47 protein-coding genes (1 of these 47 running past the window's edge) are annotated in these 57,671 nt (G+C 43.5%); 12 read left to right on the top strand and 35 right to left on the bottom strand.

Features of this window, described 5'->3' with window-relative positions:
• The 5 genes in view from lpcA to prmC are tightly spaced (at most 51 nt apart) and all read right to left on the bottom strand, a layout consistent with a single transcriptional unit that may run on beyond the window.
• Nucleotides 1-220: the 5' portion of a D-sedoheptulose 7-phosphate isomerase gene (gene lpcA / locus SKC35_RS09635; RefSeq protein ID WP_377979173.1), read on the bottom strand. 353 nt of this gene lie to the left of the window's left edge; only the first 220 of its 573 coding nucleotides appear in the window; its start codon is at nt 218-220; its stop codon lies beyond the left edge, outside the window.
• Nucleotides 221-233: 13 nt separating this feature from the next.
• Nucleotides 234-977, bottom strand: a complete 744-nt coding sequence (locus tag SKC35_RS09630) for a TPM domain-containing protein (protein WP_377979172.1) — start codon at nt 975-977, stop codon at nt 234-236.
• Nucleotides 978-986: 9 nt separating this feature from the next.
• Complete coding sequence (locus SKC35_RS09625) at nt 987-1,409, bottom strand: TPM domain-containing protein (protein ID WP_377979171.1); 423 nt, start codon at nt 1,407-1,409, stop codon at nt 987-989.
• Nucleotides 1,410-1,411: 2 nt separating this feature from the next.
• The gene (locus tag SKC35_RS09620) at nt 1,412-2,005 is read right to left on the bottom strand and encodes a LemA family protein (RefSeq protein WP_223131202.1); all 594 of its coding nucleotides are present in this window, start codon (nt 2,003-2,005) and stop codon (nt 1,412-1,414) included.
• Nucleotides 2,006-2,056: 51 nt separating this feature from the next.
• Nucleotides 2,057-2,902, bottom strand: coding sequence for a peptide chain release factor N(5)-glutamine methyltransferase (prmC, locus tag SKC35_RS09615; protein ID WP_377979170.1), 846 nt, complete (start codon nt 2,900-2,902; stop codon nt 2,057-2,059).
• Between the two features lie 49 nt (nt 2,903-2,951).
• Between prmC and SKC35_RS09610 the strand changes: the two genes are divergently transcribed.
• Nucleotides 2,952-3,959: an SMP-30/gluconolactonase/LRE family protein gene (locus SKC35_RS09610; protein ID WP_377979169.1), complete on the top strand. Its 1,008-nt coding sequence runs from the start codon at nt 2,952-2,954 to the stop codon at nt 3,957-3,959.
• A gap of 66 nt (nt 3,960-4,025) precedes the next feature.
• On the opposite strand, the gene SKC35_RS09605 is transcribed toward SKC35_RS09610, so the two are convergent.
• Nucleotides 4,026-4,733, bottom strand: coding sequence for a 3-keto-disaccharide hydrolase (locus SKC35_RS09605; protein WP_377979168.1), 708 nt, complete (start codon nt 4,731-4,733; stop codon nt 4,026-4,028).
• 112 nt (nt 4,734-4,845) lie between these two features.
• Between SKC35_RS09605 and rimO the strand changes: the two genes are divergently transcribed.
• Complete coding sequence (rimO, locus tag SKC35_RS09600) at nt 4,846-6,168, top strand: 30S ribosomal protein S12 methylthiotransferase RimO (RefSeq protein WP_377979167.1); 1,323 nt, start codon at nt 4,846-4,848, stop codon at nt 6,166-6,168.
• Here the strand turns inward: rimO and SKC35_RS09595 are convergent.
• Nucleotides 6,158-6,868 (bottom strand): HesA/MoeB/ThiF family protein, encoded by a 711-nt coding sequence (locus SKC35_RS09595; RefSeq protein ID WP_377979166.1) that lies wholly within the window; start codon nt 6,866-6,868, stop codon nt 6,158-6,160. The two genes, rimO and SKC35_RS09595, sit on opposite strands and share 11 nt — an antisense overlap.
• Nucleotides 6,869-6,935: 67 nt before the next feature.
• Nucleotides 6,936-7,175: a 50S ribosomal protein L28 gene (gene rpmB / locus SKC35_RS09590; protein WP_130894998.1), complete on the bottom strand. Its 240-nt coding sequence runs from the start codon at nt 7,173-7,175 to the stop codon at nt 6,936-6,938.
• 119 nt (nt 7,176-7,294) lie between these two features.
• Between rpmB and SKC35_RS09585 the strand changes: the two genes are divergently transcribed.
• Both SKC35_RS09585 and SKC35_RS09580 read left to right on the top strand, forming a co-directional pair.
• Entirely contained in the window at nt 7,295-8,413 is a 1,119-nt protein-coding gene (locus SKC35_RS09585; RefSeq protein ID WP_377979165.1) for an endonuclease/exonuclease/phosphatase family protein, read from the top strand.
• Nucleotides 8,403-9,716, top strand: a complete 1,314-nt coding sequence (locus SKC35_RS09580) for an APC family permease (RefSeq protein WP_377979164.1) — start codon at nt 8,403-8,405, stop codon at nt 9,714-9,716. Before SKC35_RS09585 ends, SKC35_RS09580 begins: the two co-directional genes overlap by 11 nt.
• Before the next feature lie 70 nt (nt 9,717-9,786).
• Here SKC35_RS09580 and SKC35_RS09575 read toward each other — a convergent pair whose 3' ends face one another.
• Nucleotides 9,787-11,034, bottom strand: coding sequence for a D-alanyl-D-alanine carboxypeptidase (locus SKC35_RS09575; protein ID WP_377979163.1), 1,248 nt, complete (start codon nt 11,032-11,034; stop codon nt 9,787-9,789).
• Nucleotides 11,035-11,084: 50 nt separating this feature from the next.
• Here SKC35_RS09575 and SKC35_RS09570 point away from each other — a divergent pair, with 50 nt between their 5' ends.
• Nucleotides 11,085-12,461: a high affinity choline transporter 1 gene (locus tag SKC35_RS09570; RefSeq protein ID WP_377979162.1), complete on the top strand. Its 1,377-nt coding sequence runs from the start codon at nt 11,085-11,087 to the stop codon at nt 12,459-12,461.
• On the opposite strand, the gene SKC35_RS09565 is transcribed toward SKC35_RS09570, so the two are convergent.
• The gene (locus SKC35_RS09565) at nt 12,442-12,879 is read right to left on the bottom strand and encodes an NUDIX domain-containing protein (RefSeq protein ID WP_130894993.1); all 438 of its coding nucleotides are present in this window, start codon (nt 12,877-12,879) and stop codon (nt 12,442-12,444) included. The genes SKC35_RS09570 and SKC35_RS09565 overlap by 20 nt on opposite strands.
• A 72-nt stretch (nt 12,880-12,951) precedes the next feature.
• Here SKC35_RS09565 and SKC35_RS09560 point away from each other — a divergent pair, with 72 nt between their 5' ends.
• Together SKC35_RS09560 and SKC35_RS09555 are read left to right on the top strand one after the other, a co-directional pair.
• Nucleotides 12,952-14,043, top strand: a complete 1,092-nt coding sequence (locus SKC35_RS09560) for a Nif3-like dinuclear metal center hexameric protein (protein ID WP_377979161.1) — start codon at nt 12,952-12,954, stop codon at nt 14,041-14,043.
• Nucleotides 14,044-14,080: 37 nt separating this feature from the next.
• On the top strand, nt 14,081-14,890 hold the full coding sequence (locus SKC35_RS09555; RefSeq protein WP_130894991.1) for a zinc ribbon domain-containing protein: 810 nt from the start codon (nt 14,081-14,083) through the stop codon (nt 14,888-14,890).
• 53 nt (nt 14,891-14,943) lie between these two features.
• Here the strand turns inward: SKC35_RS09555 and SKC35_RS09550 are convergent, their stop codons facing one another.
• The 9 genes from SKC35_RS09550 to SKC35_RS09510 all read right to left on the bottom strand — a co-directional run bounded on the left by SKC35_RS09550 (nt 14,944) and on the right by SKC35_RS09510 (nt 25,033).
• Nucleotides 14,944-15,972 carry a nucleotidyl transferase AbiEii/AbiGii toxin family protein gene (locus tag SKC35_RS09550; RefSeq protein WP_377979160.1) on the bottom strand — a complete coding sequence of 343 codons (1,029 nt, stop codon included), beginning with the start codon at nt 15,970-15,972 and terminating at the stop codon, nt 14,944-14,946.
• A gap of 11 nt (nt 15,973-15,983) precedes the next feature.
• Nucleotides 15,984-16,583: a DUF6088 family protein gene (locus tag SKC35_RS09545; RefSeq protein ID WP_377979159.1), complete on the bottom strand. Its 600-nt coding sequence runs from the start codon at nt 16,581-16,583 to the stop codon at nt 15,984-15,986.
• 280 nt (nt 16,584-16,863) lie between these two features.
• Complete coding sequence (gene accD / locus SKC35_RS09540; protein WP_130894989.1) at nt 16,864-17,706, bottom strand: acetyl-CoA carboxylase, carboxyltransferase subunit beta; 843 nt, start codon at nt 17,704-17,706, stop codon at nt 16,864-16,866.
• 55 nt (nt 17,707-17,761) lie between these two features.
• Nucleotides 17,762-20,365, bottom strand: coding sequence for a T9SS type A sorting domain-containing protein (locus tag SKC35_RS09535; protein WP_377979158.1), 2,604 nt, complete (start codon nt 20,363-20,365; stop codon nt 17,762-17,764).
• A complete protein-coding gene (locus SKC35_RS09530; protein WP_377979157.1) occupies nt 20,362-21,009 on the bottom strand; it encodes an HAD family hydrolase in 648 nt (215 codons plus the stop codon). Before SKC35_RS09530 ends, SKC35_RS09535 begins: the two co-directional genes overlap by 4 nt.
• On the bottom strand, nt 20,999-21,781 hold the full coding sequence (locus tag SKC35_RS09525) for an MBL fold metallo-hydrolase (RefSeq protein WP_377979156.1): 783 nt from the start codon (nt 21,779-21,781) through the stop codon (nt 20,999-21,001). The genes SKC35_RS09530 and SKC35_RS09525 overlap by 11 nt, the downstream gene beginning before the upstream one ends.
• Nucleotides 21,782-21,785: 4 nt before the next feature.
• The gene (locus SKC35_RS09520) at nt 21,786-22,154 is read right to left on the bottom strand and encodes a response regulator (protein WP_377979155.1); all 369 of its coding nucleotides are present in this window, start codon (nt 22,152-22,154) and stop codon (nt 21,786-21,788) included.
• A gap of 121 nt (nt 22,155-22,275) precedes the next feature.
• Nucleotides 22,276-22,785 (bottom strand): DUF2911 domain-containing protein, encoded by a 510-nt coding sequence (locus SKC35_RS09515; RefSeq protein WP_377979154.1) that lies wholly within the window; start codon nt 22,783-22,785, stop codon nt 22,276-22,278.
• A 19-nt stretch (nt 22,786-22,804) separates the two neighbouring features.
• Nucleotides 22,805-25,033 (bottom strand): DUF5916 domain-containing protein, encoded by a 2,229-nt coding sequence (locus SKC35_RS09510; protein WP_377979153.1) that lies wholly within the window; start codon nt 25,031-25,033, stop codon nt 22,805-22,807.
• 119 nt (nt 25,034-25,152) lie between these two features.
• Here SKC35_RS09510 and SKC35_RS09505 point away from each other — a divergent pair, with 119 nt between their 5' ends.
• Nucleotides 25,153-25,869 (top strand): YebC/PmpR family DNA-binding transcriptional regulator, encoded by a 717-nt coding sequence (locus SKC35_RS09505; protein WP_377979152.1) that lies wholly within the window; start codon nt 25,153-25,155, stop codon nt 25,867-25,869.
• A 6-nt stretch (nt 25,870-25,875) separates the two neighbouring features.
• Here SKC35_RS09505 and SKC35_RS09500 read toward each other — a convergent pair whose 3' ends face one another.
• The 7 genes from SKC35_RS09500 to SKC35_RS09470 are packed head-to-tail and all read right to left on the bottom strand — an operon-like array spanning nt 25,876 to nt 33,044.
• Nucleotides 25,876-26,622 (bottom strand): NUDIX hydrolase, encoded by a 747-nt coding sequence (locus SKC35_RS09500; protein WP_377979151.1) that lies wholly within the window; start codon nt 26,620-26,622, stop codon nt 25,876-25,878.
• Entirely contained in the window at nt 26,612-27,259 is a 648-nt protein-coding gene (locus SKC35_RS09495; RefSeq protein WP_377979150.1) for a GDSL-type esterase/lipase family protein, read from the bottom strand. The genes SKC35_RS09500 and SKC35_RS09495 overlap by 11 nt, the downstream gene beginning before the upstream one ends.
• Nucleotides 27,252-28,247 (bottom strand): Gfo/Idh/MocA family protein, encoded by a 996-nt coding sequence (locus SKC35_RS09490; RefSeq protein WP_377979149.1) that lies wholly within the window; start codon nt 28,245-28,247, stop codon nt 27,252-27,254. The genes SKC35_RS09495 and SKC35_RS09490 overlap by 8 nt, the downstream gene beginning before the upstream one ends.
• Before the next feature lie 16 nt (nt 28,248-28,263).
• Nucleotides 28,264-29,340 carry an aminotransferase class V-fold PLP-dependent enzyme gene (locus SKC35_RS09485; RefSeq protein WP_377979148.1) on the bottom strand — a complete coding sequence of 359 codons (1,077 nt, stop codon included), beginning with the start codon at nt 29,338-29,340 and terminating at the stop codon, nt 28,264-28,266.
• Nucleotide 29,341: 1 nt separating this feature from the next.
• The gene (serA, locus tag SKC35_RS09480) at nt 29,342-31,252 is read right to left on the bottom strand and encodes a phosphoglycerate dehydrogenase (RefSeq protein ID WP_377979147.1); all 1,911 of its coding nucleotides are present in this window, start codon (nt 31,250-31,252) and stop codon (nt 29,342-29,344) included.
• Between the two features lie 11 nt (nt 31,253-31,263).
• A complete protein-coding gene (locus SKC35_RS09475; protein ID WP_377979146.1) occupies nt 31,264-32,220 on the bottom strand; it encodes a YheT family hydrolase in 957 nt (318 codons plus the stop codon).
• On the bottom strand, nt 32,220-33,044 hold the full coding sequence (locus tag SKC35_RS09470) for an SDR family oxidoreductase (RefSeq protein ID WP_377979145.1): 825 nt from the start codon (nt 33,042-33,044) through the stop codon (nt 32,220-32,222). Before SKC35_RS09470 ends, SKC35_RS09475 begins: the two co-directional genes overlap by 1 nt.
• Before the next feature lie 109 nt (nt 33,045-33,153).
• Here SKC35_RS09470 and hemA point away from each other — a divergent pair, with 109 nt between their 5' ends.
• The 4 genes from hemA to SKC35_RS09450 all read left to right on the top strand — a co-directional run bounded on the left by hemA (nt 33,154) and on the right by SKC35_RS09450 (nt 37,064).
• Nucleotides 33,154-34,428 carry a glutamyl-tRNA reductase gene (gene hemA, locus SKC35_RS09465; protein ID WP_377979144.1) on the top strand — a complete coding sequence of 425 codons (1,275 nt, stop codon included), beginning with the start codon at nt 33,154-33,156 and terminating at the stop codon, nt 34,426-34,428.
• A 10-nt stretch (nt 34,429-34,438) separates the two neighbouring features.
• Nucleotides 34,439-34,891 carry a regulatory protein RecX gene (locus SKC35_RS09460; protein ID WP_377979143.1) on the top strand — a complete coding sequence of 151 codons (453 nt, stop codon included), beginning with the start codon at nt 34,439-34,441 and terminating at the stop codon, nt 34,889-34,891.
• Between the two features lie 150 nt (nt 34,892-35,041).
• The gene (locus tag SKC35_RS09455) at nt 35,042-36,220 is read left to right on the top strand and encodes a pyridoxal phosphate-dependent aminotransferase (RefSeq protein WP_377979142.1); all 1,179 of its coding nucleotides are present in this window, start codon (nt 35,042-35,044) and stop codon (nt 36,218-36,220) included.
• The gene (locus tag SKC35_RS09450; RefSeq protein ID WP_377979141.1) at nt 36,207-37,064 is read left to right on the top strand and encodes a prephenate dehydrogenase; all 858 of its coding nucleotides are present in this window, start codon (nt 36,207-36,209) and stop codon (nt 37,062-37,064) included. The genes SKC35_RS09455 and SKC35_RS09450 overlap by 14 nt, the downstream gene beginning before the upstream one ends.
• A 223-nt stretch (nt 37,065-37,287) precedes the next feature.
• On the opposite strand, the gene SKC35_RS09445 is transcribed toward SKC35_RS09450, so the two are convergent.
• The 9 genes from SKC35_RS09445 to SKC35_RS09405 form a co-directional block, all read right to left on the bottom strand.
• Entirely contained in the window at nt 37,288-39,231 is a 1,944-nt protein-coding gene (locus tag SKC35_RS09445) for a M1 family metallopeptidase (RefSeq protein WP_377979140.1), read from the bottom strand.
• 8 nt (nt 39,232-39,239) lie between these two features.
• Nucleotides 39,240-41,027, bottom strand: coding sequence for an acyl-CoA dehydrogenase (locus SKC35_RS09440; RefSeq protein WP_377979139.1), 1,788 nt, complete (start codon nt 41,025-41,027; stop codon nt 39,240-39,242).
• Between the two features lie 64 nt (nt 41,028-41,091).
• The gene (locus SKC35_RS09435; RefSeq protein ID WP_377979138.1) at nt 41,092-42,153 is read right to left on the bottom strand and encodes a DUF4249 domain-containing protein; all 1,062 of its coding nucleotides are present in this window, start codon (nt 42,151-42,153) and stop codon (nt 41,092-41,094) included.
• Nucleotides 42,153-44,666, bottom strand: coding sequence for a TonB-dependent receptor (locus tag SKC35_RS09430; RefSeq protein ID WP_377979137.1), 2,514 nt, complete (start codon nt 44,664-44,666; stop codon nt 42,153-42,155). Before SKC35_RS09430 ends, SKC35_RS09435 begins: the two co-directional genes overlap by 1 nt.
• The gene (locus SKC35_RS09425) at nt 44,663-46,138 is read right to left on the bottom strand and encodes an FG-GAP repeat domain-containing protein (protein ID WP_377979136.1); all 1,476 of its coding nucleotides are present in this window, start codon (nt 46,136-46,138) and stop codon (nt 44,663-44,665) included. The genes SKC35_RS09430 and SKC35_RS09425 overlap by 4 nt, the downstream gene beginning before the upstream one ends.
• Nucleotide 46,139: 1 nt before the next feature.
• Nucleotides 46,140-49,433 (bottom strand): VCBS repeat-containing protein, encoded by a 3,294-nt coding sequence (locus SKC35_RS09420; protein WP_377979135.1) that lies wholly within the window; start codon nt 49,431-49,433, stop codon nt 46,140-46,142.
• 4 nt (nt 49,434-49,437) lie between these two features.
• A complete protein-coding gene (locus tag SKC35_RS09415) occupies nt 49,438-52,737 on the bottom strand; it encodes a VCBS repeat-containing protein (RefSeq protein ID WP_377979134.1) in 3,300 nt (1,099 codons plus the stop codon).
• A 116-nt stretch (nt 52,738-52,853) separates the two neighbouring features.
• On the bottom strand, nt 52,854-54,323 hold the full coding sequence (locus SKC35_RS09410; protein ID WP_377979133.1) for a RagB/SusD family nutrient uptake outer membrane protein: 1,470 nt from the start codon (nt 54,321-54,323) through the stop codon (nt 52,854-52,856).
• Between the two features lie 54 nt (nt 54,324-54,377).
• On the bottom strand, nt 54,378-57,374 hold the full coding sequence (locus SKC35_RS09405) for a SusC/RagA family TonB-linked outer membrane protein (protein WP_377979132.1): 2,997 nt from the start codon (nt 57,372-57,374) through the stop codon (nt 54,378-54,380).
• Nucleotides 57,375-57,671 lie beyond the last annotated feature (297 nt).

Raw genomic sequence — 57,671 nt, 5'->3', positions numbered from 1 at the left:
GGCGATTCTCGCGGTAACGACCAGATAATTCCTCTGCGAAATGCATGGCATCGCAATGACTTCCACCGTTCCCACAAGACAAAATCTTATTCCCTTTTTTCAAGGCCTCCACTAATACGTCAGCCGCCTTTTCAATGGCTTCAATCTTTGCAGGATTCGCTAAAAAATCAGCTAATACTTGCTGAGACTCTTGTAGGGATTGGGTGATCAGATTATTCATAATGCAAAGATAATTAAAAATCGCCTCCGGCACCGCCTCCGCCGAAGTCCCCTCCGCCAAAGCCGCCGAAATCAAATCCTCCGCCTCCACCGCCAGAGCCTCCACGTCCATAATCTCCACCGCCTAAAAAGATAGGTGGGAAGAACATGCCGCCTCCTCTAGATCCAGGACCTCCCCCACCGCCGCGGTTGCGAATGGCTTTGATAATCGAGATAATGACTAGAATAAGGAAGATGATAATAAATGGAGGTATTCCTTGCGGTTCTTCACCGCTATCCTCGTTCTTAAACTCACCGCTGGCGCGTTGCATCATTTCGGTGGTCGCCTGATCTAAACCTTGGTAATAGGCACCTCCTTTAAAAGTTGGTTTTAGAATTCGGTTGATAATGCGTTTGCAAATGGCATCCGGCAAGACATCTTCGATGCCGCGACCCGTTACGATGCGCAGTTTGCGATCCTGCATCGCTGCGAGGATGACGACGCCGTTATTTTTGCCTTTTTGGCCTACGCCCCAAGACTTCGCTAGATCAATCGTATAATCGTAAGGATCTCGTCCGTTCGTCGAATTAACGAGAACAATGGCGAACTGAGTGGAAGTCGAATCCGCATAACCACGCATTTTCTGCTCGAGCGCATTTTCCTCCTCCGGGTTTAATAGTCCGGCCTCATCTAAAATGTAGCCATTCGGTTTCGCAGGAATGCCTTCTTGAGCAAAAAGTCGTACACTAAAAAGAAGTAGAAATAAAAGCTTGCGCATAGAAACTAGTTAGAGCCCAAAGGAGATCTCGTTCGACAATTCATTTACATCTCCCGCCTCATAAGGGAAAAAGCCCGCTAGGACCTCTCCCGTGCGCTTCACGCCGTGCGCTAATCCAGCTCCGAATTCATTCTTTGCTAAATAGGCCCGCATTTCATCGCGAATGGTTTCCCAAAACTCCGCCGGCACTTTCGCATCGATTCCTTTGTCTCCGATGATACTAAACTTGCGGTCTTTAATAGCCAGATACACCAAAACCCCATTCTGCAAATCCGTCTTCTGCATACCTAATTGAAAGAATACCTCCGTCGCCCGATCGATCGGGTGGCCGGCGCAATGACTTTCTACGTGTACACGAATCTCCCCAGACGTCTGTAATTCAGCGTCGTGAATGGCTTGCAAAATCAGGTTTTGGTGTTCTTCTGACAACATGCTTATTTCTTCTCGTCAAAATTCACTTCCGGCGCTTTCTCTGAACCAGCTTCTGCTTGGAAGAATCCTTTCTCTGCAAATCCGGAGAAAGAAGCGATTAAGTTGTTAGGAAAAGTGACGATTAACGTGTTGTACCCTTGAACAGCCGTGTTAAAATTATCACGCTCTTCTTTGATGCGGTTTTCTGTTCCCTCTAATTGAGCTTGCAATTCAGAGAAGTTTTCCGTCGCCTTTAACTGTGGGTAGTTTTCAGCAACCACCATCAAACGCGATAAAGCACCCCCTAAAGAAGATTGAGCCGCTTGGTATTTTTGCAAATTCTCCGGACTTAAATCCTTTGAATCTAATTTCATCTGTGTGGCACTTGCACGCGCTTCAATTACCGCCGTTAACGTCGATTTCTCGAAATTAGCCACACCTTGAACCGTCTTCACTAAGTTGGGAATTAAATCCGCACGACGCTGGTACGCACTTTGAACGTTCGCCCATTTCGCTTTTACGTCCTGATCCGATGTAGCCATGCTATTACGTGAACCTACACCCCAAAAAATCACGAGAGCAATCACTCCCAAAACAATCCATACTGTCTTATTCATCTTGATAAATTTTAATTGGTTTTAAGCTGAAACAAAAATACGAGTTAAATTTTAAAGACCTGATTTTTGCGCCACAATCATCCGGTCATTCCCTTTGAAGTCTTGCACTAGCTTGACTTCTTGGAAACCCTTGCTAAACAAGAGCTCCACGGTTTGAGTTCCAAAATACTGGTTAATTTCTAGACACAGGTATCCTCCACGTGTTAATCTTTCGATAGCAAAGTCCGCTAATGCCGCATAATATTTAAGGGCATCATCATTCGGAACGAATAGGGCCAAATGCGGTTCAAAGTCTAACACGTGATTCGCCATCTCTTTTTTCTCCTCTTCTGTCACATAAGGCGGATTCGACACAATCACATCCCAAGTACCTTCAGAAGAAGGCCAGGCGAAAATATCTTGTTGTTTAAATTCTACTTCTGCCTGTAAGGCGTTGGCATTTTGGCGAGCCATACCCAGCGCAGCGGTAGAAATATCCCAAGCCTCCACTTCTAAAGATGGCCGTTCTAATTTTAAAGAAATAGGAATGCAACCTGAACCCGTCCCCACATCTAAAACGGAGGCATTCTCAGGTGCGTGACTTAAAACTAAATCTACTAATTCTTCCGTTTCCGGACGCGGAATTAAGGTGTCTGCATTTACTTGAAATAAATGATCCCGGAAATAGGCCTTACCCATGACGTATTGCAAGGGTTCACCAGCGGATAGACGTGTTAAACGCGATGACCAATCCGCCGGCAAGTCCACCTCTTTTTTCAAGATAATATCCATCGAACTCAAATTCCATCCTAAATCCAGGCAACGAAAAGCTATCGCACGAGCCTCAGTGGGCTCATAATGCGGCGTAATCGCGTCGATTATTTGTTGGATGAGAATAGGACTGGCAATCGATTTCATTTGTGGAGAATTTGGGTAAATTTACGAATTATAAACCGATGAAAACGCTATGAAAAAATTAATACTACCGCTCATCACAATCCTGGGATTAAGCTCAGCGGTGAATGCGCAATATAAAACGATAGGCAAGATTCACGTCTACGATGAATCTGTGGCTACTTTAATCGACCCCTCCACTCCTATTGAGATCGTAGCAGAAGGCTATACCTGGTCTGAAGGACCGGTTTGGGTGAAGAAAGGAAGTTACCTGTTGTTTTCTGACGTGCCTGAAAATAAAATCTACCAATGGACGGCAGAAAAAGGTGCTGTGCTTTATTTAACGCCATCAGGCTACTCAGGCTCCACCTATTATTCTTATGAACCCGGTGCGAATGGATTGATCATTAACCAAAAAGGGAACCTCGTATCCGCAGAACATGGAGACAGGAGGATTGCCGAAATGCCTTTGGGAAAACCTGAATCAAAAAAATCCCTCTCCGGATTATGGGAAGGGAAGAAACTCAATAGCCCGAACGACGTCATCCAAGCCAAAAACGGCGATTACTATTTCACCGATCCTCCCTACGGTTTACCGGGCCGCGGAAAAGAAGAAGTAGCGAAAGAAATCGCTTTCCAAGGGGTGTACCGTATATCGAAAAAAGGCGAATTGAGCTTGCAATACGATAAGATGGCTAGACCAAATGGCCTAGCGATGAACCTAGACGAAAGCATCTTATATGTAGGTTCATCAGAACCGAAAGAATCCCATATTTTAGCCTTCCCGGTAGACAAAAAAGGAAATTTAGGCGAACCAAGCGTATTTTTTGATGCAGCCGAATTAGCGAAGCAAGGAATTCGTGGTGGCTATGATGGGATGAAGCTGGATAGTCAAGGCAATATTTGGACGACAGGACCAGGCGGAATTTTGATCATTAGCTCAGCAGGCAAATTACTCGGACGCATTGAAACGGGGAATCCGAACTCGAATGTGAATTTTGGCGAAGATGGTTCGACCTTATTCATTACTTCGAAGATGAATCTGCTGCGAGTGAAGACGAAGACAAAAGGACTGAAATAATCCGTGCGAATCCGTGCGAAAACATAAAAAAAAGGCCTCGATTTTACGATCGAGGCCTTTCATTTTTTATAATTTTCTGATTTTAATATTTCTAAACCAAACCGGGTTTCCGTGATCTTGCAATGCGATGTGGCCTTGCATTACTTTTCCGAAATCCGGCATTCCTTTGAACTTCGAACCGGCGATTAAATCTTTCCAGCTTTGATCATCAGTACGAGTCTCCACTACTTTGGAACCGTTTAAATACAATTGCAATAAGCCTTTGTTATTCACGATACGCGCCGTATTCCACTCGCCCACGGGCTTCGTCACGTTCACCGATGATTTGATCAAATCATATAAATCACCTGAATTGTGTTTGATGATCTTTCCATCTGGGTGACCTTCATCGTGCAAAACCTGCATTTCTGGGCCTGTCACATAAGTAGCATGGTATTTTTTAGCATCATCTGTCACGTTGAAGATAATACCTGAATTTCCATTCACAGAGATTTTCCAATCTACTGAGAAATCATAATTATCATAAGACTCATTCGTGACTAAATCCCCACCGTCTTTTTTCGCTGCGTCGAAACCGATCACGCCGTCTTCAATCGTCCAAGAAGATCCTACTTTATCTCCTTTTCCGTAGCTATGCCAGCCTGTGAAGGTTTTCCCATCGAATAATAATTGAGTTCCATTTTTCTTTTCTGCCTTTGTTAACTGGTTCAATCCTTGACCAAAAGACACAAATGCGAAGCAGACCGCCGCGCAGGTTAAAACGATTTTGTTCATATTAATTAGGTTTATGATTTTTACAATACTACTAAAAGTCTGCAACAATTGTATCTGTTGCGGGCAATTTTAGCGCCATTTCTTTGTAAATTGCAGGCTGATATAAAAATCCATGAAGACCAAAGTAGCCCCAAAGCCCTCCATCAACATCATCACCCTCGGTTGTTCGAAGAATCTAGTCGATTCGGAAGTACTCTACACCCAATTAAAAGGGAATGGATTAGAGGTGACGCACGAGGCAAAAAAGGATAAGGCGAACATCGTCGTGATCAATACCTGCGGCTTCATTGATAATGCCAAACAAGAATCCATCGACACCATTTTGCGTTATGCTGATGCAAAAGAAGCGGGCAAAATAGATAAATTATACGTAACGGGTTGCCTTTCTCATCGCTATAAAGATGATTTAGAAAGAGAAATCCCGATGGTGGACTCGTTCTTTGGGACGAATGAATTACCTCGTTTATTAAAAGCCTTAAAGGCAGACTATAAGCACGAATTAGTGGGCGAGCGTCTTTTGACGACCCCTGCACACTATGCCTATTTAAAGATTGCGGAGGGTTGCGATCGCCCTTGTAGTTTCTGTGCCATTCCGTTGATGCGTGGAAAACACGTGTCTACGCCTATCGAAGAATTAGTGAAAGAAGCTTCATCGCTCGCGAAAAAGGGCACGAAGGAATTGATCTTGATCGCCCAGGACCTTACTTTTTACGGTTTGGACCTAAAAGGCGAGGGCAAATCTGGCCGTCAATTAAAAGAACTATTAGAGCGTTTATCTGATGTCAATGGCATTGAATGGATTCGCTTGCAATATGCCTATCCAGCAGGTTTTCCTTTGGAAATCTTAGACACGATGGCAGAACGCGATAATATTTGTAAATACCTCGATATGCCTCTCCAAAGTGGTTCAGACGCGATGTTAAAACACATGCGCCGTGGAATTACACGCGAGAAGACAGAGGATTTAATTCATACGATTCGCGAGAAAGTACCAGGAATCGCCCTGAGAACGACCTTGATTTCGGGCTATCCAGGCGAAACAGAAGAGGATTTTGAGGAAACCTATTCCTTCGTGGAACGTATGCGTTTCGACCGTTTAGGTATCTTCAATTATAGCCATGAGGAAAATACGCACGCCTACCTTGTGAACGATGACGTACCAGAGGAGGTGAAGCAATTCCGTTCTGATGAGATCATGGCCTTGCAACAAGGTATTTCAGAGGAATTGAATCAAGCGAAAGTAGGCCAAACATTGAAAGTGATGGTCGACCGCAAAGAGAGTGGTTACTTCGTGGGACGTACCGAATTTGATTCACCTGAGGTGGATAATGAAGTGTTGATTCCAGCGGAACAATATGCGCGTTTGGGTGATTTCGTTACGGTGAAGATCAATAAGGCCGAAGAGTTCGACTTGTATGGCGACATTATAGCCTAAACGAGCTAAGACGCATATCGCGTAGATCGAATGTCATCAATCCTTGCTGAGCCGGTGATTCGAAGCCGGCGAGGTAGAATATGGCTTCTTTGGCCTGCAATAAACCAATGATTCCGGGTAACACTCCTAAAACCCCTACTTCATCGCAGGCGGGAATTTCCTGTGAACTAGGTTCAACAGGAAAAAGCGATCGATAAGAAGGCCCTGCCGGATGAAATACGGCAAACTGTCCCTCCCAGGCATGAATAGCGCCATAGACGAATGGCTTTTCTAAAGCGACGCAGGTATCATTAATCAAATACCTTGTTTTGAAATTATCCGTACAATCGATGACCAGATCGTGATGCGCTATATAGCTCGATGCGTTATCTGCCGTTAAATTCTCTGCAATACCCTGAATGACGATGCTTGGATTCAAGGCTTGCAAAGCCTCTACTGATTTCAAGGCCTTCGAGGCACCTACATCATCCGTCTTATACAATACTTGACGGGCTAGGTTTGATAATTCAATCACGTCCGCATCTAGAATCATGATTGACCCCACACCGGCAGCAGCTAGAAAAGGTAAAGCACCGCAACCCAAACCTCCCGCTCCCACGACAAGAATCTTCGATTCTTTCAAGCGCATCTGTTGCGCCTTCCGCCATTCGGGAAGATTCAGCTGTTTACGGTAACGCTCAAATTCTAAATCGCTTAACATGTAGGTACAAATAAAAAAAGCCTTCTTGAAAAATCAAGAAGGCTAATTTCGATAAATATTTTGAAAACTAAACGCTTAACGTACCCTTACGAGCTGCAGCGATTAACGTTTTTTCAAATCCGTTTTTGTTGATCGTGCGAATTGCTTTCGCAGAAACTTTCATACGAACCCAAACACCTTCTGACTCTAAGAAAAATTTCTTAGTCTGTAAGTTCGGGTAGAACTTACGCTTAGTCTTGTTATTAGCGTGAGAAACGTTGTTTCCTACTTGAGTTTTGCGTCCTGTAATTTGACAAACCTTTGCCATCGTATCTATTATTTAAAATTGTTCTTTCCTAAAGGGATTGCAAAATTAGAAAATATTTTGAAATAACCCAAACCTGTATTGAAAATTTATAAAATGCGTGACAATGTGTATCTTTGGGTATGGCGAAACGCAACACAAAGGCACCCCTAAAGAAAAAAATCATCTCTTCTCTGATCTGGTTAGGAACGTTGCCATTGTGCCTGTACACGCTATTGACCTACCTTTTGAGTTATTCCCTGATAGTAGAACACTGGTTCGCTGGCTTTCTGATGATGACGATGCCGTATGCCCAGTTATTATGCCTTATATCCCTGATTTACTGGGTTTTTCAGCGAGCGAAGCGAGCGCTTTTACCCTTGATCGTGTTAGCACTAGGCTATGGTTTTATCGGTAGAACCATTAGTTTTAATCAGCCGGTAGCTACTTTAGAAAAACCATTGACGGTGATGAGCTACAATGTTTTTGGGATGTATTCGAATGAATATGAGGCCAAAAAAGAGCCATTAGAAGAACTGAAGAAATTCATGCGCGATTACGACGCAGACATTAAATGTTTCCAAGAATTTTATTCCCATTCCGATCGCAAGGCCTACCACACGGTTTCTTTCTTGAAGGAAAAATACCCGCATTACGCCTTTATTCCACTTAAGAAGCAATTATTTGATTCTCACGAAAAAATGGGCCTAGTGGTTTTCTCAAAATACCCCATCATCCATGAAGAGGGCGAACAATTTGAAAATTCAGCGAATGGATATCTGTTAACTGATATTGTGAAGGATCAAGACACGATTCGGGTGATCAACTTGCAGCTTTGGTCCATGGGCATTCGGGTGAATAAAATGACCTCGAAGATTCGTTTACAAGATTATACAGATGCCAAAAAAGAAGGCCGCGGCATCATCTCCTCCCTTCGCAAGGGCTTTATTGAGCACAAAAAGGAGATGGATAAAATCAATCGCCTTATCCAAAAAAGCCCCTATCCCATCTTAGTCGTAGGTGATTTAAACGAAACTCCTTCTGGCTGGGCCTATGGAACGATTCGGGAACGCTTGAAAAATTCCTTCGAGGAAGCGGGATCTGGTTTTGGCTTTACCCTCAATCGCAGCCCCTATTTAGTGCGCATCGATGATCAATTCTTCTCCGAGGAATGGAAAGCAACGAACTTCCTAACCCTGCGCAACATCAAATATTCCGACCACTTCCCTACCGTGGGTCAATACGTCTTGCATGGAAAATAAACTCTGGAAGGTTTTAGGCACCGGCTTTGGGATCGCTGTCACCTTAGGTGGAACCGTAGGAACCGGCATCTTACGTAAACCTGGACCCATTGCAGCCTCCTTACAAGACCCCGGATTAATCCTCAGTTTATGGGCTCTAGTGGCCATTTATGCTCTTTTAGGAGTAAGCTGCGTGTTGGAATTAAGTTTATCCATTCCCAAAGCAGGGTCTTGGTATGGCTATGCCGAACGGGCTTTTGGCCGCTACATCGGGTTCCTCGTCGGGCTAACGAGCTGGCTTGGAACAGTTACTGCACTCGGTTTTGGATCCTACACGTTTAGTGAATACCTCATCATCGTTTTCCCTAGCCTAAGCCCTTATTTAGTCTATTGTGCCATCGGAATCCTTGCCCTATTATGGTTTTTCCATCAATTAGGCGTGGTGAAGGCCGGTAAATCCCAAGAATGGCTGAGTGGCATCAAAGCCGTAGCCTTATTGATTTTCATTGCCATCTGCTTTGTGTACGGTGGTGGGGGCGTTTTTGCGGAACAGACACATGCCCCTAAAGGATTGCCTTTAACGACCGGCATCATGACCGCCTTGTTGTCCATCTTCTATGCGTTCGACGGCTGGCACACCGCTAGTTATTTCACGGAAGAAAATAAGGATCCTGTTAAATCCATGCCAAAATCGATGTTCATCGGCGTCATCATCGTCGCATTTATCTACTTGCTGATCAATGTGGGCATCTTGTATAGTCTTCCACTCGACACCCTTTCAACGAGTAAATTAGCGGCAGCTGATACGATGAAAGCCCTTTTTGGTGCAGATATGGGCCGCTGGATTACTGTCTTTTTGATGTTGAGCATCTTGGGAATCTTGAACACGCAAGTGATGTTCGCACCACGGGTGATCTATTCGATGAGTCGCGATGGTTTGTTTTTCAAACAGGCCGAAAAAGTAAACGCCGCAGGTTCTCCCACCACCGCTACACATTTAACCGTCTTCTCTGCCTGCATTTTCTTGTTAGCTGGTAAAGAGATAAACGAACGTCTCTCGGACATTGCAACCTTCTTTTTTGTGGCCAGTTATTTAGCGGGATTCGCGTCACTTCTAAAGCTCCGCGTCTCTGAACCTACCCTAAAGCGTCCTTATCTAGCTTGGGGATATCCCGTTTTGCCTTGGATATTAGTGATCATCTCTGCCCTCTTCTTAATCGGAACTTTAGTGACGAATCTGGGGAGTGTGGTGTATGTGGTAGGGTTTGTGGGGGTGAGCTTTTTAGTCTACCGAAGAATGGAGAGTAGAGATAATAGAGTATAGAGTAGAGATTATAGATGGTTTAACTCGAGATTTTATCTCTTCTCTATACTCTATAATCTCTAATCTAATTTTAGTGTATCGCCCTCAAAAACTCCACCACCGACTTCTTAATATCTCTCACAGACGCATTACCTAGATTCGATAATACGGAGAAGGCAAGTGTCTTACCGTCTTTGGTGAGATAATAACCTGAAAGATCATAGGTATTTCCATAAGAACCTGACTTCGCCCATATCATCACGCCGGGATTCAGGTCTTGCACGTTACGCATCGTACCCGTTTTACTGGCCTCTGGCAACAGGGCATGTAAACGATCTGGAGCGACTTCTTTCGCTAATAATTCTAAGATGTGGATGAAATCTTTTGGCCTAATTAAATTATAACGCGATAAACCGGAGCCATCCACCCAGCGAATATCCTGTAAAAATTCATTGCCTGGCTCCTTTTTCAAGTTTTCGATTACCTGCGTGGGTTCCCAGCCTTTCTCTGCGGCAATCATCACCAATAACTGTTCCGCCACGGCATTGTCACTTTCGTGCAACATAGGGAGGTATAAACTGTCCATTTTGCCAGCATAGAAAATGCGGGCATCCGGATGTACCGCGAGCGGCATGGTCTCTACGGATTTATGTAGGGTATCCGTCAATAAAAAGGTCGTCATATCGGGTGAGGTAATGAATGGTACGTCTTGAGCACCATATTTTTCGGTTTGTAAGACTGGTAATTCAAACTGATTTTTCAAGCGGTTTCGACGTACTTCCAGCGTAGATCCTGTTTTAGCCACGGCCTCAAAGGCGTCTGGCAAAATCTTCCATCGCTTTTCAGAAGCCGAAAAATTCACCAAGTTCGCATACAATGGCATATCCGATATTTCTGCCGAATAGTGGTCATTGTAATCATCCCAAGCCCAGCCTGAACCCATCACAGGAATGGGTTTCAAAGGCGATCCGTACACTAAAACTTTCGAGGAAGCCGCAAGGAAATCGCGCAAGGCGGTGTTTTTGATGGAGGGATGCAGGTTAGAAATATCGCCGGTTCCCCAGAAAAAGAGGGTATCCTTTGTTTCCCGGTATTTAAAGGAAGGGATTTGACTGCCTAAAATTCTATTCGCCTCTAAAAAGGTCAACAGCTTCATGTTAGAGGCCGGCATGAAATATTGATCTGCATTCTTTTCGAATAATACCTTACCTGAAGAAAGGTCCTTAATCATGACGCCACTGGCCCGCTGAGCGAGGCTAGATTCAGTGAAGGCGATCTGTAAATGGGAGCTTTGGCAACCTGCTAAAGCGAATAGGAATAAAAAGGCGAGATTTTTCATAGGATAAAGGTAAAAGGTTTTCGTATTTTTGGGCTCATTTTACTAAAAGAATGCTCGTAGGCTTTGTCATTTTTTACCTTGCACTGAACCTGGCCGTAGGCTGGTGGGCTAGCAAAAAGGTGCATTCTACGCAGGATTTTGTGCTAGCGGGGCGCTCGTTGCCTTTTGCTTTAGCGACGATGGTGACTTTCGCGACCTGGTTTGGGTCTGAAACGATTTTAGGTGCGCCTAAGGAATTCGTGCATGGCGGGATTTTGGCGATTATTGAGGAACCTTTTGGGGCGGCGGTCGGCTTGTTTTTAGTGGGTGCCATTTATGCGCGAAAACTGTATCCCCTGCCGGTATTGACCTTTAGTGATTATTTCCGTTTGCGTTTTGGCGCCTTTTCAGAGAAGCTTTCGGCGATTATTATGATCCCGTCTTATTTCGGCTGGATTTCTGCTCAATTAGTGGCCTTAGGACTTACAATGCACCTTTTATTGCCTATCTCTGTGGAGATGGGAATCATCATAGGCGCCTTATTAGTGATGGCCTACACGCTTTTAGGAGGTATGTGGTCGATCTCGGTGACCGACTTTTTCCATAACATTATCTTAATTGCGGGGCTGTTATTTTTAGCCTATTTATTATGGGCCAAAGTCCCGGATTTCAACCAACTCGTCAACTCGCAACCGAAACATTTCTTCCGTGCCATTCCCGTGGAAAACACCTGGAAAGATTGGCTCGTCTATGGAGCTGCGTGGATTACGATTGGTTTTGGGTCTATTCCTCAGCAAGATATTTTTCAACGCGTGATGTCCGCGAAGAGTGAAAAAGTAGCCGCTAGAGCGAGTATTGCCGCCGGCGCCATGTACTTGACGGTTGCACTATTACCCTTATTGATTGCCTTTATAGCGGTTCGTTTATATCCAACACTTCTATCAGAAGATGATTTATTGATTCCTACCTTAGTGATGAAATTCACTCCTCGGGCGATGCAAGTCTTGTTTTTAGGAGCTCTACTTTCTGCCTTATTAAGTACGACTTCCGGTGCGATTTTAGCGCCAGCTTCCGTATTAGGGGAGAATATTTTGAAACCCTTGATGCGCCAGCCCTCGGATAAAACGGTGTTGCTATTTATCCGAGTTTCGGTGGTTTTAGTGACTTTGGCCTGTATTATTATGGCTATTGAACGCCAAAACATCTTCGAACTCGTAGGCGAAGCTTCCGCCTTCAGCCTCGTTTCCCTCTTTATTCCGTTGAATGCAGGACTTTGGTGGAAACGCACGACACCTTGGGGAAGTCACTTAAGTATGGTCTTGGGATTAGTGTTTTGGGCCTATTTCCACTTCATCAGCCCGTCTGAAATTCCAGCGGTGTGGTATGGACTTTTAGCGGGATTGATTGGTTTGCTGGCAGGAAATCAGATTAAAGCCAAATCTGCTTAAGCGTTCCCACGTATTGGCCTTTCTTTCCAGAATGAATGAAATCAAGAATAGCGTCATTCAAGGCAGGATAAATATTCAATTCAGCGATTTTATCTGCTGGCACCCAAACTAAATCGTTCGCTGTCGTTTCATCCGGATGCAATTGCGGAATTCCTCCCACGATATCTCCTTCAAAAACCAAGTGCGTACAAGCGGAGAAATCAGCCGTCGCATGCACTTGACCTACTGAAATTAATTCCCCCACTTCTACCTCGATACCTAGTTCCTCCTCACACTCGCGTGCTATACAAACCGGAAAAGTCTCGCCCGCATCGACGTTCCCTCCAGGCAAAGCGAATTTGCTGCCACCCGGATAATCATAGCGCAAAAAAAGCACGTGATTATTTTCGATGATGAGCGCAGCTGGTCTAATTCGCATGGGGTTGGAGTTTTTTGAAAGGTTAAATATACCATTAGATTTCCTAAATTGCAGGCAAAACGAACGTGTGAAATGCAAATAAGAGAAATTTGTCAGCAGATGGAAGCTTGGGCACCTTTGGCCTGGCAAGAATCCTATGATAACGCAGGCCTACTTGTAGGCGACAGCTCAGCAGAAGTGAAAGGCGTATTAATCAGCCTAGATTGCACTGAAGACGTAGTAGATGAAGCGATCCAGAAAGGGTGCAACCTGATCATCTCACACCATCCCATCGTATTCTCCGGCTTGAAGCGGATCACCGGCGCAACCTATGTGGAACGAACGATCATCAAAGCCATTCAACACAATATTGCCTTATACGCATCTCATACGAATTTAGACCACGCACCTAAAGGGGTTAGCTATCACCTAGCTTCGAAGTTAGGCATCACAGGACAAGTAATGAAACCGATGCGCGATGCCTTGAAAGCTTTACAGTATTATGTTCCCGTTTCGCATGAGTTCTCCGTACGGGAGGCTTTGCACGCCGCTGGAGCGGGAAATATTGGCGAATATTCTTCTTGCAGCTTCACGCAGGAGGGTTTAGGACGTTTTCAACCTTCCTCGGAGGCAAATCCGCATACGGGATCTGCTGGCGTTTTGTCTGAGGTGAACGAAGTGAAGGTGGAGATGATTTTTCCATCGCATCTTTCTGGTCAGATTTTGAGTGCACTCAAGACTGCCCATCCCTATGAGGAGGTTGCCTATTCTATTCTTTCGCTCGATAATTCGTGGCAGGAAGTGGGATCAGGCTATGTGGGTACTTTGGAAAAACCCTTGTTTCCTGAGGAGTTTATTGCTTTTGCCAAAAAACGTCTAGGCCTACAAACCCTCAAACACACGGCTTTACCATCAGGTCCCATTTCCAAAGTGGCTGTTTGTGGTGGTGCCGGAAGTTTCCTCATAAAAGAGGCCGTAAAACAAGGTTGTGACGCCTACATTACGGCTGATATTAAGTACCACGAATTTTTTGACGCAGAAAATCAATGTTTAATCATCGATGTGGGGCATTACGAGTCAGAAGTCATGATTATTGATGCAATACATGACTATTTATCAAAAAAAATTAGTAATTTTGCCGTTCTGAAAAGTGAGACCAATACCAATCCGGTACGTTTCACTTAAAACGAGAGAGGTTAGACAATTCAAATAAATTAGAATAATGGCTACAGTTACCGAAACAACGATTGCCCAAAAGTTAGAGGCCCTTTTAAAGCTTCAAACAATTGATACAAACTTAGATTCTATCCGCAAAGTTCGTGGTGATTTACCCGAAGAAGTTCGTGATTTAGAAGACGAGATCATGGGTTTAGAGACTCGTTTGGCTAAATTTCAACAAGACGTAGCTGATTTCGAAGAGCAAATCAGCAACTATAGAATCGCAAAGAAAAATTCTGATAACTTAATCATTAAGTACAAGGAACAACAAATGAATGTGCGCAATAACCGCGAATTCGATGCGATTTCTAAAGAAATTGAATTGCAAGGAATCGAAATGGAGATTGCTGACAAGCGTATCAAAGAAATCGACTTCAAAGTTTTGAACAAAAACGACGAAATCGCTTCTGTTGAATCGAATTTATTCGAGCGCAAGAAGGATTTAGAGATCAAACAAAATGAATTGCAAGTGATCATCGCTGAAAGCGAAGAAGATGAGCAAAAATCATTGAAAGATCGTGAGAAAGCAGTGAAAACGGTAGACGAGCGTCTTTTCAAATCATACACAAAATTACGCGATAACGCACGTAACGGCTTAGCGGTTGTTTTAGTGAAGCGTGGTGCGTGTGGCGGCTGTTTCAGCTCTGTTCCACCACAACGTCAAACAGACATCAAAGACAAGAAGAAAATCTTAGTTTGCGAGCATTGTGGACGTGTATTCGCCGGTGTAGAAGATGTGATCCCAGCACCAGAGAAAGAAAAGAAATCACGCGCTAAAGCTGCACCAAAAGCAGAAGCAGCTGCTGCTGAGTAATTTCAATAAAATACAATGGAAAAGCCCGCTAGAAATAGCGGGCTTTTTTTATTTCAAATGGACGGAAACTCCAATTTAAATTTCCACTTAACTGAAGTCAACTTAGTTTTAATCTGATTCAATTCTTCCATAATTGAATTAAATGAAGGGGGATTACTTTCATAGATCATCTCATCAACCATTTTGTTGTAATCTCCTTCCCATAAACGGCGTAAGTGGGATGGAGGAACCGGGTTTATTAAATGGGGATGATGCCTATTGTAATCCACTCCTCCTAAGCGATTATATTCATATCGATGTTTAACAATTTTAGCATACAACACAGGATCTCCAAGAGCAATATCTGCTATTCCAGCCTGATTTAATTTAACAATATCATATAAATGTCTACTCATTCTATTCACTCTAGATTTACCATCCGGCCTTTGGTATTCCTCTTGAAGCAAAAATACTTTTTCCAAGAACGTCCTGATAGGCTCCACGGTAGGTACCTGAATAAAAGGCATAGCAAAAGTCTGAGTAGGATAAAATTCGTCTACTAGTGATCCAAAAGTTCGCAAACTTGCCGGCTCCATCAATGATCTACAACCTAACTCGATTTGAATTCTTGGTTTAAGGTAATCAGTGGAAGAAATTATACTTGGATAGTAAATTTCGATAATACAAGGATCTTGATCACTCGAAATAAATGCTGGCACTAAAAAGTCAACACCAAGGAGTTCTTTTTGAACAAATTTAGCCTTCAACTCATTTAAAAAAAGACCAGAGGTAAAACGACTTGAAGCTTTACGTAATTCTGTTCTCTGATTTCTAGAAAGTACGCCTTCAAATCCAAAATAGGATTCAGAAATTGCCAGATCCACATCTTCTGAAAACCGCTCAATTAAATGCCATGCTTTACTTAATGATGTTCCTCCTTTGAACACGATAAACTTAGCCGCGTCTAATTCAAAAACACAAGATAAAGTTTGTACAACCCACCAATCTTTCTCAATAGCAAAGGGAGACAACCCTGTGGACACGGCTATTTGTTCATACACGCCTCGACGAGTTTCCTCAGCCTCCCCATTCCACCCTTGCATACTTTTTGTTTTTATAAAACTTTCCGCAAGATGGCTCTAATCCATTCTGGCGCTAATTTAATATCATGTTGTACATGAGTTACTTCTTCCTTACGCAAATGGTCAAGAATAATATTGATCTCATGATCAGTTACCTGATCCTTACCTATGTCTTTCAATGCCTGAATAACAAGACCACTTATTTTTCCTTTAGCTGCCAAATTTTTAGGAACTGATTTTTTAAATACAATCTTCCTCCGCCCTATTTCAATTTTTCGTGCAGCCCCATCTGTTAAATACACTACATTCATCGGAACTTGAGTAGATAATCCAAGTGCATTTAATGCCAAAGCACCTGTAGGCATAATCCTAGCCATATCTCTTCGACTGATTGCCAGCGCAATCTGTTCAGTAGTGGGCAGCAACTCCCCTAAAACAGGGCTAACATCCAAGCGTGCATAAATTCCACGTGCCACTCTACTTAGCTCGCCTTGGTTAACTAAGCGCTCTAAAGCTTTAGCAATTGCTTTAGCGGACCCAAATTCAACAAAGTCCTCCGTAAAAAAAAGAGTCCCCTTGGTAATCTTCTTAACTTTATCAAGTATCCGATATTCAAAACTCGTAGAATGCATAAATGAATTTATTTGTCGCAAAAATAGTAAATATTTGCGACAAAAAATAAAAAAACACTACCTTAAACTTAGGAGACAAAAGACTATAATCACTGAAGAAAATTACAACAAAGCATCAAAAAGGTTAATTGAAATATTCAATGCCATTCCCTAATCGAAAGAAGACAAGGAGCTAACTGAACTAATTGCTTTAATAAAAGCGTATGATGAAAAACAGTTTACTAATTAAAGAAATGAATTACTTCATAACAAAAAAGCCAGCTTCTCAGCTGGCTTTTTTCTATTTCAACATCCCTAACAGGGAACTCAATTTATCTTTCAAATCTTTGCGATCGACGATAAAGTCTAAGAAACCGTGCTCTTCGACGAATTCGGCGCTTTGGAATCCTTTAGGTAAATCCTTACCGATGGTTTCCTTGATAACGCGAGGACCAGCGAAACCGATTAAAGCACCGGGCTCTGCAATATTGAAGTCCCCAAGCATCGCGAATGAAGCTGTTACACCACCCGTTGTTGGGTTGGTCATTAGGGAGATATAAGGAATCTTAGCTTCTGCGAGGAGGGCGATTAACGAAGAGGTTTTGGCCATCTGCATTAAAGAGAAACCTGCCTCCATCATACGGGCACCACCAGAGCGAGAAATCATTAAGAATGGCTTTCCTGTCTCTAAGGAGTGGCGCATACCGCGGGTGATCTTCTCTCCCACCACGGATCCCATCGATCCACCGATGAAGTTAAAGTCCATCGCCGAAATGGTGATAGGCAATCCATTAATCTCACCGTAAGCTGTTCTAACCGCATCTTTCAAGCCCGTGTTGTATTCCGTAGCTTTAATACGATCGGTGTATTTTTTCGTGTCCGTGAACTCTAATGGGTCACCTGAACCCATCATCGGATCTAATTCTGTGTAAAGGGAATTGTCAAATAACAACTCAAAATAGTCTTGAGAACCAATTTTTTCGTGGTAATTACAACCAGAACAAGTGTAGGCAAACAGACGGTGTTCGCGCGTATGAATCGCTTTTTTGCAAGAAGGACATTGGTACCACAAACCATCCGGAGCATCTAATTTAGAAGCGGTGGGGGTGACAATTCCTTTTTCTTTTCTTGAAAACCAAGACATAGGGCTAATTTTGATGATTAAGTCTACAAAGATAAGTAAAAAGCTTTGCTAGGCCTTAGCGAACCACAATAATTCGCTTATTATATACATTTCTATTGGTGATAACTTGGACATAATAGGTTCCAGCAGGCAAGGTTGAAACATCGAATTGCTTCTCCAGCATCCCCCCTTTTACTTGAATACTTTCTTGCTGAATCCATTGACCTTGCGATCCCAAAATGCCTGTCACAACCTTTTCATCATTCGAACCTATAGCTAGACGTAAGTTTACCCAGCGCGAAGTAGGATTAGGCGCTACTTGCAATTCAGTCGAATATGACGTAGGTTCTGCTGCTAAAACCAAAGGTGGCGGTGGCGAAGCTACCGAACCTTGGATATTCAAATTATCAATCGCCCAGCCCCAGCCGTGTGCTCCTATGTCCGCATGTAAACGAAAGCGAAAGACCAGTTGGTCGCCGGCCTTAAATTTACCAGAGGAAAGCAAATCAATTTCTCGCTTTTTCACTAGGGTGGAAGTGCCTACTCCGGTTGAATTTCCGGCAGCATCAAAACCTACATTATAGGCATTTAACCAAGTAGTAGAGAAATTAGAATCCCAGCCATTGATGAGGTTATACCAATTTTTACCGGCGTCATTCGATGCCTGGACAATTACATAATCGTAGAAACTACGATTTACCGTACCGTCCGCATTTAAGAAGGATGCACCAGCATCTCCTGGCTCCACTAATACGACCTCATCGAAATAGATTTTAGCCGAATCTGCCCGCACCGTGATAGGCTTTAATAAAATCGCATCACTATTGGTAAACTTGTCTGAGCCACCTGCCCCATTATAGGATTCCTCAGATCCATCCGCATACGGGTGCGCACTGTGCAAACCGATACTTGAAAATCCGGAAGGCTGGGTAAAACTGAAGCCTTTCAAATAAAAATCTGTCGAAGGAGGGGTGTCAAAATTCTGCTTATAACTAGCCGCAGCTGCCTGCAATCCAATCACCACAAACTCGTAGGTTCCAGTTGCTGGCAGGGTGATAGTATTGGTGGTTTTGGCCTTATCCTTTACGATAATCCGGTATTTAATCACATCCCCTGCCTTCAATAAACCAGATGCAAAATCAAAACTATTCGTAAAACTAAAACTCAACCCAGCCACCTTAGTAAAGCCCTTGCGGATCGCGGCACCACTGTTAATGGAATATTCCATGTACACCGTGTCAATTCCGATGTTATCTGCGGCTAGCAAAGTAGGTAGCGGAACCGTGGTCTGCGATGTGAAAATGTATTTCAAAGGATTCGAATAAACGACCTCCGGTTTCGTAGTATCAGGCGCAATATTAAACTCAAAATAACTACCAAAACGAGTTCCTGAAATCACCGGAGCCTCTGCAGGCGTCACAAATTTCTTCCCGGATTTCTCCTCCGCATACCAGTAATACTTGATGTTTCTAGCCGTCGCACTTTTAGGCAAAGTATACGAATAAGTGTTACCCGTTTTTGCAAAAGTAGATACCGCATTAAATGTATTGGAATTAATGGCTAGGTATAATTTCAAAGAGGATTCTTCCCAAAGCGTATCTGAATACGCCTGCACCGAAAATACTTTATCTGTTGTCTGATCTTCTGTATCGTTATACTCTTCACCTATTAAATTCGATGAATACCAGCCAAAATCATTAAAAGCCGAAGTCACAATGGGCCCAATACTACGTGTTATCTCACCGCGCGCGATTTGGGGAGTCATCAACGCATTCGCGTCTCCTACTTTGTATTTCACCTGATCCACGTGGTAAATACTCGACCCATCGGAATAGGTAGACGGGGTATAAAGCTTCCCGGCGCTGCCATTATTTCGCAATACAGCTGGCGTAGACAAGTTAATTTTACCCGAAGTCAGCTGCGTGTAAAGCGCTGCCGACGGATTCTTAAAACTATTAGTATCCATTAACGCCACATTCGCGGCATTAATCATATACTGGTCAAAAATACCGGGATACGGATATCCTGCTTCACCCGTGTCCACAGAAACCTGACCGATGAACCCTAAACCGTGCCCCATCTCATGCAAAATCACAGAATACAAATCTATTTGATTGATAGTGGGCATACCATCTGTACCGATATACCAAGCCGTAAAATCGGAATTAAACGTCGCTAAGATATCTGCATTCGTACCGTTCAGATTTTTATGAGCCATCTTCTCTGCCAAAGCAATGGGATAAAAAGTATTCAATCGATTCGCCCCTACGAAATTTCGCACATTCATTGTTGCCCCCGCGCTCCCTAGGACATTCGTTGCTAAAGAAGCCCATTTCACATAGACATTAATGGGCACATCTGAAGAAAATACCGTAGACCAAGTCGCAGCAGCTTTCTCAAAAACTGCTTTCACATCCGCTGGAGGTACCGTTTCGTAGGTCAAAACGATGTTAGCTGTGGCCTTAGTTTGGGTGATTGCTTCTACTCTAATTGCAGCAGCCTGTGCTAGAATGGCGCGCATATTTTCCGTATACCCTTCCGGCAAATCACGCTTCAATCCCATATACTCAGGCGTATATTCTTTGATCATTTTACCCGGCACCATCTCCATTTTATAGCGCCCTTTTTGGGCAAAAGAGGCCGTAGAGATCAATAGAAACAAGAAGAATAGATTTTTCATAGGGCAGCTATTTGATCATATAAACCAATAAAATCAGGGGCAATCACTTGCGTATGGGCTAATTCCTGCGCGGTATGCGACGTGGTGATTCCTACCACACGCGCGCCAGCGGCTAATCCAGACGCAATGCCTTGAAGGGAATCCTCAATCACCCAGCAATCTTCTGGTGCGACACCCACTAGCGCCGCAGCTTTAAGATAAATTTCTGGATCTGGCTTCCCTTTCTTCACCTCAGCACCACCGATAATCGCATCAAATTGATCACGAATACCTAATCCATCCACAATAAAATCAATATTTCCGGGACCAGCAGAAGTTGCCAAAGCCGTTTTAATTCCTCTGGAACGTAGATCATTCAAGAACGTTAACAAGCCTTCAGCCGGCTTACGATGCTCGGCATAAAACGCTCGGTAAAGTAATTCTTTCTCCTCTTCCAGCACCTCTACCTCCGCGCGAGTCATCTCTTTTTGATAAAACCATTCAAAGGTATCCTTCGAATTCATCCCGTTTAACTCTTTGTAAAACACCTCCTTCGTCAATGGAATGCCATTGCGTTCGCAAAAAAGCAACCAAGCTTCCACGTGATACGGTAGGTTATCTACGATCACGCCATCCATATCGAATAAAACAGCTTTAAAAGACATATGATGGATTTAGTACGAGCCCGTCGTAGGCTAGGTAAACGTTAGGGGGTAATTCTTTTTGTACCTCGGCGTGCAAACCCATTTGGTGACTAACATGAGTAATATACGCCTGTTTCGGCTTTAAATCCGCGATTAATTCAAGGGCTTCTGCTAGCGTAAAATGGGACACGTGTGTTGTTTTACGTAAGGCATTGATGACTAACACATCCAGATTACGTAGTTTATCTTGCTCCTCAGGGGCGATGGAATTCGCATCCGTCACATAGGCAAAATTTCCAAACCGAAAACCCAATACATCTAAGTAATAATGTTTCACGAAGATGGGCTGAATGTCGATCCCTTGCACCGTGAAGGGCTGTCCATCTATCTCATAGACATCGATTTCCGGCACTCCAGGGTATTTATTATCGCCAAAAGCATAGGCAAACTCCCGCTTCAACTGCTCAATAACCTGAGCGCGGGCATACAAAGGAATCGAAGATTGCTGATGGAAATTAAATCCCCGCACATCGTCCATTCCAGCCGTATGATCTTTATGTTCGTGAGTGTAAAGTACGGCATCCAAACGCTTAATTCCAGCTCTAAGAACCTGCTGGCGAAAATCTGGACCCGTATCGATAATGAAACTCTTCCCTCCTATTTCGATGTGCACCGAAACACGGAGCCGCTTATCTCGCTCATCTGTAGACTGACAAACCGTGCAGTCACAAGCGATCATCGGAATCCCCTGCGAAGTTCCCGTTCCTAAAAACGTCACTTTAGAAGGGGACATAGCTTTATTCCGTTAAGGCTTTCACCTGAGAAACCAAAGAATCGAAGTTCAAAGGCTTTGCTAAGAAATCATTGAATCCAGCTGCTTTAAATTCATCCATCGAATAATTACGCGCGTTTCCAGTGATTGCGATCATTGGGATTGCCGCTTTCTTCTTATCTGCTAATGCACGAACTGCACGAGCGCAATCCATACCGTCCATAACAGGCATATTGATATCTAATAAGATAATATCGAATTCAGCCTTCGCTAATTCGTCTAACACTTGTTGTCCGTTTTTTACTGCGTGGATTTCGAAGTTTTGAAATTCTAAAATCTTCTTCGCTAGATTTTGGATTACTGAGCTATCTTCCGCTATCAATACCTTTTTCATATATTCTTTATTTATCATCAATTGCGAGTAAAAATAGCCAAAGGAATGTGGATTTCAAACGAATTTTGGCAATAAAAAAAGCGGCCCATGACTGAGCCGCTTTTTTATCGAGATCTTGATTTTATTTCAAGTAGAAAGATACGGATGATTTATCCCAATCTAACGTCACCTGGCCTGCAGCCGTGATTCCGATCGCGAATTGCTCCGTGTGTGCATGCTCGCTTACGCGTGCCTTTACACGTAAAACGTCATTCGCCTCTTTGTACGTATAAGCACCCCACATTTTAGCCTCTTTGTTAAAGATAATCGTCCACTCTGTTTCGCCTGGGATAGACAATAAAGAATAAACTCCTTTCGCTAAGGTCTTGCCTTGAACCGTTATGTCATTGGAGATTTCGATCGTAGTCGCTTCGTTCGCGCCTGTTCTCCAAACTTCACCATAAGGAACTAAAGCTTTCGCTTCTTTCGTACCAAAAACCAAACGACCTTTCACCGAAGGTTGTGCATATTTAATCATCACTTCTGTGTTACCTACTTTTTGAGAGGCAACCGCTGCTGGTGATGGAGCCGCTTTCTGTGCTAAAACACCGAAAGAAACTAAACAAGACAATAGTAATAAGAACTTCTTCATAGTATGTTTTTTATTTTGATTACAAATTAAGCCAATAATTCAATTTCAACACCAAAGCACGGTTGCGAATTTGCATAATTTCCGGAAAATAATTGTCCGTGTAGACTAAGAACAAATCCGAGGCGGGTTTGTAACGCCATTGTAAACGCGCATTTAGATTGATATTTTTCGTCTGCTGATTCAGCTGAAAGAAGGTGGCGAAGAACAATTTATTCGAGAACGTAATGTCGATTTTAGGGCGAATGATCCAGAAATTAGAGGAAACTTTCTTCGCTGACACCACATCCGTACCTGGAATGGCCACATCCACAATGTCATTATAATCAACAGCCACTGAGAAACTACCATAGGGCTGGAAGCGATACCCAATATCCGCTGTAATTCCCGTGCGCCATCCTTGGCCATAATACCCCCCAAAACGGGACGATAAAGTATACGTAAACAACTTAATCGGAGAAGAACTATAACGCGCATTTAACGCATACCAGCTATGTTCCGTACCTTTTTTCAAGGCCGTATTCCCCATTCTGGTGGCATCGAAATCATATAATAATTTCACATAATCATACGATAAATAACTCCCAAAAGTAGAGCGATCCTTCATCGTTCCTTCATAAGCCACATACGAGGTATTATCTGTAAAGGTGCCTTGGTTATTCCAATAGCTCATGGTCATCGCTGAAAGCGTTGTATAAAACACGTTCGTAGACTTATTTTTTGGGTAAAAATTCTTCGCAGCATCTAGCTGTGTTTGTACATAGTTTACTCGCGGAACATAGCCCGTTTCTGGGTTGTAATTTTCACCTACCCAGGATTCCTTCACTGAAAATGTCCAGTCGTTGTCTTTATAGGCCAAAGAGGCCGCTTGGGAAAAACTCTGATCCTTCTGCAGAGGACTGATCGTATTCGCATAAAAGACCGAACCCGTCCAAAAATTGTCCGCTGAGGCTAAATTATATTCTACTCCTACATCACGGTTAAAGGGCTGAAAACCATTCGACCGCTGCAAATCGGTATCAATAAACGATTGTTTATTCACCATATAGGCTCCAAAGTTTGAGCGCGCAAATACCTTGCGTTGCAAAGCCACCATTGAATAGTTTTGGGTAGGCACCCCTTTCGCATCAATTCTTTCTGACTGCACATTCAAAGCCCCAATACGCCAATCCTGATTTAACTTTCCACTTAAACGAGCGCCATAAGTGATGGGCGTTTGCTCGTAAATTCCCGTCTTCGAATTCAAGGCTAAACCGATTCTGCGCGAAAAGAAAGGGCGAATATTATCTGTTCCAAAACCATCAAAAAGATCCGAGTTCTCAATAAAAAACTGCCGTTTCTCCGGATAAAATAATTCAAAACGATCCAGATTCGTCTGTTGCCTATCCACATCCACCTGCGAGAAATCCGGATTCAAGGTCATGTCCAAGTTCAATCCGGAATTAATCGCCACCTTGATATCGCCCCCTATTTGGTTGCGCATCGACGTGGGATCTTTTGTTTCGTAATTTGCTGTTACCCCTGATAAGACATAGGGAATCAGGGAGATGTTCTTTTTAGGGGTAGGTGGAGGTGTGTCCCAAACCAATACCCCAGCATAGGCTAAGGAAGCCGTAGGAAATTGCCGAGGGACAGGAGCCCAGGCGGATTTTTCTTTGGCCTTTAGATCATAACGAGAAAAATTAATCCCCCAGCGACTTACGTTACCCTTATAACGAATCGACTTAAATGGAATCGCCGCCTCGAAAATCCAAGAATCTCGCTTATAAGTCGTCGCTGATTCCCATTTATTATCCCAGTTCAGGTTTACCTTCGATCCTTCGGACATTTGGCCATCCCACTGAGCACCGGCTGCATTCGCCCCAAAGGCAAAACCCGTCGTCTTATCTTCAAATGTATCGATGAAGACTAAAAAATTATCATTCACCCCAAAGCCAAAATCGCGCTTCATCGACTCTACCACAAAAGCACCTGGCTCTTTCAAGAAGCATTCCGCGGAAATATAGATATATTTATCGTCATAGGTCATCTTCACATCCGTCCGCACCTGCGCGCACAGGGAATCGAAAGGATTACACATCATAAAATCACTGACCGCCGCGGATTGAAACCAGGCATTCTCGTCTAATACTCCGTCTATTTTAATAGCTCCCGTATTTTTTTTGATGTGCATTTGGAAGTTTTCGTTCTTCTTTTGGGCGAAGAGCGATGTGGTAAATAGGACAAAAAAGAGCCAGACGTATTTTTTCATTCCTGCAATTTAGCCAAAATTCCTGAGCGAAGAAGGCGGTACTGTGGGGGGATTTTTTTTAGGTGGGATAGCGGAATTCCATCAGCTTGTTTTATTTTTGCATTTCAAAACAATGAACTATGGGAAGAGCCTTCGAATTTAGAAAAGCGAGAAAATTCAAACGTTGGGGTCAAATGGCCAAAACCTTTACCAAAATCGGTAAAGATATTGTGATTGCAGTGAAAGCAGGTGGTGGCGATCCTTCGTCTAATTCCCGCTTGCGTGCGATCATCCAAAATGCGAAGGCAGTGAATATGCCCAAGGAAAACGTAGAACGTGCGATCAAACGCGCGACTTCGAAAGACCAAGAGGATTACAAAGAGATCGTATACGAAGGATACGCACAACACGGCATCGCCATCTTAGTAGAAACAACGACTGATAATATCAACCGTACCGTCGCAAATATCCGTTCTTCCTTTACAAAATGTGGCGGTAGCTTAGGAACAACAGGGATGCTAGATTTTATCTTCGCCCGCAAATCCGTATTCAAAATCGCGGCTAAACCAGAAATCGATTTAGAAGAATTGGAATTCGAATTAATCGACTTAGGGGGTGATGAGGTTTTCTTAGATGAGGAAACGAACCAGATTAATATCTACGGGGAGTTCACGGCTTTTGGCGGAATTCAAAAATTCTTAGAAGAAAAAGGCTTTGAATTAATGGGCGCGGATTTCGAACGTATCCCAGATGAGACCAAAGAATTAACGGAAGAGCAAGCAGCTGACGTGGAAAAACTCATCGAGCGTCTAGAAGAAGACGACGATGTGCAAAACGTCTACCACAATATGGGTTAATTTATATTAAGAAGCGGAGGTCAAAAAAGCCTCCGCTTTTTTCTTGTCCAAACGATACAAATAAGGCGCCTTGTGTGCACCTCCCGTATATTTCTTTTCAATGCGCTCTAGAATATCCAAGCTTAACATCTTACGCTGAAAATTTGTGCGCACTAATTCCTTCCCTAAAATCGTCTCATAGACTTGTTGCAATTCAGACATCGTAAACGTCTCTGGCAACAGATTAAACGCCGCTAATTTCGTATCAATCGAGCTACGCAAATGCGCTAATCCTGTCTTAACAATCACATTGTGATCTAAAAATAAAGAAGGAATCTGATCCACATCCATCCAGGCTGAGTCATCCGACACATCATTCAAGGTCACCTTGACTTTCGAATATTCCACTAAGGCATAATAACCTAGTGTAATATAGCGATGTGACAACCATTTCAGGTCTTCCATTGAACGACCCATCGCGAGGTTAATCTCTTCGTGCTTTTCAATAGCACCGATGTTTCTTTTCAGATCACCAAACGTGTGAAATTGCTGCAAATAAATATTTTCCAAACCCGTACGCTGCCACAAAATCCGTTTCGCGGCCTCATCTGCATCTTCTTCTTTCCCAATAAATCCACCCGGCAACGACCAAACTTCGCTATTTCTGAATTTCAATAAAAGCACCTTTAATTGATTCTCTTGAAATCCGAAAATAACACAGTCTACCGAAATATTCGGCAACCAGTCGCCCTTTAGAACATCTTTATTTGGCATGCTGTTGTACGAAGTTTTGTATTTGCTTTGCGAAGATGACGTAGCCCTTTTCATTCAGGTGCAATTTGTCAGCCACGAAAATATCTTGCATCAAAGTGCCGTCCGCGTTATAGAAAGGCGAGTGCATGTCGATTACATAATGCCCTTTTTTCTTGGCTGCAATCGCCGCGATGCGTTGATTCAAGTCTTGTTGTTTGGCTTTCATCGCCTCCCGAGCTATACTAGGACGAGCTGATACGAAAACAAGTTTTGCCCCGGGAACCTGCTTCGCTAAACGGGCAGAAAACTCTTCGAATTGCGAGGCGATCTCTTCCGGACTTGTACCTGAAGTTAAATCATTATCCCCCTCGTACATAAACACCCAAGAAGGCTGGTATTTCACGACCATGCGATCGAAGTAATACAAGGCATCTTTCAATGTGCTACCACCGAAACCGCGGTTAAAGGCATTCATTCCTTTCGTATCCGCATCGAAGCTTTTCCACAGACGGAAACTCGAAGAGCCGATGAACAACTTCATTCCTTTCGCTGGCAAAGCAATAGAATCTTGCTTTTCGTAGGCCACAATTTCTTTTTCAAAACGATTTTGGGCGAATACGCCAAACGATAATAATAGGAAGAGGAGGATCTTATTCATTAGGATATTTTAAACCGATTTGAGAACGAATTTCATCTAATAAAGCCATTAATTCTGTACTGAAAGCGTGCGTCATCAAGGCATTTTCTGTGCGACCCGCACGTAAATCCGCTTGCACTGCCTCCGCTTCGTAGCTATAACCCCAGCCTAAACGCTCCGTTTCATAGAACGTTTCTTGCTCTGTTTCATGAATCGTTACCGTGATTCCCTTCGTCTCGTGGAAACGCGAGTGCATATGGATCTTACCTTTCGTACCGTGAATTTCACAAGTCGTATCCGTCTTCGTGGCAAAAGTAGAGAACAAAGTCGCCGTCGCTCCTGAACTATATTTCAACGCGATGGACGTATTCATATCCACTCCGGTAGGCGCCATGACGCCAGTCGCCTTCATTTCTAAAGGCTCTCCTAACACGAATTTGGAGATAAATAAAGGATAAATACCGATGTCTAATAAGGATCCGCCGGTTAACGCTGGGTTAAACCAACGCGCTTCCGCATCGTAGGGTGCGTGAAAGCCAAAGTCTGCTGCCAGGTGAACGATATCTCCGATCACACCCGAAGCTAGAATCTCTTGCAATTTCACGATAGAAGGGTGGAAACGTGTCCATAAAGCCTCCATTAAGAAGATCTTCTTGTCACGCGCGGTCTGAATCATTTCTGCCACCTGCTTCGAATTGATGGCAAAGGCTTTTTCACATAAGACAGGAAGTCCCGCATTCAAACACAATAACGTATGCTCATGGTGCAATCCGTGCGGAGAGGCGATGTACACCACATCGATTTCGCCGCTTGCAAGCATCGCTTCATACGAACCAAAGCATTTTACATCGGGCCCATAATGGGACGCAAACTCTTCTGCACGGGAAATATCTCTAGAGGAAACAGCCGCTAAATAACCATCTTTAACGAAGGCTAAATCGTCTGCAAATTTGCGGGCTATACCGCCGCACGCCAATATACCCCACCGAATGGGTGTTCCATTTTTCATAGTCCTAGGTTTGTTATTAAAGTGAACCTAATTCAGTTATTAAAGCCTGAACTTGGTCCATATTTACTGCTGGGAAATTCGCGATGCGGATTTGGGTTTCTTTCAACTTACCGTATCCAGCCCCAATAATCATATCGCTTCTCTCTTTAATCGTATTGATCACTTTAGACGATCCCTCCTTGCAGTTTAACACCACAACGGTCGCTGAACGGTGATTTTCATTCTCCACGAATATTTCGAAGTTATCCGATTTCTTCGCAAAATCATACAAAGCCTTGGCTTTTTTATCCGTCTCCTTGCGGATATTCTCCACGCCGATTCGGTTAAAATCCTCCGCCACTTTTCCTAACACATAAATCGCCATCACGTTAGGTGTTTCTGGCGTTTCGAAATTCTTGTAATTTTCCCAAAGGCTTGGCAACGAGTGATACGTCCCCACAATTCCTTCGTGCTTCTTCATTCGTTCCGACTTCTCTAGCATCGCCTCATTCGCAAACCAAACACCTAGACCGGCGGGCATTCCGAATGATTTTTGAACACTAAAAAAGGCTGAGTCTACTAAACTAAAATCAAGGTTAGGGTAAGGCGCAGAGGAAACCATATCCACCGCCACAAACTTATCTTTATTAGCTTTCTTGATCTTGTGAATCTCTGAAGCCTTCATCTGAACACCTGAGCTGGTTTCGTTCGCCGTGCAGCAAATTAATTCCGCGTATTCCGGTACTTCCACTTCCGCGGCATCAAAACCCTCGCCAAATGGCTTGTGCATCGAATTCGCATACTTGTGTAGGTCTTTAGAAAAATCGAAAAACTTCTTCGAGAACGAGCCATTCACTAAGTGAAAACTCTCGTGTTCCACTGTATTCATGATGATACGCTCCCATACCTCCGTCGCAGATCCGGTAAATAGGACCGCGTGGCTCTTAGGCAAGGCGAATAACTCGCGCAATTGCTCGTCTGCGTGCTGGTAGATCTTACGGAAAGCCGCGGAACGATGGGAAATCGAACCGAGGTTTAATCGAAAAGCCTCCATATAATGGGACTGAACCGTAGGAAACAAGGCCGCAGGGCCGGGGGTAAAAAAGGTGCTCATATTAATATAACATTCTAAACTTAATGGTGTTATCGATAAGCTTCAATTCGCTCACGATTTCATCCGAGTATTCTTTGGCCACATCCGTAATCACATAACCCGTATTCTCTGTGGTCTTTAAGTATTGACCGATGATATTTACGTGGTATTTGGCGAAGATTTGGTTGATTTGGGCCAAAATCCCCGGCACATTGTGGTGAATATGCAACAAACGGTGCGCATCCTCTAACGGCGGCAATTGCAATTCTGGGAAGTTCACCGAACCATACGTGCTACCGTTGTTCATAAATTGCAACAACTTCGCTGGCACGAATTCGCCAATATTTTGCTGCGCTTCCTCTGTGCTTCCACCGATATGCGGCGTCAAAATCACGTTAGGCAATCCACGCAATTCGTTCAAAAATTCTTCGTCATTCGTCTTCGGCTCATACGGGAATACGTCAATCGCCGCACCCCACACTTTACCAGACTTGATCGCCTCCACTAAAGCCGGTATTTCGACCACGTGACCACGCGATAAGTTCAAGAAGATGACATTGTCTTTCATCCAAGAGAATTGCTCCTTGCCGATGATGTTCGTATTCGACTTACGACCATCCACGTGCAAACTCACAAAATCCACTTGCGATAATAACTCTTTCAGGCTGCTGCATTTTTTGGCATTACCTAAAGCTAATTTATCGACCGAGTCATAGAAATACACCTCCATACCCAGCGCCTCCGCAATCACGGAAATCTGCGTACCGATACTTCCATATCCTACTAAACCAATTTTCTTACCTCTAATCTCGTACGAATTCGTAGCTGATTTATCCCAAACACCCGCGTGCATTTTCGTCGATTTCTCGAAGATATTACGCGTCAACATCACCATTAAACCAATCGACAATTCTACTACCGAACGCGTATTCGAGTACGGCGCATTAAACACCGCGATTCCGCGCTTCTCACATTCCACTAAATCGATTTGGTTTGTACCTATACAGAAAGCGCCCACACACATCAAACGAGAGGCATTCGGGTGTTCCAATACTTTCTTCGTCAAATTCGTCTTCGAACGCAAACCGATGATGGACACATCCTTGATCTTCTCGATCAATTCATCCTCATCCAAAGCCCCTTTCAAAAGCTCCACTTGGAAACCTTCTTTCTTGAATGCATTCACCGCACCTGGATGCACGTTTTCTAATAAAAGAACTTTGATACGCGATTTAGGATACGATTGTGCGCGGCTTAAACCGTTGATGTACAAGAACTCATCTAATGACGGAACTACGTAATCCGCTTTGTCCGTCACCGCCTTGCGCGACACGTTCTCCGTGAACGCAAAGAACTTATTTGCTAAACCAGACTCGCGTAATTCGTAATCCGTGATACCATCACCGATCACGTAAACCTCGCCTTCTAATTGCAATGATTGCAATAAGCGCACTTTACCTTTATCCTGAGACAATAAATTGTCCGCATCGTAACCGGTGATAGTTCCTTCCGCATCATACGTGAATGTATTCGCGTACACGTTCTCCGCTGGGATGCCCATCTCATTCACTACGGGAACGATAAAGTCCTTGAATCCAGAGGAAACGATTAAGATTTGAGCCGCATTTTCTTCTAGAAAATCCTTGTTGCGCTTAAATGACTCCGAGATTTTACCCTTTAAAAAGACGATCAATTGATCCACGTGCGAACGATTCGCCGGCAATAAAGCCACGCGATCGCGTAAGGAATCGGCGAAAGAATAGGCCCCTACCATTCCTTGGTCGGTGATATCCTTGATCTTTCCCACGATCTCCGCCTGCTTCGGATTTCCCTGAAGCGCGATTCTCGCTAATTCATCGAGCCCTTCCACTTTCGTGAATGTGCTATCGAAATCAATGACAATTTTTAAAGGTTCTGCTTGAGCTGTAGGCATGTTATTATTTTCTAAACGCTTTTCTTAAACCAAGTTTCGGCGCGATTTTCCGACCAAGTATAACCCTGGTAATTCTTCGGATAAAAACCACAATGCCCTCCTTTTTCCTGTGCGTCTAATTGGACAAAGTCCAAGGTCTTCACAAAAGATTCCGGAATGCATTCCGCCGATAAAAAAGGGTCATTTTTTGCATTCACGATTAAAGTGGGTACGTTAATCTGATCCAAAAAATACAAGGAGCTACTCTTTTCGTAATAGTCTTCCCCGTCTTTAAACCCGTGTAAAGGCCCTGTGATCACATCGTCAAAATCCACTAAACTCTTAATCGAATCAATCATCTCCACGGTAATATCCTGAGGATAGCGCGCGGACTTTTCCTTGACTTTTTTAATGAGAGTTTGTAGAAATCGATGAGTGTAGAGTCTGTTTTCCCGCTTAGCTAATTGCTTGCTACTCGATGAAAGGTGTAAAGGTACGGAAAATGCGACAGCTTTTCGAATCATTTCGGGAGGATTTTTGCCTTGTTCGCCTAACCATTTTAAGGTTAAGTTACCCCCTAAACTAAATCCTGCGAGATAGATATCTTTCGCCCCGCGTTCAATCGCTAACTTAATAATGAAGTCCAAATCATCTGTAGCCCCACTGTGGTAAAACCGCAGATTCTTATTGGGCTCTCCTGAACAGCTACGGTAATTCCAAGCCAACGCGTTCATCCCTTTCATCTTGTGAATTAATCCCGTCACATATTGACGATCGCTTGATCCCTCCAAACCGTGGGACACAATCAATAAGGGACGCTCGGATAGCTCTCCTCCGTACCAATCGATATCTAAGAAATCCTGATCCGGAGTCGTCACCCGTTCGCGACGTGGCGTTTCGAAAAGAGTCACTTTTCGAAAAACCGAGGGATAAATACTTTGTGTATGCCCGTCCGGTAACCAAAGTGGCGGGGTATAATTTTCTACCATTAAATGAAAAAGTCGGGTAACAATTGATTTTCTGGCGTATTCGGATTGACACGATATTCCGTGAAATCCGTCACCCCTTCTGCACGTAACACGTCTTCGTCGATGTAGAAATTCCCACTCACCGTCTTCGCATCCTTCTGCAAAATAGCCGCGGCCGCATCCGCCATAATAGTTGCCTTGCGTCCTAATTGCATCATCGACGCATTCCCCACCGCGAATTCGATGGCAGCAGTCGCAATAATGGTTTTAGGCCAAAGCGAATTAAAAGCCACCTTCCCCTTAAATTCAGACGCCATTCCGAGGGTACATAGCGACATCCCAAATTTGGCAATCGAATACGCCACATGGTTCTCAAACCAGCGCGACTCCACATTTAAAGGAGGTGAAAGCGTTAGTACCTGGGGGTTTTCTGATTTCAACAAATAAGGCAAACAAGCCTGAGCACACAGATACGTTCCGCGCGTGTTGACCTGATTCATCAAGTCGTATTTCTTCATCTCGGTACTCAATGTACCAGTGAGCTGAATCGCCGACGCGTTGTTGATCAGGATATCAATACCTCCAAAGGTCTCAACAGCTAATTTTACCGCTGCTAAAACCTGATTTTCGTCACGAATGTCTACCATACAGGCCAAAGCCTTTCCGCCAGCCGCCTCAATTTCAGCCGCCGCCGTGTGAATCGTACCTGGTAATTTAGGATGTGGTTCGGAAGTTTTAGCCGCAATAACAATGTTTGCGCCCTCTGAAGCTAATTTTTTCGCAATCTCTAATCCAATTCCACGAGATCCTCCCGTGATAAAAACGGTCTTATTTTTGAAGTGCATCTTTTTCCTATTTTTTCTTCTTCTAAATTACGATTTTCTTTCAAAGACAGATACATTTTAAACTTTTGCATTGTACTTTTGTGAATTAATAATCACGCTTAAGACAGAAATGATTTTACCTTTTAAATCCGTCAGCCTTTCACACCGTACTGCGCCACTCGCCATTCGCGAGATGTTAGCGTTGAACGAGGACGAGAGCAAAGGATTTTATGTGAAGTGCAAGGATCTTTTTGGCCTAAATGAATTATTGATTGTCTCTACCTGCAACCGCACGGAGTTCTATTATACGTCTGATCGCGACATCTCGACCGACTTAATCAAAGCTTTCTTAATCGAAAAAGGCTTAACGAACAACGCGGAATACCTAGGCTATTTCAAGCAAATGGACGAAACAGAGGATTCTCTGCGCCATTTATTCGAAGTAGCGACCGGCTTGCAGTCGAAAGTAGTGGGGGATTTACAAATCCCGAACCAGATCAAAAAAGCGTACCAACAAGCGGCCGATTTAAATATGGCGGGTCCATATTTGCACCGTTTGATGCATACCATCTTCTATTCTAACAAGCGTGTAGCGCAAGAAACGTCGTTCCGCGATGGAGCAGCCTCGGTTTCCTATGCCACCGTAGCCTTAGCAGAAGAACTTTCTCAAGCACTTCCTCACCCGAAAGTCTTAATCCTAGGATTAGGCGAAATCGGGTTAGATGTGTGCAAGAACATGGAAGAAAAGGATTTTGCGGAGTTCACTATTATGAACCGCACGATCGAGAAAGCCGAGAAGATTGCCGCTGGAAAGGAACTTTTCAGAGTCGCTCCTATCGCTGACTTGTGGAAAGAAATCGCGGCAGCTGACATCATTATCTCGTCTGTTCGTACAGATAGCCCGATTATCACGCAGGCAGAGATTAAGAAATTGCAATTATTATCCTTTAAATACTTCATCGACCTTTCTGTGCCTCGCAGCATCGAAGATGGCATCGAGAAGATTAATGGGGTACTTTTATACAACATCGACACCTTGAAGGAGCGTGCGGATGAGGCTTTGGCCACTCGTTTAGCCTCTATTCCGGATGTGCGTACCATCATCGAAGAGAGTATTGTGAGCTTTAATGATTGGTCTAAAGAGATGGAGGTTTCGCCTACCATCCACAAATTGAAAAATGCGCTGGAGCAAATCCGCAAGGAGGAAATGAACCGCCACATGAAAGGTTTGACGAAAGAAGAGACCGAAAAGCTGGAGAAAATTACGGCTGGTTTAGTCCAAAAAATCATCAAACAACCCATCATCCACTTAAAAGCCGCTTGCAAGCGTGGCGATTCGGATAAAATGGTGGACGTTCTGAACGATCTGTTCAACCTAGAAAGTTTCGAAGAAATCGATTCTTAAATCTGCCTTTATGAATAGCGAGATTCTCCAAAAGCTGGCCCGCTATTGCGCCTACCAGGAAAGATGCGTCCAAGAACTGGAGCAGAAGATGAAGACTTTTGAGGTTTCTCCGACTGAATATGCTGAGTATTTAAACTGGCTCCGAGAAAACAACTACCTGAACGAAGCGCGTTTTGTCGAAATCTTCGTCCGCTCGAAGTTCAATCAGAAAAGCTGGGGACGCACGAAAATCAATTACGAATTACGCAAGCGCGGCATTTCAGCCTCTTTATTAGCCTCAGCTTGGGATGGCATCGATGATGCGGATTACATCGAGAAAGCGCGCGCAATTTTACAGAAGAAAAGAGAAGAGATTAAAACGGGGACTTCGCCACAGCGCTACCAGAAGTGCTATAACTTTGGTCTCTCTAAAGGATACGAATCCTCCCTCGTTCGCGAGCTATTGAAGCCTCTATTTGCATAAAAGCAAATTTTTCCTACCTTTGGCATATGAATTCACACGCAATCAACTATTTAACAGGTTATTATTACGCAGGTTATTACAACGCTGCCTAATCGGTTATATAGTTTTTTGTCAATTATATCAGCCGACTTTACGTCGGTTTTTTGTTTTATGAGCTTACACATCACAGCGGCGAGCCGCTTAAACAGCGTGGAGGAATACTATTTCTCTAAGAAATTGAAGCAGATTGCGGCTTTAAAGGAATCCGGCGTACCTATTATTAACTTAGGTATCGGATCCCCTGATTTAGCCCCATCGTCTGAGACCATCGCGGCATTGACAGAAAGCGCGGCAAATCCAGCCAACCATGCCTACCAAGGTTACCAAGGTATTCCCGCTTTGCGCGAGGCTTTCGCCTCATTTTACGCTAAACATTATGGCGTTACGGTTAATCCCGCTTCTGAGATTCTGCCCTTGATCGGCTCCAAAGAAGGTATCATGCACATCTCGATGGCCTATTTAGAGAAAGGCGACGTGACCTTGATCCCTAATCCGGGCTACCCTACTTATTCGGCGGCTTGCTCTTTAGCCGGTGCGACGGTAGAAAGCTATGAATTATCAGCCTCCACGGGTTGGTTGCCTGATTTAAAGGCGTTAGAAAAGCGTGATCTTTCCAAAGTCAAAATCATGTGGGTCAACTACCCACACATGCCTACAGGAGCGCAAGCAACGGTGGAATTCTTCACCGAGTTGCGAGACTTTGCTATTCGCCATTCGATCTTATTAGTCAATGATAATCCCTATAGCTTCATCCTGAACGAAAAGCCAATGAGTATGCTGTCGATTCCGGGGATGCAGGATGTCGCGATCGAATTAAATTCCCTTTCGAAGTCCCACAATATGGCGGGTTGGAGAATTGGGGCAGCTTTGGGGAAAGCGGAGTTTCTAGCGCCGGTCTTGAAGTTCAAGTCCAATATGGATTCTGGAATGTTCTTACCTTTGCAACAGGCAGCAGTAAAAGCTCTTTCTGCGGAAAGCGCGTGGTTTGAGAATCAGAATCGCATTTACCGTTCGCGCCAGAAACTCGTATTTGACTTATTGGATTTACTCGATTGCGTGTATGACCCGGCACAGTCGGGGATGTTTGTTTGGGCCAAAATCCCAGCCACATTCGACTCCGGCTACGCACTTTCAGATAAAATTTTAGACGAAAACGCGGTGTTCATTACGCCGGGCGGAATCTTTGGGACGCAGGGCGACGGCTACATCCGTATCTCGCTTTGCGCACAAGAATCCGTTTTCTCACAAGCGATTGATCGCATCAAAAACCACAGCAATGGCATCTCCTAAAGTAGGCATCATCGGTATCGGATTAATTGGTGGATCCATCGCACTCGGTCTTCGCAAGAGTGGCTGGGCTTCAGAAATCATCGGTATTGATACGAATACAGAACACCAGAAAAAGGCCCTCTCCTTAAGACTCGTCGACCGCATCGCCACGTGGCAAGAAGCCATCGATCAAGTGGGCGTCTTCGTTTGCGCGATTCCAGTTGACCTGTTAGTGGCGCTAATTCCATCCGTATTGGATGCGCTAAAACCAGGGCAAGTGATCATCGAGGTAGGTTCTACTAAAACCCCGGTTTTCGAGGCTTTAAAAAACCACCCCAAAAGAGCCCAATTCGTTTCTACTCACCCGATGGCCGGAACCGAGTTCTCGGGTCCCGAAGCAGCTGTTCAAGGCTTGTTCGTGGGGAAAAGAGGCGTCATTTGCGACAAAGAACTTAGCGACCCAGCTGCCGTAGCTCTGATAGAGGATTTATACCGCAGCGGCTTAGAGATGAACCTCATTTATATGGGATCCATCGAGCACGACATGCACACGGCCTATATTTCGCACATCTCCCACATCTGTTCCTTCGCCCTAGCGAACACAGTATTAGAGAAAGAAAAAAACGAAGCCCGCATTTTCGAACTAGCCTCCACCGGTTTCGAATCCACCGTGCGTCTAGCGAAATCTTCCCCTGAAACCTGGAGCCAAATTTTCCACCAAAACCAAGAGAACTTGCTCGACGTTTTGGACGAATACATCAACACCCTGTTGAAATACAAAGGCCTAATGCTTTCTGGCAGCTACGAAAAGCTGAAAGAAGAATTAGGAAAGGCGAATGATATCGGGAGAATCTTGAAAGGGTAGTTATTTAAGTCTTCGATAGAGCCATCTAACGGACCGAAATACTAGGACTAAAATAAGTAGATAAATCACGGCAGTGACCAACTCGCCGAACCAAAGGGATTGTAGGAATAGCATTTTCATGATTAGTGGGGTTATTCTACAATGTGAATATAATCCACCACACATCCTAAAAATATACTGATAAAAAAAAGCCCTCGCAAATCGCAAGGGCCTTTTTCATTTCTTATCGTGAGCGAACACTCAGCGGCTTCCACGTATTATTCTTGGAATCCATATCCGGGAATGAATGATCTGGATCGATCACCACCGATTTAATCGGTAGCTTCGTTGAAGTGCGGAAAGTCCAGCTAGAACCTCTCTGCCAAATCTCCACCGGGAACGTAAAGCGTTCTTTTTCTCCGCTCGTCAATTCCACTTCCACCACTGCTGGCATGGCCATCTTGTCTAAGTTTTCGATCGTAATCACAGCCCCTTTAGCAGGATCTTGCTCTACATAATCCACATCTTTAACTGATTGATCCAGTCTCCAAAGTTCATAGAACCAAGCTTTCCAGAACCAACCTAAATCCTCGCCAGCACCATCTTCCATAGCGCGGAAGAAGTCCATTGGGGTAGGGTGTTTGAACGCCCATTTGTTGATGTAATTTTTAAAGGCATAATCAAAACGATCAGCACCTAAAATATTTTCACGCAAAATACGTAAGCCAAAACCAGGCTTATTGTAGGCCTCCCAGCCTAAATTACGTGTTTGAATCACATCTGGAATCGACATAATCGGATCTGCCGTTTCGCGGAACATCGATTTAGCGATCGTGTGCATATCAAATTTACGGTTCTTGTATTCGCCCTTATTGAAAGCATCCGTCGAATAGAAATTGATAAACGTATTGAAACCCTCATCCATCCAAGCGAATTTGCGCTCATTAGATCCTACAATCATCGGAAACCAGTTATGGCCAAATTCGTGATCCGTCACACCCCATAAAGAAGCCGTTTTATCCTTGTATCCACAGAAAATGATACCTGGATATTCCATGCCAGAAACCATCCCAGCGACGTTCGTTGCTACCGGATACGAATACTCGTATAACCAGTTCGAATAATGCTCAATCGACGCTTTCACGTATTCTGATGAACGTGCCCAAGCCTCTTTGCCGTCTGATTCTATCGGATAAACTGACACAGCCATTGATTTCTTGCCGCTAGGTAAATTGATACGGCATGCATCCAGGATAAATGATTTAGATGACGCAAATGCAACGTCACGCGCATTGTTGCACTTAAATTTCCAAGTCAAGCGATCTTTCGCCGGACGAGAAGCTGGATCTGTTACCTCAGCCGCCGAACGAATTACGACTGTTGTTTCTGAGTTCGCAGCTGCTGCCCACTTCTTTACCTGATCAGCCGTATATACTTCTGTCGGATTCAATAATTCACCTGAACCCACCACGATGTGTGATGCCGGTGCATTGATTGAATATTCGAAATTGCCGTATTCTAAATAGAATTCGCCTGCACCTAAATAAGGCAATACGTTCCAGCCCTCGATGTCATCGTATACACAAACGCGGGGGAACCACTGCGCCACCGTGTAGATCGCGCCATTTTTCGTTTGCTGAATACCCATTCTGTCCGAAGCATTCTCCGGTGAAGTAAATGAGTAAGCGATTTTGATTTTCGCCGTTCCTATTTTTTCTGCCAAAGGAGAAGCTAAGCGAATCTGCATCCGCGTATCTTCCACAATGAAATTTGCGGGCTTGCCATCGATCGTTACACTCTCAATTTTGTAACCACCTTCAAAAGCTAAATTCCCAAAACGTCCACCCGAAATAGGTGTCGTCTTGCCTCCGCGCGACTGCGTGTTGAAGCTATTTTGGTCTAATTGCAACCACAAAAACGGCAGCTTATCAGGAGAATTATTCTTGTAAGTAATCTCCACATCGCCCGTGATTTTGTTCGCTACATCATCTAGGGAAACAGCAATCTTGTAATCAGCCGAGTTTTGCCAATACCCTGGTCCAGGAACACCCGCCGCAGAACGCATAGGAGAAACTGGTCCATAGTTCCAAAGCGGATGAAACAATTCGTGAGCAGAATACTTACTTTGAGCTAACGCGGCTGTTGATAATAACAACGCTAAGCCCAGAAAAACGTGTTTTTTAAACATATTCATTCTTATTTGTGATCAAAAATAGTTAAAACTTCTTCGTCCATCAAACGCTTCGATAAACCTAAAGCCTTAGGTACCTCGTAGTGGTAGAAGAATTTCATCGTGTGAATCTTGTCCTTGTAGAAAGCTTCGTCTTCTGCGCTCAATCCACCTTTGGCTAAGGCAGCAGCAGCCACGTGACCTTGTTTTAACCATTGCCAAGCGACGGTAATCAAGCCGAACAACTCCATATACAAGGTCGAATCCGCTAGGAATACTTCGATTTCGCCTTTCATCGCGAAACCTAATTTATGCATCGTCACTTTAGTCAGATTCTCCAATTCTTTCTCTAACATCTCCGCATATTTGCTTAGGTTTTCGTGTCCTTTTGCCACAGCGATGTCTGCGTAAACTAACTTTCCTAAGGTCTGCAAAGCCGCTCCGTTGTTCGCGGGAATACCGCGACCTAATAAAGTCAAACCATGAATACCGGTTGTTCCTTCATAGATCGACATAATCCGTACGTCGCGGGCCATTTGCTCTAAAGGGAAATCTTCTGTGTATCCGTAGCCTCCTAAAACTTGCAATCCTTGATTAACCGCCTGAGTCCCCATCTCTGCTGGATAAGTTTTCGCTACGGTAGTCATCAAGTCGAGCATCATTTGGGCTTCTTTTTTTGCTTCCCCTTCTAAGCTTTTTGCTAAATCATCCCACATAAAACATTGGAATAATAGGCCCATCGAGCCTTCGACGATCGCTTTTTGGAAATACAACATACGCTGTACATCCGGGTGGTTTTTAATTAAGGTAGGTGGCGTGTTCGGATCTTTGTTCGTTAATAAACGACCCTGAGCGCGCTCCTCTGCATATTGCTTCGAAGCATGGTACGCAGCGGAAGCGATGTAAGCTCCACCCATTCCCACACCTAGACGAGCTTCGTTCATCATTTGGAACATATAAGACAATCCTCTATTCGGCTCACCTACCAGGTAACCGATCGAGTTTCCTTTGTCGCCAAAAGAGAGGTGAAGTGCCGGTGTGGCTTTTTGGCCCATCTTATGATAGACGCCTAATGAGATAACTTCATTATTCACTAATGTTCCATTTTCGATGCGCTTCTTAGGCACAACGAAAAGAGAAATTCCTTTCGTACCTGCTGGAGCGCCCTCTAAACGAGCTAAAACCAAGTGAATGATATTTTCTGAGAAGTGATTATCCCCTCCTGAAATGAATATTTTTTGTCCTTTAATGGCGTATGTTCCATCCCCTAAATCCTTAGCAGAAGTAGACGCATCGTTCAAGGAACTTCCCGCTTGTGGCTCGGTTAAGCACATCGTACCTGCCCACTTACCAGAAAGCATGTTAGGAACGTAGGTGTCCGCTAATTCTTTGGAACCAAAAGAGGCGATTAAGTGAGCTGCCCCATGGGATAAACCCGTAAACATCACCGCTGAATTATGCGCCGCACCGCGAATGAATTCGTGTGCTCCACCGATCATGGAAGGAACTTGCTGACCACCGTGTTCTAGATCAAAGGTACATCCGATCATTCCGGACTCCCCCATCTCCTTCATATACGGTTCAATTCCTGGGTGAACATGCACAACGCCATCGACTAATTCAGCCGCTTTGCGATCTGAATCTACATAAATGGGGCGTAAATATTTTTCGGCAATGGCATCAGCAGAATCCAATACCATATCAAACATATCGGGTGTATAATCCGCGTAACGAGGATAGTTACACAGGGAAGCAGTATCAAAAACCTCTTTTAAAATAAAGTCTAGGTTGCGACGGTCGTATTCTTTTGCCATGGTTATTACGTTTAGGTTGTAACAAATTTGCAGAGAAAAAAACTATTATGCAAGCATACTATATTTATAATGGAGGCAAGGAATATCCAAGGTTATATTTGATGAAAGCGGCGTCTTTGCAATTCCAAAGTGGGATGTCTTTGTAGCGCACATTATTGAAGTCTACGTAGAACAAAAGTTTCTGATACGCCTCCGTAGGGATACCATTAAAACGATCCACCGTTAATCTTTTCTGCGTTAAACCTCCTACCATAAAATAGCCTAAAACCTCTTGCGTTGGGTCGCTCGTGCATTTCAAGTTACCAATCACTTGAGCAGGCACTTTATCAAAAATTCCCCCACTCAACTTGCGTTGATCTTCCAAACGCTTCCAATAGGTATGAGCTTCTTTGGAGATAGAATACACGTCTAGTTGCACTACCCAATCATTGAAATCTTCATAGGGTAGCTGACCTAAATCCAAAGACAAATTCTTACCGCTCAGCAGAAAATCATCCAACAGATAGGGTTGCGTATTTTGTGGTGCTTGCCAGCATTTACAATTACACGGTGGAACGGGTGCTGGTGGTGGTGGCGGATTAGGACAGGTTAGTAAAAATTGGCGGAAGTCCTGGCGCTTCACGAAATAAAAATCTTCCGTTGCCTTGGGATCCTTAATGCTCGCCGTCAGTGGGAAGCGCATATCCTCGACTTTCGTGGCGTTCTTAAAAGCATACGAAAATTCAGCGAGTTCAGGGGCGGCGTTAATCGTTTGGAAATTCGATTCGATTGTTTTTCCATCGAGCAGCTTAATACGCAGCTTGTATTTTTCGCCCACCACTCCCTTAAATCCTGCTGGACTTAAATAATAGCCTTTACTCTTCTCGTAATAGGCCGTTTCCTTTCCGTTACCATCCACCAGGCGCACATTCGCATCCGTGATGGGCTGGCCAGAAAATTGGGTCGCATCATAAGGTGAATAAGCGCTCACATAATTCAAGCGCACGTTATAAGGGCCATCTACGTTTGAAATTTCGCCGTAGACCACGATAGCTGAGCTAACGTTTTGGGTTTGAAAATCCTCGATCTCCGTCTCGCAAGAACTCAAAAGAAACAAGGCACAGAAAAATAAGAATAAGTGTCTCATTAGAATTTGAAGTTATAAGTGATGGATGGAATCGCGGCGCCTAAAACAGATAATTGGTAGGTTTTCGCTTGGTTGATTTCGCCGGTCGAAGAACGGAAATAGACGGAGTAGGCGTTTTGGCGACCTAATAAATTATAGATCGAGAAGTTCCAGCTTCCTTGCCAACGCTTACCAGGTTTAGGATCGATGGTGATCCCCACATCTAATCGGATATAATCGGGAATTCGTTCCGCGTTTCTCAGGGTGAAAGAAGCGGTGGAGTAGCCATCCAATAATTCCTTGATCTCTTTCGAGGTTAGATACGTGTACTTCGTCCCGTTATAGGTGTAAGAGGTTTGGTCCAAACCAGGACGCGGGAATATCCCTGTCGCCACAGCATAATCATATAGATCATTAAACGAATAGATCTTGTACCGACCATTCGGATAGGTGATAGGGCGACCCGTCGTATACGTAAAGTTCGCATTGAACGAGATGCGGTTTGTCCAGCGGTTATTCAACACAAATTTAAAGGTATGTGGCGTATCAAAGTTCGCCGGGAATTGAATCCCAAAGTTCGCTTCTTTCTGATTCTCATTCGCCTGAATCGTTCTAAACGTCCGTGCATAGGTATAAGAAATCCAACCCGTCAATCGCTTGCCGCGTGACTTTTTCAAGAAAAATTCTCCCCCATAGGCTAAACCCTTACCCACTAATAATTGCGTCTCCACCGTCGGGTTTAAGTATAATTGCGCCCCATCCACGTAATCCACCACGTTGTTTAAGTTCTTGTAATAGAATTCTGCGGAGGTTTCGAAAACGGCGTTCGAAGCATTTGTGAAGTTCTTGAAGAAACCGATGGAATATTGATCTGCGATTTGGGGTGGAATTTGTTGATTCGAATTCTTCCAAATATCCGAGGGCGAAACGGCCATCGTGTTCGACAATAAGTGGCGGAATTGCTGCATGCGGTTAAAACCGATTTTGATCGAGAAACTCGTATCCAATTTAATGGCGAACGAAAGACGCGGTTCGAATCCACCATACGTAGCTACTACCTCATTAGAAGCTGCACTCAGCGTGTCCGTAATCGTATTGATTTCACGAGGTGTCCCTAGTTTATATTGGTAGAAATCACCTGGACCTAACAGTTGATAGGACGCATAGCGAAGACCATAATCTAAACTCAATTTCTTGCCAAGTGGTAAACTGTGGCCTAGATAGGCCGCCATCTCCCGCGTATGCTCGGTGGACATCGCGAATTTGTCTACCTTAGAAGAGGACGAATTAGGCAAGAAACTACCTGCATCATTCGTAAAGGCAGATAACTCTGCACCTGCATCCAGGCGACCATATTTACCCAAGTCCTTGCTCAACTCTTCCTTAACGGAGGTTTGGATGATGGATGGTTTCCAAACGAATTCCAAGCCACTTTTTTGGCCCTCAATCCCATACGTATAATCACTGTAAAAGGCTGTGAAATTATGAGACAAATCACCCTTCAATAAGGCATTGTGTTTAAAGCTTAACGCCTTCGTGTTCCAAGAATACAGGGTATCCTGCGCAAATTTGAATCCATCATTGCTCGCATAACCGGATAAAGAGATGCGCTGGTTCTTCCCAAATCGATGTGTCAACTTAAAATTCACATCATAGAAATCCGCCTTGCTTTTCGCTAGACTCGGATTAGGGAAATACTTCAGATAAAAGTCCGAAACAGAACCGCGGGCTCCCACGATTAAAGATGTTTTTCCCTTCACTAAAGGTCCATCCACTAAAATGCGCGATGAAATGGGTCCCACGCCACCCTGCAATGACCATTTTTCAAAATCGCCTTCCTTCACGCGCACATCTAAAACGGATGAAGCGCGACCGCCGTACATGGAGGGAATACCCCCTTTGTACAAGCTCAAATCCTGGACCATATCGGCATTAAAACCGGTGAAGAATCCGAATAAATGGGAGGTGTTAAATAAGGGAACACCATCGAGTAAAACAAGGTTTTGATCCACATTTCCGCCACGAACGTTGAATCCAGAGGCACCTTCCCCCACCGTGGAAACGCCCGGCAACAATAAAATACTACGAATCACATCGGCCTCACCCATTAAGGTAGGCAGTTTTTTCAAGGTTTTGGAAGACATCTTCTCCACCCCCATCATGGCTCGGTTCACGTTCGCATCTGCCTTTTCCGCTGTGATGACCACCTCGCCTAATAATTGCTCGGAGCGTTCTAATTCGATGGTTGTTTGGGTGTTTTTAGAGAGATCTAAGCGAAAGGTTTTGTACTTATAGCCTAGACTTCTCGCTATGACTTGATAGGATCTAGCGGCAATCGTGACAGTAAACTGCCCAAGCGAATCCGAGGTTCCCCCGGCAGAGGAGCCAGAGAAAAAGACCGAAGCTCCAGCAATGGGTGCTTTGTTCTCTACATCGACAATTTTTCCACTAAAGATGACATAACCTTTGCGTTGGGCAAAAGTCAGTGGGCCACAGAGTAGCAATAATAGGATTACCCTTAGGCTTAGTTTCATTTTGTTTTATTTCGTAAGATGAGCAGACCTTTTGCCTGCTTCCATTGAGGATCAAATCCTCCTTGTGGGAATTTAGCCACCGCGTGGGAACCCAACGCCACATCTAAATCACCGTCTCCATCCAGATCCGCCACGTCCATCACAGACCAGCGACCCAAGTGTTGTATGGGTAAAGTCATTGGAACAAAGGTTCCTTTTTTATTCTCAAAATACATCGCCCCTTCGCCCGGTCTAGCCGCCACATCTGGGAATAAAGCAATCGATATCAAGTCCGCATCCCCATCGCCGTCAAAATCGCCGGGCATTACTTTGGTGGCGCCGTTTTGAGAGAAAAAGGCTTTTTGTCTGAATGTAAATCCACCCGTATTTTCGAAAACATACATCCCGTGGTATGGCTTTAAAACCGTCGTAAAATCGGCATTATCGCCAGCGGTGTAAATGATATCCAAGTCCTTGTCTCCATCGATGTCAACTACATCGAATGAAGAGGATCCATAGATAGAGGGGAAACGAAGTAGTTGTTTTTCTTTGAACTTCAATCCACCTAAGTTCTCATAAAGCAAAATGCGCTCATCACCCTGCGCAAACTGCGCCAAAATATCGAGACGACCATCCCCCGTAAAATCTCGAACAATCGTCTTCGACGCCCCGGTTTGCGGATTTAACACCTGTTTTTTGTACGTGCCTTTATCCAGCTTCCAGACACTCATCCCACCCACCTTAAATCCGAATTCAGACGTGATCAATTCATCGCCTGCTTCCGCATCCAAGTTAGCTGACACCAAACCAATCGGGCGATTCAATCCTTGCACTAATTTCTTACCGGTCGAAGCTTGACTCACAAATCCATTCACATCCGGATTCGCCTGTGTCGTGGTCCCGATGAACGTATACAAGGTTTCGGAACCTAACAGAGTAATATCTGTCAAGGCATCTTGATCTTTCTTAGTTTCGAGTAATTTACCCGCCGCATCCCACTTCCAAATCACGCGATTCGATTGATCGCCTGCCGTGATTTGGTGACGACGCGCATCGATTCGAATCGCCGTCATGTTCGGCAAGGAAGTCCCTGGCAAGGTGGCCACAATTGGTTCTGCATCGAATAGGGTCTGCGTAGGCAAAGGAATATAAGCCGGCATTTCCAAGGTTTTGGGCGCCTCCTCTAAATAATAGGCCTTGATCTTTTCCCAGTCTTCATCTGGAATCATCTGCGAACCTGGACCTAGAATGGTATAATCAGAAAGTGGTTTTTCTAACATCCCGATCTCCTTGTCTACGCCCATCATAATACCCATGTAAGGTAATGTGCTGTATTGCCACACATTTTTAGGCAACAGCGATGGATCTGGAAGTAGATGGCAAGAGGCGCAATAGGTTTTCGCCAGCTCTTTCCCTTCAGCGGCCTTGTTCGAGCAGCTAGGTAAGCCATAGGCTAGTACCGAGAAGAGGGCGATTGCCAGCAATTTGCGCATCCTATAATTTCTTAAACACCTGAAGTTTATCGTTGTTACGAGCCACTAGGTACAAAATTCCAGCGGTAGTCTTCACCTGCTTTATGTCGCGAATGTCGCCTTCGAGCATCAAGCCTGTGTCTGTTGGGATAAGCGGCTTGAACCCGCCTTTGCCATTCCCTTTTAGAATCAGGCCAAAGAAGGCATCATAACGCGCCTGGTACATCGAAGCTCCATTAAAGTTACCTCCCACGATCACGTCGAGGTTTCCATCTTTGTCCACATCTTCCGTGCGCATGACCATGATCTTAGACACCTGGGCTAATGGAGGAAGCGCTACCATTTTGAAGGTCTTGTTTCCTTGGTTTTCCAAGTAAACCGATTCAAACGTATTCACGCGCTTTTCCTCCGCCCCATCTAATTCTTTATCGCCAAAAATCTCTTCCACCGTCTTACCCGCGAACATATGGTACGCCGTGTATTTCTTATTGATGATACTTGGAATCTGTTTCCCCATCTCGTCTTTGCTATTAATCGGGAACCAATCATCGCCGCGATTATACGAAACAATGTGCTCTTTGGTATCATTTTTATCGATGTCCTTAATCTGCATGCGTAACTGACCTTCGAGTTCCTTCCGCAGCTTTGTATTCGTTCCTAGATTTCCCACGATGAAGTCTATATCTCCATCTTTGTCAAAATCCGCCGCCGTCATACCCGACCAGAATCCCGTTTTCTCCTCCAGGCCATTCTCTATTAATTTGAATTTACCCTTATTATTTTCAAAAGTCTTAATCGGCATCCAATCGCCCACCACAGTTAAATCTTGATCGCCATCTTTATCAATATCTGCCCAAATCGCCTCCGTCAACATCCCTGCTTCCCGCAATTCCGGAGCTAAAGCAATAGTCTTGTCAGCAAAGTGACCCTTGCCATCGTTTACTAGTAAATACGAACGCGGCGAAGCACCATACGAATAACCTACCACGCGACCACCTACGAATAAATCCATGTCTCCATCGCGATCGATATCGCAAGGACGAACCACTGATTTATTATCATACATCGGAGGCAAGGCATTCATCGCGCGGGTGAAATTCCCTTTGCCATCGTTCGTGTATAATCGATCGAATTGCTCCGGCATTTTATCATAGAATTCATTCCCCCCTGTCACTACATATAAATCCAAATCCTTGTCACCATCCGCGTCAAAGAACAAAGCATCCACATCTTCATACAATGAATCTGCCTTAAATACAGGCTGATTAGATAGAACGAATCCAGTTCCTTTTTGCAATAACAATTGACCCGCCTGGTATTTCGCACCGCTTAAATACACGTCTTCCAGACCATCGCCATTCACGTCACCCACCGCGATTTTGGGTCCCTCGATAGAAACCTTAAATGGAATTAACAATTCGCGGTTGAAATCGAAATAGACATTTTCCTGGTGCTGGTACGGAACATTCACTCCATCCGTCACTTCCGCAAAAAGAGGCTTCACCGGCGCAGAGAACACGTAATCTTTCACGTTTACGTTCGCATTCTTTTGCTCCATCGTGAGAGTCTCATTGATCTTGGGATTCTTGACGATCTGCATTTTTTCATTTTCCCAAATCACGAGCATCTCATCCACCTGCTGTAAATCACCAATACCGAATAACAAGGTAGGTTCCACCGAACTCATAAAGCCACGCGTAGGCATCATTTGCTGCAATTGCTGGCCGTCCTTCGTTTTCAAGATGACCTTCGCCCCTATACCAAAGGTATTTCCGCCATCTCCTTTGAATTTTACCTTCACGAAATTATGCTTTAACAATTGGCGGCTGTTGTTTTGATAAACACTCGCCTTTTCATTCAGGTTGTTAGTCACTAAATCCAAATCACCGTCATTGTCTAAATCCGCATACGTCGATCCGTTCGAAACGCCTTTTTCTTCAAAGCCCCATTTAATTGATTTATCTACGAAACGTAAATCCTTCGCGCCTTTAAAAATGTAATTGTGAACACGACCGTCCGGCATCAAATCGATGGCTTCCTGATCTAATTTCTCAGAAGTAGGCAAACCATAATGCAGCGAATCGCCAATGACGAATTTCAAATAATCTAAGTCATTCGGGCGGCGTAAAATACCGTTCGAGATGAAGATATCTTTAATGCCATCGCCATCATAGTCATTCATCAACGTCGACCAACTCCAATCTGTCGCGGCCACTCCGGAAGAGGCAGCGATGTCGGAGAATTTTTGGCCTCCCATATTTAACTGAAGACAGTTCCGGCTGTATTGATTGAAATAACCGAACTGTAATTTGTACATGTAGATGTCCAAAGGATCCTCACCCACAGACGATTTCTCCACCTTCTCATCATCAGGATACATATCCAACGTCATCACGTCTTGGAATCCGTCGTTATTAATATCTGCCACATCAGAACCCATCGAGAAACGGCTCAAGTGCTTGAAGTGATCGCGAATACCTTCCTTATACGTACCGTCCTTTTGGTTAATGTAATAGTAATCATCCTCGTGAAAGTCATTGCTCACGTAGATATCTAACCAACCATCGTTGTTTATATCTGCCACTGAAATTCCTAGACCATAACCCATCGCCGCTTGGTAGATACCAGACTCTTTCGACACATCCACAAATTTGCCTCCATCATTTCGGTATAGATAATCTCCTGCCTCGTTGTCTTTCAACGAACGCGTATTCACGCGGTCATAGGAACGGGTGTTGTGTACAGCGTGATTCAATAAATAGCAATCTAAATCACCATCTTTATCATAATCAAAAAAGGCGGCTTGTGTGGAGAATCCTGTAAAGTCTAAACCGAATTCATTCGATTTCTCTGTAAACGTGTTGTCACCGTTGTTGATGTATAACTCGTTCGACCCTTCTAAACCTTTGTAATTTCCTACCGCGCAAATGTAGATATCCAAGAAGCCATCTGCATTTACGTCGGCCATCGTCACCCCCGTTTTCCAGTCAGAGAATCCTTCGATTCCCGCCTTCACTGAGATGTCTTCAAATTGCATATCTCCCTTGTTCAGGTATAATTTGTTTTTTCCTTGATTGGACACGAAAAACAAATCCACTAATCCGTCATTATTAATATCCCCGGCAGAGACGCCACCACCATTGTAGAAATAGAGATAATCTAGGATATTGAAATCCTTCGTTTCGGTGATATTATTTGAAAAATCGATGTGCGTTTTTTCTGCATCTAATTTTTCAAATAGCACCACATCATCACCTGAATTACAGGCAAAAAGAAGAATAGAAAGAAAGAGAATTGAAAAATAATTGGTACGCATTGTTTTAAAATTTAAATACTTGGGCTTTGTCATCATTTTTGGCCAATACTACATACGTCGACTTCCCTCCTTTTACGAGCGCCATATTACGTACTTGACCAAGGGTTTTAAATCCAGTTTGCTTGGATAATTTTACTGCAAACTTCCCTTTACCTTGTCCTTCTAATAGAAGACCATAATTCGCATCAAATCGCCCCCATTCTGGAAGTGAATCAAAGAAATTACCAGCTAATAAAATATCTAGTTTGCCATCCTTATTGAAATCTGCCGCTTGAATTCCTCTAATAGGAGAGAATTGAGCCTGGTAAGGAAGTGCTTGCAAACTGAAGTTTCCTTTTCCATCGTTGATCATAAAGGACGATTGCGTTGTCGTGATTTGGCGCACAGTACCCCCTTCGCGTTGCTCATCACTAAACAATTCATCCACCGTCTTGTTCGCATAATCCTTGTACTTGATGAACTTTTTCTTGATCATCGGAAGCGCACGCTGCATCTCTCCTTTCAAGACCATCGGATACGTATTTCCATCCTCTGTCACACAAGAGATGATTTGTTCTACCACTCCATTTTTATCAAAATCACCCACATGCAGGAAAGCAGGTTTTTCTGCAGAAGCTTTAATCTTAGAATTAAGGCCAAAGTTCCCCAGTACAAAATCCATATCTCCATCACCATCAATATCAGCAGGCTTGATACAAGACCACAATCCTTCCGAACCAGCTACTGGTTCTTGTTTGGTTAATTTTCTGCCTCTCTCATTCTTAAACACGACTACCGGTCCCCAATCTTGTGTCACCAAAAGATCTACATAACCGTCACCATCCACATCAGACCATTCTGAATCCGTCACCATCCCTAGATCCGTCACTTGAGGCATATAGCGCTTCGACTGGTTCTTAAATCCACCTGTTCCATCATTGATAAACAAATTGCTTTGGGCGCTTTGGCCATACTTCGCATTGACCATTCGCGTTCCCACGAATAAATCGATGTCGCCATCCTTATCGTAATCCGCTGCTGAAACGCTAGACCCGTTTTCATAAATCATTGGGAATCGAATATCACGCTTCAAATTTCCTTTGCCGTCATTCAAATACAATAAGTCGTGTAATTCCGGTGCATTCTCCGCGAACTCATTACTTCCTGTGACCACGAACAAATCTAAATCGCCGTCTTTATCCGCATCAAAGAAAGTAGCATCCGTATTCTCTGTAGTCTGATCTAGGCTGAAATCTGCTTGTGGAGAATTGACGAATTTACCGCCGGGTTTTTGGACAAATAATTGCTTGACTTGACCAGCAGCCCCGCCTAAATAAATATCTTCTAGACCATCACCATTCACGTCACCCACCGCTAAAGCTGGGCCTTGTGTAGAATATTTTTGCTTCAATAACACATCGCGGTCGTAGTCGTTAAACATACTTTCCACGTGTAGATAATCTAATAAACCAGACGTCACATCTGCAAAAATTGGGGTTTGTTTCGCCTCAAAGAAATGGAAGATCTCTTTCGCATTCTCCTGCTTCAACGTTATTATCTGGTCGGCCTTCACTGACTTAATGGTTTCGATCTTATCGTTCGGCCATAAAACCTGTACCGAATCAATCGCTCCATTTGCTCCTAAGCCGAACACCATTTGGTGGTCACTCGACGATTGAAAACCGCGATTCGGCATTTGTTGCAATACTTTGAATCCGCCTTTTTGGTAAACCGTTACGCGTGCTCCGATACCGTTTAGGTTACGATCCGTTCCTTTTAGGTGTACGGTCAAATAATGGTTCTTAAATTTCTCGTTTGTCTTGTTCTTGTAAACGGATAATGGCGCGTTCACATTGTTCACGACTAAGTCCAAATCCCCATCATTGTCTAAATCACCGTAAGCTGAACCATTCGAGAATCCTGGACCTTCTAATCCCCATGATTTTACCTGGTTCGAGAATTTTAAATCACCCTCATTTTTATAAGCGTAATTCGGAATAGGCACCGAGGAAATTTTATCTGTAAACTCTTTGTAATCGAATTTCTTACCATCTAGCATTTGCTGCATCGTGTTGCGATCCCCTAAGAAATCAACGAAGTCTTGATCCGTTAAGTCTTTGGCAATTCCATTCGCCACAAAAATATCCTTCTTCCCATCATTATCCATATCAAAGATCAAGGCGCCCCAACTCCAATCCGTCGCATGTACACCTGCTAATTGACCCACTTCAGAGAAGGTTCCATCCCCATTATTCAGCTGCAAATTATTGCGCATATATTGATGCCAAAACCCACGCTTCTTCTTCAACTCCACCAGGTTATAGCCCTCAAAAACAGACGTCGTTTTCAAACGGCGATCATCGCCCGGCAACATATCCGTCACGAAGATGTCCATGTAGCCATCGTCGTTCAAATCCGCCATATCCGCACCCATCGAGCTCAACGAAATATGTGGCATCTCATTCTCTAAATCCTCCTTAAACGTGCCGTTCTTTTGGTTGATGTACAAATAATCACGCTCATAAAAGTCATTTGAAATATAAATATCAGGCCAGTTGTCATTATTGACATCGCCTATCGTAATTCCTAAACCAAAACCAATCAAACTCCCATAAATACCCGCCGTCTCCGACACATCGGTAAAATGAAGTTCCTTTCCATCCTTACTATCATTTCTAAATAACTTATCACCGCCTAATTTATCACGCTCCTCCCGTAAATTCGTATACCCTAATTTGTCAATCGGGGTAAAACTATTATTCAACAAATACATATCTAAATCGCCATCGCGATCGTAATCGAAGAAAGCCGCATGCGTTGAAAATCCTCCATCTTCTAGACCCGCTTCATTGGCCTGATCCTTATAAGTAGGCACGCCACCCTTTATTCCTTGATTGATGTATAATTGATTCCCACGCTGATCACGCGAACCTGAATTACACACATAAATATCCATTAAGCCATCCCCATTCACATCTGCAAACGTGACACCTGTAGACCAAAACTTCTTCCCCACAATCCCTGACTTCACCGTAATATCCTCGAACTTCATCGCCCCTTTGTTCAAATACAACTTATTGTCTTCGAAATTAGATGTCACAAAAAGATCCGATAAACCATCGTTATTCACGTCGCCTATCGCCACGCCACCTCCATTATAGAAGTTGCGGTAATTGAAGATATTGAACTCTTTTTTCTCCAAACTACGGTTCACAAAATCAATACCGGTTTGCTCAGCAGGCAACTCTTCAAAAAGAGTATCTTCTTTTTGAGAACAAGAGAAAATACTAAGAGAAATAAGGAAGAATAAGGGATAATTTTTCATTCTTAATGATCGAATTTTTGCACTACAAAAATACAAAATACGGGGGGCATATAAAACCCCTATAAAACAAAAAGGCAGAACCAAATGGTTCTGCCTTTCTATCAAAAACCTACAGATTAATATCCTGGGTTTTGAGTCAATAATGGGTTAGCATCACGACGAGGTTGTGGAATTGGGAACAATTCACGAGTCTTGTCAGTAACTGTCATAAACTTGCGAGCTGTAGAGAATTTACCGAAACGAATTAAGTCGTTACGTCTCCATCCTTCCCATGCTAATTCACGACCACGCTCAGCTAAGATATCGTCAGCAGTAACTGTAGTTAAAGCAGCAACACCAGAACGTGTACGGATAGCATTGATATCTGTTAACGCTTGAGCTGTGTTTCCTAAACGGAAAGCAGCTTCAGCACGCATTAAGATAACGTCAGCTAAACGTAAGAATACGTAGTCATTTGATTGATCACCGTTCGGGTTGTTCTTTTGGATCTCATATTTCTGAGAACGGATACCAGCTACTTGGTAAACTGCATCCGCATCAGTCATTTGATCTTTTTCCCAATCCGCAACGAATGCTAAATCAGCACCTTTTGCATCTTTCAATTTAGCTCCAGAAGCAGCATATTGCTGTCCTTTGATCCACATAGCACCACGTAAGTCACCAGACTCAAATGAGTTATAGAAATCAGCTAAAGTACAGAAACCGTTCCAAGGAGAGTTACCTAAACCATACGTTTGTTGGTTAGCATAGTGTAACGTTCTCATTTGGAAGTTCATACCACCCGCTTTGAATGAATCAAAAGGGATCGCGAAGATATTCTCGTTAGAACCTTGGTTTTGAACGATAAAGTTAGACAACGTAGAAGAAGCTAATGACCAGTTGTTCGAAGATTTGATTACTTGATCAGCTGTATCATATGCTTTTTGCCATTGTGTAGTACCGCTATACACACCTGCGTTCAAGTATACTTTCGCTAACAATGCTTTAGCAGCATCTTGAGTCATACGAGAGTAAGCTTTACCTGTAGGTAAGTTAGGGATAGCAGAAGTCAATTCAGAAACGATGAATGCATACACCTCAGCACGCGTCTTAGTCGCAGCAGAAGATTTGTTATCTGTTACGATAGGCACATTACCGAATGCATCCACAGCCATGAAGTAATAGATTGCACGTACTGCACGTAACTCATCTACCGCTTTTTGGTTAGAAGCAACTACTGGAATCAATTGGTTCACCTGAGAGATGTTACCAAAAATGAATCCCCACATTCCGTTGATAGGACCGTGTTGTGGAGTCCATGTGTGACGAGAATACGCCAACCAGTCACCACCATCATACCAGTCACCCCCACGTGTAGGAACGATCAACTCATCCGAAGATGCTTCACTTGGATTGAACCAATCCCATGTGATACCACGAAGACCACCATAAGCAGGTCCTAATGCCGCAGCAATTTGAGCATCAGTTTTCAAGAATTGATCCGCTGGGATCGAATCGTAAACTGGCTCAGTTAAATCTGTACAAGACGATAGGGCTAACGAAGCGAAAACACCTACTGAAAGTACTTTATAGATATATTTTTTCATTTTTTTAATTATTTTATTAATTAAGTTATATAACTAATAGTGTGGCTATTATGTTTAGAAAGACAAGTTAATACCCGCAGTAAATGCACGAGTTTTGTAGTATGTCTCACGAACATCGATACCAGGAGCAGCAGAACCAATTGCAAGGTTTTGGCTAACTTCAGGATCAACACCAGAGTAGTTAGTTAACAACAATAAGTTGTTACCAGCTACATAAATACGAGCTCTTTTGAATACGCCTTTAACTGGTAAAGTGTAACCTAAAGATGCGTTGCTTAAACGAATGTGATCGCCTGATTCTACGTAGTAATCCATAGGGATTGTACGCTCATCGTTGATTACAGAAGTAGCAGCAGTTTTCAATGCGTTAGACTCAGCTAAACGACCATCTTGACGACCTAACAATAAGTTGTTCGTGTTAACGATCTTAGCACCAGCGTTTCCAGTTAATTGGAATTGTAAGTCAAATGCTTTGTAACGTACGTTAGTAGTTAAACCACCTACGAAAGTAGGGTTAGGATTTCCTAAGTAAGTACGGTCTTTCGCGTTAGGATCTACAACACCATCACCATTAAGGTCTTGGAATACGTATTTTCCGTTTTCGATTTTAGAAACTTTAGCTCCGTAGAATACACCTACTGGTTGACCAGCTTGTAATACAGAGAAGTTTACAGCAGAAGTACCACGGATGTAGCTACCTAAAGAAGTAGATAAGAATACTTGGTCAGCTGCAGCGAACTCGTCGTTTTTCAAAGAGATCAATTCGTTTTGGTTGAATGAACCAGCGAATGAAGAACTAATTGACCAATCTTGCGTATCTAACCATTGGTAAGTAGCAGAGATCTCAATACCACGGTTTTGCATCGAACCAATGTTCGCTAAGATAGTTGGATATACAAATCCTTTTTCTTGTGGAGCATTAACTGTGTATAATAAATCCTTCGTTTGACGAGTATACCAGTCAATCGATCCAGTTAATTTACCTTTCAAGATTGAGAAGTCAATACCAGCACCGTAGTTTTCGTTAACCTCCCACTTCAAGTTAGGGTTCGGGTTAGATTGGATTGCGTATGCAGGTAAGAAGTCATCAGCTGAACCATCATAGTATGAACCTGATGGACCGTAGAATGATTTAGATAACAACGGACGGATACCTTCCGAGTTACCAGTTCTACCCCAAGAAACACGAAGTTTCAAGTTGTCGATTGTTGTATTTCCTTTTAAGAATGCTTCTTCAGATAATGACCAACCCACTGAAACTGATGGGAATAAACCCCACTTGTTGTTATCACCGAATTTAGTCGAACCATCACGACGCATATTAACTGTAGCGAAATACTTGTTCATTAACGAGTATTGTGCACGAGCTAAGAAAGAAACCAATTTGTATTCGTTTTTGTAAGAATACAATAAAGAAGGATTCGTACGAATACCTAAACCAGAACCAATGTTATCAGCACCAAACGCATCTGTTAAGAAGTTGTTGTTAGAAGCACCGAAACCATCATTAACTACATCTTGGTAAGTATAACCACCTAATAAAGTCAATGTAGAAACATCGTTCAATTTCTTAGTCCAGTTCAAAGTAGCTTCTAATTGCTTATCAGTTACTGAGTTTAATGAACGAGAAGCTGAGTTACCACCTACAGTAGATAACAAGTTACCTGGAGTAGTTGAAGCAAAATAGCTATTGTTAGCGTTTTGAGTACGTAATGTACCTGATACGTTAAATACTAAACCATCTAAGATAGTATAACCTGCAGAAGCATTGAATAAGAAATCTTGTAAACGTTGAGTGTTTGATTTCTTCTCTAAAGCCGCTAATGGGTTAAAGTTTGCGAATGTACCTGGTAATTGGAAGTAGTTACCATTTGCAGCGTAAACTGGATCAGTTGGACGCATGTTCATAGCAAAACCTACCGCACGGTTATCAGCGAATTGTCCGTTAGTTTGAGAAGCAGACATGTTGAACTTCATGTTCAATTTGCCATTCATTGCTTTCGCATCTAAATTCAAACGACCTGTTAAACGATCTTTTCCAGAACCGATCAACGTACCAGTTTGGTCTAAATAACCAACTGAAGCACGGTATGATAAGTTTTCAGAACCACCAGAAACACCTACGTTGTGGTTTTGAGAAACCGCTGTACGTGTGATTACTTTTAACCAATCTGTGTTAGCACCATTGTCATCAAATGATTGCTTGTATTTCGCAGCAGCAGCGCGGAACTCAGCAGCATTTAACAATTCTGGACGTTGAGAGATAGTCTCAGCACCTACGTAAGCAGAGTAATCTACTGTAGGAGCGCCTGACTTACCACGTTTTGTGTTGATCAAGATAACACCATTCGCACCACGAGAACCGTAGATAGCTGCAGAAGAGGCATCACGTAACACGTCCATAGATAAGATATCTTCTGGAGCAACGTTTTGGATAGGAGCACCAATCACACCGTCAATTACGTATAGAGGCTCAGAACCTGCGTTCAATGAACCTGTACCACGAAGACGTACAGTTGGAGCAGCATTGGGATCTCCAGATGCTTGCGTAATTACTAAACCAGCTACTTTACCTTGAGCAGCAGCTAATGGGTTAGTTACCACACCCGCATTGAAATCACGAGATCCTAAACTTGTTACAGTTCCTGAAATCTCTTTTCTCTTTTGAGTACCGTAACCTACAACCACAACCTCTTCTAAAGATTTGTTGTCAGCAGCTAAAGCAACGTTCACTACAGAACCTGTAGCTTTCACTTCTTTAGAAGTATAACCTACGAATGTGAACACTAAAGTGCTTCCACTTCCTGCGTTTACTTTGTAAGTACCGTTAATGTCAGTTTGAGTACCTTTTGTAGTACCTTTAACAGTAACAGAAACACCAGGGATCGCTGAGCCATCAGCAGCATCAGTAACTTTCCCTGAAACCACATCTTGAGCAAAAGCACCCAAGGAAATTAATAGTGCAACAGCAACACTAAAAGCTTGCTTGAAGCCTAGGTTACTAACACTTGATCGCACAAGGCGACCCACTCTCTTGTAAGAATGAATCATAAGTGAAAAATTAAGGGTTAAAAATGATTAATGATTCTTGTAGGTCTTGTTCTTATTCTTATTTATATATAGAAGACAGAGTTTCTGCTGGCCGAAGCCTTTTGAAAAGCCCATGTAATCGTTTACATAGTATGACTAATTTCAAAACCTTCACAAAAAAACTATAAATAAATTGAATAAAAAAATGAAAATAGATAATGAAACGATGACTTAGAGGCTGTGAATTGTACTTAATTTAGATTTTCTTGAAAACTAGCACAGTATAGGACAGGATCTGAAAATAATCTAATTGTTATC

This window comes from Aquirufa originis, assembly GCF_042714495.1.
Classification (GTDB): domain Bacteria; phylum Bacteroidota; class Bacteroidia; order Cytophagales; family Spirosomataceae; genus Aquirufa; species Aquirufa originis.
The sequence above is the reverse complement of the archived record's forward strand: the minus strand, read 5'-3'. Positions and strand labels throughout refer to the sequence as shown.

Coding starts and splice junctions, on each gene's coding strand:
- SKC35_RS09630 (WP_377979172.1), bottom strand. CDS start 977: ATGCGCAAGCTTTTATTTCTACTTCTTTTTAGTGTACGACTTTTTGCT.
- SKC35_RS09625 (WP_377979171.1), bottom strand. CDS start 1,409: ATGTTGTCAGAAGAACACCAAAACCTGATTTTGCAAGCCATTCACGAC.
- SKC35_RS09620 (WP_223131202.1), bottom strand. CDS start 2,005: ATGAATAAGACAGTATGGATTGTTTTGGGAGTGATTGCTCTCGTGATT.
- prmC (WP_377979170.1), bottom strand. CDS start 2,902: ATGAAATCGATTGCCAGTCCTATTCTCATCCAACAAATAATCGACGCG.
- SKC35_RS09610 (WP_377979169.1), top strand. CDS start 2,952: ATGAAAAAATTAATACTACCGCTCATCACAATCCTGGGATTAAGCTCA.
- SKC35_RS09605 (WP_377979168.1), bottom strand. CDS start 4,733: ATGAACAAAATCGTTTTAACCTGCGCGGCGGTCTGCTTCGCATTTGTG.
- rimO (WP_377979167.1), top strand. CDS start 4,846: ATGAAGACCAAAGTAGCCCCAAAGCCCTCCATCAACATCATCACCCTC.
- SKC35_RS09595 (WP_377979166.1), bottom strand. CDS start 6,868: ATGTTAAGCGATTTAGAATTTGAGCGTTACCGTAAACAGCTGAATCTT.
- rpmB (WP_130894998.1), bottom strand. CDS start 7,175: ATGGCAAAGGTTTGTCAAATTACAGGACGCAAAACTCAAGTAGGAAAC.
- SKC35_RS09585 (WP_377979165.1), top strand. CDS start 7,295: ATGGCGAAACGCAACACAAAGGCACCCCTAAAGAAAAAAATCATCTCT.
- SKC35_RS09580 (WP_377979164.1), top strand. CDS start 8,403: ATGGAAAATAAACTCTGGAAGGTTTTAGGCACCGGCTTTGGGATCGCT.
- SKC35_RS09575 (WP_377979163.1), bottom strand. CDS start 11,034: ATGAAAAATCTCGCCTTTTTATTCCTATTCGCTTTAGCAGGTTGCCAA.
- SKC35_RS09570 (WP_377979162.1), top strand. CDS start 11,085: ATGCTCGTAGGCTTTGTCATTTTTTACCTTGCACTGAACCTGGCCGTA.
- SKC35_RS09565 (WP_130894993.1), bottom strand. CDS start 12,879: ATGCGAATTAGACCAGCTGCGCTCATCATCGAAAATAATCACGTGCTT.
- SKC35_RS09560 (WP_377979161.1), top strand. CDS start 12,952: ATGCAAATAAGAGAAATTTGTCAGCAGATGGAAGCTTGGGCACCTTTG.
- SKC35_RS09555 (WP_130894991.1), top strand. CDS start 14,081: ATGGCTACAGTTACCGAAACAACGATTGCCCAAAAGTTAGAGGCCCTT.
- SKC35_RS09550 (WP_377979160.1), bottom strand. CDS start 15,972: ATGCAAGGGTGGAATGGGGAGGCTGAGGAAACTCGTCGAGGCGTGTAT.
- SKC35_RS09545 (WP_377979159.1), bottom strand. CDS start 16,583: ATGCATTCTACGAGTTTTGAATATCGGATACTTGATAAAGTTAAGAAG.
- accD (WP_130894989.1), bottom strand. CDS start 17,706: ATGTCTTGGTTTTCAAGAAAAGAAAAAGGAATTGTCACCCCCACCGCT.
- SKC35_RS09535 (WP_377979158.1), bottom strand. CDS start 20,365: ATGAAAAATCTATTCTTCTTGTTTCTATTGATCTCTACGGCCTCTTTT.
- SKC35_RS09530 (WP_377979157.1), bottom strand. CDS start 21,009: ATGTCTTTTAAAGCTGTTTTATTCGATATGGATGGCGTGATCGTAGAT.
- SKC35_RS09525 (WP_377979156.1), bottom strand. CDS start 21,781: ATGTCCCCTTCTAAAGTGACGTTTTTAGGAACGGGAACTTCGCAGGGG.
- SKC35_RS09520 (WP_377979155.1), bottom strand. CDS start 22,154: ATGAAAAAGGTATTGATAGCGGAAGATAGCTCAGTAATCCAAAATCTA.
- SKC35_RS09515 (WP_377979154.1), bottom strand. CDS start 22,785: ATGAAGAAGTTCTTATTACTATTGTCTTGTTTAGTTTCTTTCGGTGTT.
- SKC35_RS09510 (WP_377979153.1), bottom strand. CDS start 25,033: ATGAAAAAATACGTCTGGCTCTTTTTTGTCCTATTTACCACATCGCTC.
- SKC35_RS09505 (WP_377979152.1), top strand. CDS start 25,153: ATGGGAAGAGCCTTCGAATTTAGAAAAGCGAGAAAATTCAAACGTTGG.
- SKC35_RS09500 (WP_377979151.1), bottom strand. CDS start 26,622: ATGCCAAATAAAGATGTTCTAAAGGGCGACTGGTTGCCGAATATTTCG.
- SKC35_RS09495 (WP_377979150.1), bottom strand. CDS start 27,259: ATGAATAAGATCCTCCTCTTCCTATTATTATCGTTTGGCGTATTCGCC.
- SKC35_RS09490 (WP_377979149.1), bottom strand. CDS start 28,247: ATGAAAAATGGAACACCCATTCGGTGGGGTATATTGGCGTGCGGCGGT.
- SKC35_RS09485 (WP_377979148.1), bottom strand. CDS start 29,340: ATGAGCACCTTTTTTACCCCCGGCCCTGCGGCCTTGTTTCCTACGGTT.
- serA (WP_377979147.1), bottom strand. CDS start 31,252: ATGCCTACAGCTCAAGCAGAACCTTTAAAAATTGTCATTGATTTCGAT.
- SKC35_RS09475 (WP_377979146.1), bottom strand. CDS start 32,220: ATGGTAGAAAATTATACCCCGCCACTTTGGTTACCGGACGGGCATACA.
- SKC35_RS09470 (WP_377979145.1), bottom strand. CDS start 33,044: ATGCACTTCAAAAATAAGACCGTTTTTATCACGGGAGGATCTCGTGGA.
- hemA (WP_377979144.1), top strand. CDS start 33,154: ATGATTTTACCTTTTAAATCCGTCAGCCTTTCACACCGTACTGCGCCA.
- SKC35_RS09460 (WP_377979143.1), top strand. CDS start 34,439: ATGAATAGCGAGATTCTCCAAAAGCTGGCCCGCTATTGCGCCTACCAG.
- SKC35_RS09455 (WP_377979142.1), top strand. CDS start 35,042: ATGAGCTTACACATCACAGCGGCGAGCCGCTTAAACAGCGTGGAGGAA.
- SKC35_RS09450 (WP_377979141.1), top strand. CDS start 36,207: ATGGCATCTCCTAAAGTAGGCATCATCGGTATCGGATTAATTGGTGGA.
- SKC35_RS09445 (WP_377979140.1), bottom strand. CDS start 39,231: ATGTTTAAAAAACACGTTTTTCTGGGCTTAGCGTTGTTATTATCAACA.
- SKC35_RS09440 (WP_377979139.1), bottom strand. CDS start 41,027: ATGGCAAAAGAATACGACCGTCGCAACCTAGACTTTATTTTAAAAGAG.
- SKC35_RS09435 (WP_377979138.1), bottom strand. CDS start 42,153: ATGAGACACTTATTCTTATTTTTCTGTGCCTTGTTTCTTTTGAGTTCT.
- SKC35_RS09430 (WP_377979137.1), bottom strand. CDS start 44,666: ATGAAACTAAGCCTAAGGGTAATCCTATTATTGCTACTCTGTGGCCCA.
- SKC35_RS09425 (WP_377979136.1), bottom strand. CDS start 46,138: ATGCGCAAATTGCTGGCAATCGCCCTCTTCTCGGTACTAGCCTATGGC.
- SKC35_RS09420 (WP_377979135.1), bottom strand. CDS start 49,433: ATGCGTACCAATTATTTTTCAATTCTCTTTCTTTCTATTCTTCTTTTT.
- SKC35_RS09415 (WP_377979134.1), bottom strand. CDS start 52,737: ATGAAAAATTATCCCTTATTCTTCCTTATTTCTCTTAGTATTTTCTCT.
- SKC35_RS09410 (WP_377979133.1), bottom strand. CDS start 54,323: ATGAAAAAATATATCTATAAAGTACTTTCAGTAGGTGTTTTCGCTTCG.
- SKC35_RS09405 (WP_377979132.1), bottom strand. CDS start 57,374: ATGATTCATTCTTACAAGAGAGTGGGTCGCCTTGTGCGATCAAGTGTT.